Origin of the sequence: Streptomyces sp. NPDC006463 (genome assembly GCF_042870715.1) — a bacterium.
Classification (GTDB): domain Bacteria; phylum Actinomycetota; class Actinomycetes; order Streptomycetales; family Streptomycetaceae; genus Streptomyces.
In genome coordinates, this window is sequence record NZ_JBIAHP010000033.1 from 9,508 (window position 1) to 60,195 (window position 50,688).

The 50,688-nt window shown below is 69.1% G+C and carries 42 protein-coding genes, 1 pseudogene and 2 CRISPR repeat arrays; of the genes and pseudogenes, 30 read left to right on the forward strand and 13 right to left on the reverse strand.

The window, feature by feature from the left end; all coding sequences use genetic code 11:
• Positions 1-1,585 precede the first annotated feature (1,585 nt).
• The gene (locus ACFYOB_RS37165) at positions 1,586-2,188 is read left to right on the forward strand and encodes a hypothetical protein (protein WP_388568284.1); all 603 of its coding nucleotides are present in this window, start codon (positions 1,586-1,588) and stop codon (positions 2,186-2,188) included.
• Between the two features lie 197 nt (positions 2,189-2,385).
• Here ACFYOB_RS37165 and ACFYOB_RS37170 read toward each other — a convergent pair whose 3' ends face one another.
• Positions 2,386-2,835, reverse strand: a complete 450-nt coding sequence (locus tag ACFYOB_RS37170; RefSeq protein ID WP_388568379.1) for a DUF2199 domain-containing protein — start codon at positions 2,833-2,835, stop codon at positions 2,386-2,388.
• A 473-nt stretch (positions 2,836-3,308) separates the two neighbouring features.
• Here ACFYOB_RS37170 and ACFYOB_RS37175 point away from each other — a divergent pair, with 473 nt between their 5' ends.
• Positions 3,309-3,572, forward strand: a complete 264-nt coding sequence (locus tag ACFYOB_RS37175; RefSeq protein ID WP_388568382.1) for a DUF6461 domain-containing protein — start codon at positions 3,309-3,311, stop codon at positions 3,570-3,572.
• Positions 3,573-3,863: 291 nt separating this feature from the next.
• On the opposite strand, the gene ACFYOB_RS37180 is transcribed toward ACFYOB_RS37175, so the two are convergent.
• The 3 genes from ACFYOB_RS37180 to ACFYOB_RS37190 form a co-directional block, all read right to left on the reverse strand.
• Positions 3,864-5,120 carry a ParB/RepB/Spo0J family partition protein gene (locus ACFYOB_RS37180; protein WP_388568287.1) on the reverse strand — a complete coding sequence of 419 codons (1,257 nt, stop codon included), beginning with the start codon at positions 5,118-5,120 and terminating at the stop codon, positions 3,864-3,866.
• Positions 5,117-6,277, reverse strand: coding sequence for a ParA family protein (locus ACFYOB_RS37185; protein WP_388568290.1), 1,161 nt, complete (start codon positions 6,275-6,277; stop codon positions 5,117-5,119). The genes ACFYOB_RS37180 and ACFYOB_RS37185 overlap by 4 nt, the downstream gene beginning before the upstream one ends.
• 713 nt (positions 6,278-6,990) lie before the next feature.
• Positions 6,991-8,094: a penicillin-binding transpeptidase domain-containing protein gene (locus tag ACFYOB_RS37190; RefSeq protein WP_388568293.1), complete on the reverse strand. Its 1,104-nt coding sequence runs from the start codon at positions 8,092-8,094 to the stop codon at positions 6,991-6,993.
• 1,722 nt (positions 8,095-9,816) lie between these two features.
• Here ACFYOB_RS37190 and ACFYOB_RS37195 point away from each other — a divergent pair.
• Positions 9,817-10,521, forward strand: coding sequence for a hypothetical protein (locus ACFYOB_RS37195; protein WP_388568295.1), 705 nt, complete (start codon positions 9,817-9,819; stop codon positions 10,519-10,521).
• A 51-nt stretch (positions 10,522-10,572) separates the two neighbouring features.
• A complete protein-coding gene (locus ACFYOB_RS37200; RefSeq protein WP_388568297.1) occupies positions 10,573-10,989 on the forward strand; it encodes a hypothetical protein in 417 nt (138 codons plus the stop codon).
• 432 nt (positions 10,990-11,421) lie between these two features.
• Here ACFYOB_RS37200 and ACFYOB_RS37205 read toward each other — a convergent pair whose 3' ends face one another.
• A complete protein-coding gene (locus tag ACFYOB_RS37205) occupies positions 11,422-11,637 on the reverse strand; it encodes a DUF397 domain-containing protein (RefSeq protein ID WP_388568300.1) in 216 nt (71 codons plus the stop codon).
• Positions 11,634-12,497: a helix-turn-helix domain-containing protein gene (locus ACFYOB_RS37210; RefSeq protein WP_388568303.1), complete on the reverse strand. Its 864-nt coding sequence runs from the start codon at positions 12,495-12,497 to the stop codon at positions 11,634-11,636. Before ACFYOB_RS37210 ends, ACFYOB_RS37205 begins: the two co-directional genes overlap by 4 nt.
• Before the next feature lie 436 nt (positions 12,498-12,933).
• On the opposite strand from ACFYOB_RS37210, the gene ACFYOB_RS37215 reads away from it, so the two are divergent.
• The 11 genes and pseudogenes from ACFYOB_RS37215 to ACFYOB_RS37265 all read left to right on the forward strand — a co-directional run bounded on the left by ACFYOB_RS37215 (position 12,934) and on the right by ACFYOB_RS37265 (position 25,416).
• On the forward strand, positions 12,934-13,395 hold the full coding sequence (locus ACFYOB_RS37215; protein WP_388568305.1) for a hypothetical protein: 462 nt from the start codon (positions 12,934-12,936) through the stop codon (positions 13,393-13,395).
• Complete coding sequence (locus tag ACFYOB_RS37220) at positions 13,392-13,886, forward strand: hypothetical protein (protein ID WP_388568307.1); 495 nt, start codon at positions 13,392-13,394, stop codon at positions 13,884-13,886. Before ACFYOB_RS37215 ends, ACFYOB_RS37220 begins: the two co-directional genes overlap by 4 nt.
• Before the next feature lie 176 nt (positions 13,887-14,062).
• Positions 14,063-14,911 (forward strand): class I SAM-dependent methyltransferase, encoded by an 849-nt coding sequence (locus tag ACFYOB_RS37225; RefSeq protein ID WP_388568309.1) that lies wholly within the window; start codon positions 14,063-14,065, stop codon positions 14,909-14,911.
• A gap of 63 nt (positions 14,912-14,974) precedes the next feature.
• Positions 14,975-16,318: a UDP-glucose dehydrogenase family protein gene (locus tag ACFYOB_RS37230; RefSeq protein ID WP_388568311.1), complete on the forward strand. Its 1,344-nt coding sequence runs from the start codon at positions 14,975-14,977 to the stop codon at positions 16,316-16,318.
• A 4-nt stretch (positions 16,319-16,322) separates the two neighbouring features.
• Entirely contained in the window at positions 16,323-17,663 is a 1,341-nt protein-coding gene (locus ACFYOB_RS37235; protein WP_388568314.1) for a putative PEP-binding protein, read from the forward strand.
• Positions 17,664-17,745: 82 nt separating this feature from the next.
• The gene (locus ACFYOB_RS37240; RefSeq protein WP_388568317.1) at positions 17,746-19,200 is read left to right on the forward strand and encodes a Gfo/Idh/MocA family oxidoreductase; all 1,455 of its coding nucleotides are present in this window, start codon (positions 17,746-17,748) and stop codon (positions 19,198-19,200) included.
• Positions 19,201-19,229: 29 nt separating this feature from the next.
• A complete protein-coding gene (locus ACFYOB_RS37245; protein WP_388568320.1) occupies positions 19,230-20,789 on the forward strand; it encodes a glycosyltransferase family 4 protein in 1,560 nt (519 codons plus the stop codon).
• A 155-nt stretch (positions 20,790-20,944) separates the two neighbouring features.
• A complete protein-coding gene (locus ACFYOB_RS37250) occupies positions 20,945-22,231 on the forward strand; it encodes a UDP-glucose dehydrogenase family protein (RefSeq protein ID WP_388568323.1) in 1,287 nt (428 codons plus the stop codon).
• Between the two features lie 1,112 nt (positions 22,232-23,343).
• Positions 23,344-23,478, forward strand: a pseudogene (locus tag ACFYOB_RS37255) (excalibur calcium-binding domain-containing protein); the annotation flags it as partial.
• 720 nt (positions 23,479-24,198) lie between these two features.
• Entirely contained in the window at positions 24,199-24,474 is a 276-nt protein-coding gene (locus ACFYOB_RS37260) for a hypothetical protein (protein ID WP_388568325.1), read from the forward strand.
• Between the two features lie 9 nt (positions 24,475-24,483).
• Complete coding sequence (locus ACFYOB_RS37265; protein ID WP_388568328.1) at positions 24,484-25,416, forward strand: helix-turn-helix domain-containing protein; 933 nt, start codon at positions 24,484-24,486, stop codon at positions 25,414-25,416.
• Positions 25,417-25,584: 168 nt separating this feature from the next.
• On the opposite strand, the gene ACFYOB_RS37270 is transcribed toward ACFYOB_RS37265, so the two are convergent.
• Positions 25,585-25,785 carry a hypothetical protein gene (locus ACFYOB_RS37270; RefSeq protein WP_388568331.1) on the reverse strand — a complete coding sequence of 67 codons (201 nt, stop codon included), beginning with the start codon at positions 25,783-25,785 and terminating at the stop codon, positions 25,585-25,587.
• Positions 25,786-25,815: 30 nt separating this feature from the next.
• Positions 25,816-26,010, reverse strand: a complete 195-nt coding sequence (locus ACFYOB_RS37275; RefSeq protein ID WP_388568334.1) for a hypothetical protein — start codon at positions 26,008-26,010, stop codon at positions 25,816-25,818.
• Between the two features lie 145 nt (positions 26,011-26,155).
• Positions 26,156-29,601: direct repeats of the CRISPR family, unit length 29 nt; unit sequence GTCGACCCCGCGCCCGCGGGGATGGTCCG.
• A gap of 137 nt (positions 29,602-29,738) precedes the next feature.
• Here ACFYOB_RS37275 and cas3 point away from each other — a divergent pair.
• From cas3 to cas2e, 8 genes are all read left to right on the forward strand, one after another.
• A complete protein-coding gene (cas3, locus tag ACFYOB_RS37280; protein WP_388568337.1) occupies positions 29,739-32,624 on the forward strand; it encodes a CRISPR-associated helicase Cas3' in 2,886 nt (961 codons plus the stop codon).
• A gap of 274 nt (positions 32,625-32,898) precedes the next feature.
• The gene (casA, locus tag ACFYOB_RS37285; protein WP_388568339.1) at positions 32,899-34,605 is read left to right on the forward strand and encodes a type I-E CRISPR-associated protein Cse1/CasA; all 1,707 of its coding nucleotides are present in this window, start codon (positions 32,899-32,901) and stop codon (positions 34,603-34,605) included.
• Positions 34,606-34,736: 131 nt separating this feature from the next.
• Positions 34,737-35,342 carry a type I-E CRISPR-associated protein Cse2/CasB gene (gene casB / locus ACFYOB_RS37290; protein ID WP_388568342.1) on the forward strand — a complete coding sequence of 202 codons (606 nt, stop codon included), beginning with the start codon at positions 34,737-34,739 and terminating at the stop codon, positions 35,340-35,342.
• Positions 35,343-35,449: 107 nt separating this feature from the next.
• A complete protein-coding gene (cas7e, locus tag ACFYOB_RS37295) occupies positions 35,450-36,607 on the forward strand; it encodes a type I-E CRISPR-associated protein Cas7/Cse4/CasC (RefSeq protein ID WP_388568344.1) in 1,158 nt (385 codons plus the stop codon).
• Positions 36,604-37,407, forward strand: a complete 804-nt coding sequence (gene cas5e, locus ACFYOB_RS37300; protein ID WP_388568347.1) for a type I-E CRISPR-associated protein Cas5/CasD — start codon at positions 36,604-36,606, stop codon at positions 37,405-37,407. The genes cas7e and cas5e overlap by 4 nt, the downstream gene beginning before the upstream one ends.
• 5 nt (positions 37,408-37,412) lie before the next feature.
• Positions 37,413-38,168, forward strand: coding sequence for a type I-E CRISPR-associated protein Cas6/Cse3/CasE (gene cas6e, locus ACFYOB_RS37305; protein ID WP_388568385.1), 756 nt, complete (start codon positions 37,413-37,415; stop codon positions 38,166-38,168).
• A 6-nt stretch (positions 38,169-38,174) separates the two neighbouring features.
• Complete coding sequence (gene cas1e, locus ACFYOB_RS37310) at positions 38,175-39,182, forward strand: type I-E CRISPR-associated endonuclease Cas1e (RefSeq protein ID WP_388568350.1); 1,008 nt, start codon at positions 38,175-38,177, stop codon at positions 39,180-39,182.
• The gene (gene cas2e, locus ACFYOB_RS37315; protein WP_388568352.1) at positions 39,179-39,487 is read left to right on the forward strand and encodes a type I-E CRISPR-associated endoribonuclease Cas2e; all 309 of its coding nucleotides are present in this window, start codon (positions 39,179-39,181) and stop codon (positions 39,485-39,487) included. Before cas1e ends, cas2e begins: the two co-directional genes overlap by 4 nt.
• Positions 39,488-39,505: 18 nt before the next feature.
• Positions 39,506-41,240: direct repeats of the CRISPR family, unit length 28 nt; unit sequence GTTGACCCCGCGCCCGCGGGGATGGTCC.
• 114 nt (positions 41,241-41,354) lie between these two features.
• Here cas2e and ACFYOB_RS37320 read toward each other — a convergent pair.
• Positions 41,355-41,561, reverse strand: a complete 207-nt coding sequence (locus ACFYOB_RS37320; protein ID WP_388568394.1) for a hypothetical protein — start codon at positions 41,559-41,561, stop codon at positions 41,355-41,357.
• A 93-nt stretch (positions 41,562-41,654) separates the two neighbouring features.
• Between ACFYOB_RS37320 and ACFYOB_RS37325 the strand changes: the two genes are divergently transcribed.
• From ACFYOB_RS37325 to ACFYOB_RS37335, 3 genes are all read left to right on the forward strand, one after another.
• Positions 41,655-42,245: a hypothetical protein gene (locus ACFYOB_RS37325; RefSeq protein WP_388568354.1), complete on the forward strand. Its 591-nt coding sequence runs from the start codon at positions 41,655-41,657 to the stop codon at positions 42,243-42,245.
• Positions 42,246-42,496: 251 nt separating this feature from the next.
• Positions 42,497-43,411, forward strand: a complete 915-nt coding sequence (locus tag ACFYOB_RS37330) for a hypothetical protein (RefSeq protein WP_388568356.1) — start codon at positions 42,497-42,499, stop codon at positions 43,409-43,411.
• Between the two features lie 243 nt (positions 43,412-43,654).
• The gene (locus ACFYOB_RS37335) at positions 43,655-44,095 is read left to right on the forward strand and encodes a hypothetical protein (RefSeq protein ID WP_388568358.1); all 441 of its coding nucleotides are present in this window, start codon (positions 43,655-43,657) and stop codon (positions 44,093-44,095) included.
• A 173-nt stretch (positions 44,096-44,268) separates the two neighbouring features.
• Here the strand turns inward: ACFYOB_RS37335 and ACFYOB_RS37340 are convergent, their stop codons facing one another.
• Positions 44,269-44,751: a MerR family transcriptional regulator gene (locus tag ACFYOB_RS37340; protein ID WP_388568360.1), complete on the reverse strand. Its 483-nt coding sequence runs from the start codon at positions 44,749-44,751 to the stop codon at positions 44,269-44,271.
• Positions 44,752-44,849: 98 nt separating this feature from the next.
• On the opposite strand from ACFYOB_RS37340, the gene ACFYOB_RS37345 reads away from it, so the two are divergent.
• Positions 44,850-45,638, forward strand: a complete 789-nt coding sequence (locus ACFYOB_RS37345) for an amidohydrolase family protein (protein WP_388568362.1) — start codon at positions 44,850-44,852, stop codon at positions 45,636-45,638.
• A 347-nt stretch (positions 45,639-45,985) separates the two neighbouring features.
• On the opposite strand, the gene ACFYOB_RS37350 is transcribed toward ACFYOB_RS37345, so the two are convergent.
• Entirely contained in the window at positions 45,986-46,291 is a 306-nt protein-coding gene (locus ACFYOB_RS37350; protein ID WP_388568364.1) for a hypothetical protein, read from the reverse strand.
• A 74-nt stretch (positions 46,292-46,365) separates the two neighbouring features.
• A protein-coding gene (locus ACFYOB_RS37355) for an IS5 family transposase (RefSeq protein ID WP_388568366.1) occupies positions 46,366-47,234 on the reverse strand; the annotation gives its coding sequence in 2 pieces (ribosomal slippage) (positions 46,366-46,598 and positions 46,598-47,234; 870 coding nt in all).
• Between the two features lie 114 nt (positions 47,235-47,348).
• On the opposite strand from ACFYOB_RS37355, the gene ACFYOB_RS37360 reads away from it, so the two are divergent.
• Both ACFYOB_RS37360 and ACFYOB_RS37365 read left to right on the forward strand, forming a co-directional pair.
• A complete protein-coding gene (locus tag ACFYOB_RS37360) occupies positions 47,349-47,864 on the forward strand; it encodes a winged helix-turn-helix domain-containing protein (RefSeq protein ID WP_388568368.1) in 516 nt (171 codons plus the stop codon).
• On the forward strand, positions 47,762-48,451 hold the full coding sequence (locus tag ACFYOB_RS37365) for a transposase (protein ID WP_388568371.1): 690 nt from the start codon (positions 47,762-47,764) through the stop codon (positions 48,449-48,451). Before ACFYOB_RS37360 ends, ACFYOB_RS37365 begins: the two co-directional genes overlap by 103 nt.
• A 99-nt stretch (positions 48,452-48,550) precedes the next feature.
• Here ACFYOB_RS37365 and ACFYOB_RS37370 read toward each other — a convergent pair whose 3' ends face one another.
• Entirely contained in the window at positions 48,551-49,075 is a 525-nt protein-coding gene (locus tag ACFYOB_RS37370; protein ID WP_388568388.1) for a nitrilase-related carbon-nitrogen hydrolase, read from the reverse strand.
• A gap of 108 nt (positions 49,076-49,183) precedes the next feature.
• Here ACFYOB_RS37370 and ACFYOB_RS37375 point away from each other — a divergent pair, with 108 nt between their 5' ends.
• A complete protein-coding gene (locus ACFYOB_RS37375) occupies positions 49,184-50,593 on the forward strand; it encodes an ATP-binding protein (RefSeq protein WP_388568374.1) in 1,410 nt (469 codons plus the stop codon).
• Positions 50,594-50,688 lie beyond the last annotated feature (95 nt).

Consider the following 50,688-nt stretch of genomic DNA (forward strand, 5'->3'; position numbering starts at 1 on the left):
GCCCCCGGGCGCCGGCCTCCCGGGGGGGGGGCGCCCCCCCCGCGGCCGCGTGGCCCCGCGCGCGGGGGGGCCTGCTTTTGCCGCCCCACCAACCCCCCCCCCCCCCCAGCGCGGGCAAAATGCGGTGGGCCCCTCGGGGTCGGTCGGCGGCTGCCGGATCCAGTGTTGTTCTCGATCAGGAGCATCGTCAGTTCCGCGCGCTGCTTGGCTGGCATGTTCAGCCGGATCGCGTCGAACACGGCCTTCGGGTCGTGCCATGGAACTGTGCCGTCATCCACTCCCTGCCTTGAGGCGGGATGACGCTCTCCGGCTCGGGCTGGTGAACCGACACCGCCTCCACCGGCTCCAGCGCGATCGGTGTCGCCGGCAAGGGCGTTGCCGGGCTTACGAGGACTGGTTCGATCGGCCGAGCCGGTGGTTCCGTAGTCACTGTCGGAAGGTTCTCGGAGGTCCGACTTTTGTCCGCGGACAAAAGTCTGCCCTTGTCGTCCGGCGTCGTGGCACCATGTGCCGCATGACGACGACCAGAAGGGTCCATGCCGCGTAGTCGGCCTGGACACCTCCGGGCTGCCTTCCCCCGGCAGCGCCGGACATACGCTGCAAGGCTGTGCATAGACGGTCTCTCCGGACACGCGGTGGCGGAGATCGCCCGCCTCGAATACTCCCGGAACTACCTGGAGCCAGGAGACGTAGTCCTGGCCATGGACCGATGGAAGCAGTACGTTCGCAGCCCCAAGTGCCAGCTGTGGGACGAGTGCGAGTGGGGCAATGTGCACTGGTACTGCTGCGGTAACCCTATGGAAGGCCGTGCTCTCCTGGACCGCGTGCTGACCGCCATGACGCCTCGGAGCGCCCGCGAACTCCGGGCAGTCCTCAGCAAGTACGACTGCCTCTGGAGCATCCCTTATCGCCATCTCGCGGATCGGGGCTGAGAAGCCAGCAGGGATCGAAACCGGTTTATGGCACCAGCGCCATCCAGGGTCCCCGCGGCCCCTACTGGAGGCTCCCGCGGTGCGGGTGTCCGGGTTTCGCGAAGACGTTGAGTTCGCCGCGGTTGCCCACGACGACCCCGATGGGTTCGGCGACCAGACGCGGGGCAGACCCTCTTACCGACGGGTGCCCAGCTCTTGCTGCCCCCGCCGGTCGTCGCCGGTGAGACTCTCGTACGGCTGTCTCGCCCGCGAGGACGCCCAAATCCGGCGTTCCTGGCGGATGTCCTCGATGCGCCGTCCGCGGCCGCGGTCCTGGGCCTTCCCGCAGACCGGCCACGGCTCGTGCGCCTGCCACAGCGTCGGCCCGCTCACCGAGCTCTGCAAATGTCCGGGGCGCCCGGCCTCGGGTGGAGCCGAGTGGTCATGCTGCGGTGCGCGGCCAGTTCCGGGAAGAGCGCCTCGATGTCGAGGCGGCGGTGTCGTCCTCGTCATGCCAGTGACCCTAGACAGCCGACTTCCGAAGCAGCGGGGCACCCCTCCCCCATGCTGTCCAAGGACACAGTGCCGCTCGACCGTTCTGCAGGACATGTCCGTCGAGCTCACCCGCCGTATCCCGGTCGCTGGGGCAGGTCGAGCCTGGCAGGGTATCCGTCATGAGCTACGAACGCGCGCACCCCGACCCGGTCCGCCACCACGACCACGGCACGTGGCTCGTCCAGTTCACCAGCCGGGTGCTCGTGGTCTGCCCGAGGTGCGGTGGCCGCGCAGTTGTCGTACCTCTGCCCGGCTTCCCGACACCGAAGTACTTCAGCGTCCTTCTCTTTCAGCCTCGCCGCCTTGCCTGCACCGGCTGCGGCGCTGTCGCCAACTGGACGGCCGATCAGCGGGGCGCGGGTCTGGTCGGGGCGGTGCCCGGCGGCAGCGAGGACCCCTTCTTCCAGAGGCCGCTCTGGCTTCAGACCCGCTGTGCGGGACGGATTTTGTGGGCCTATGACGAGGAGCACGTCGACGCCCTCGCCGCCTATGTGGGCGCCCGGCTGCGCGAGCGTCACGCCTCCCCGACGATGGCAATGTTCGCCCGGCTGCCGGTCTGGATGAAGTCCGCAGAGCGCCGCGACGAGGTGCTGGCCGGCCTGGCAACCCTGCGGGCCCTCGCCCGGCTCTCCACCCCTACCGACCGCTCCGACGCAGCCCACGAACGTGGCGACCGCCCGCGCCACCACGGTAGCGTGCTCTTCCGCGGCGGCCCGTACTAGAGCCTTCCCTCGGATCATCTTGCTTGCCGGGGCCGCTCAGAACCCCTTGGTGGCACGGCTCCGGGTCGAGGCCCACCTTTTGCACCACAGGTTCGCGGCCGCCTACGGTTACAAGTTCTACGACGTTTTCTTCCCTGAGGAGATCGTCCGACTGCCTCCGCCCCCGCGCGCCCCAGCTAGCCCTGACCTGCAGTGACTCAGGCCGGATGCAGCACAGCCGTGGCGATCTCACGCACGCGGTCCTGCGTGATCCCGGTGCGCTGTTCGACGGCGAGCGGGTGGTCGGTGGGCTCCAGTTCGATGAAGGGCCGCTTGCCGACCGGTCGCGTGTGGGCGTTGGTCTTCAGGTTGGTGGTGCTCTCGGAGTAGAGCGCGAGCTCGGTGCTGAGCCAGCCGAAGTACGGCTTCTCCGCCTCGCGGCCCTCCGTGTTCCACCCCTCAAGGGCGCGAGCGAAGTTGTCCCTGCTCAGAGAGACCCACGCTCCCCAGGAGAAGACGTCCTGGCTGCCGATCACAGGTATCTCGATCAGGCCCCTGATGAAGAAGTGCTGGCCTTTGATCACGCACTGGTCGGACGACAGCATGCTGTCCGGATCGCTCTCGAAGCTGGGACTCCAGACGTCAGGAGCCATGGTCGAGTAGCTCATCGGGAGCTCTGCGTGGTGGTCGCCGCAGCATGAGCACGTGAAACCGAGATTGTTAGACATGGCGGGAGCCTAGCGGCCACCCCCACATGGCCTTTCCCGAGCCACCTAGCAGTCGCTGGCGTGCTGCCGCCATCAGCCAAGCCCAGCTCGTCCGCCCGCTGGTGAAACTTCGATGAGACGAACAGGCCAGTCGTCAATCTTCAGTGAGAACGGTGCATCTTCGCTGAGACAGGTCATTCTCGTAGTGGAGGGGCTTCGGACGGTGACGAAGCTGGCCCGACTTTTGTCCGCGGACAAAAGTCGAGAGCCTTAGAACAGTCGGCCAGAGGGCTACAACGACCGATGAGAGCGTGGTGTCCCAGGTGATCAAGCAGGCCAGGTATCCAGCGCCCGGGCGAGCTGTCTCCCCTGAGGATTGTTCAGAGTGGTGGGGCTGAGCCGGTAGGCACGTGTGAGGGGGGCCCGGCGAACTGATCGAGGAGCACGGAGCATACGACGGCCAGCGCAAGTCCGTCCTCGACGGAGCGGTCACCGTGCGGGTGAGGGAGGGTATTGGACTCTTGCTCTGGATTCGGCGGAGATCTGTCGCGGCCGCGCATCTAAGGGGCCTCTCCTCCGCCGGGGCCCGTTCCTTCTCGTACTTGAGCAACAAAGGCAAGCCCATGGAATTCGTCCACTGGTACGAGAAGGGGGAGTTGCGGTCCGCCTTCGAGTGGCTGGCGCAGGGACCGTCGTAGGCCCGACGTGCTCAACGTCGATGACGAGGTTCCCGATGTCGATCGCAAGGTTCGCGCTAGCCGAGCGGCTCACGGGCGTTTGGGTGACCGAGGTACTGCTGAGGAAGCACTGAGCGACGGGTGCGGTGTGCTGAAAGGGTCCGCCGAGGAGTGGGAGAGCGTCGTCATCGGCATGACAGATCCGCAGGAGGAGCGGGCGTACGTCGAGTTTCGAGGGATCAGCTCTGGCGGGATGCCGAGGGCCCCACCGCGAGCGAACGCGATGGGGCCCTCGGCACGGATCAGTGTTGGCTAACGGTTGTTCTCGATCAGGAGCATCGTGAGTTCAGCCCGGTGCTTGGCGGACATGTTCGACCAGATCGCGTCGTACACGGCCTTCGGGTCCTGCCAGGGAACTGCGGCTGTGTCCGTGCCTCTGCCCTGGGGCGGGATGACACCCTCTGGCTCGCGCTCGTGAGCCGACTCTTCCGCTGAGGGTTCCGGCGCGTTCGGTGCGACCGGCACCGGAGCGGGGCTGATCCGGATTGGCTCGGCGACCGGGCCTGGCGATACAGCAGGGGCCGTCGCCGACTGGGTCTCGGGCTCCAGGCTTTTGTCCGCGGACAAAAGTCGGGCCTCCTCCGGGTCTTGTTCCGAGGCCTCCGGACTTTTGTCCGCGGACAAAAGTCGGGCTGGCTGCGGATCCTGCTCCGAAGCGTCTGGCACTCCCCCGGCCCGCGTCTCCTCGGCTGGCTGTCGTACCGGTACGAACTCCTGCGCGCCGCGCAGGATCTCCCGTTGCACCGCCTTGACCTGGGCCTCTTGCTCCTTGGTCTCCTTCAGGAAACCCAGCAGTTCGGCTGCTCCGGCTCCGGGTCGGTCCTTCGCCGTACGTGCCAGGAGTCGGCCGTCCCGCTCGGGCAGGTCCCCTGAGCTGAGCATGCTCTGGATCTCTTCCGGAAGTTCCAGCAGCACCAGCTGGTTGGTGACCCACGACGGCGAGTGGCCCAGCCGTTCCGCGGCGCGCGACTTGGCACCGTGCTCCCGGCCCTCCTCCGCACAGATTTCGACCAGCTGCTGTACGCCGCGGGCGCGCTCGATCACGTCGAAGTCCTCGCGCTCCAGGTTCTCGGCGAGGAGGTGATCGATGAAGTCCGTACGGGAGGCGGCGAGGTCGTCGCGTACGACGAAGTCCAGCGACTCCAGTCCCACGTGCAGGGCGCTGCGGAAGCGGCGCTCGCCGTTGATGAGGACGTAGGAGGCTTCCCCGATGCGGGAGTCGTGGTCGGGCCACAGGGCGAGGTACGCGCTGCGGCTGACCACGACACAGGCCGAGAGCTGTGCCTGGCGGAGCTCCTCGCCGAAGCGGGTCTTCTCCTCGTCGGTGCCGAAGTTCCGGCGGGGGTTGAGGGGGGTCGGCGAGACCTGGTCGAGGGGGACCCGGATGAGTTCGTACGCTGGCACGTCGCCCTGGGCGATGGCCTTGGCCCGGCCGCGTTCGCTCCGGCCGCCGGTACGGCGGGCGTTGCTGAAGGCGGCGCCGGTGCCGAGGAGGTCGCTCTTGCTCATGCCGTAATCCTCCGGGCGATCTCGCGCATGGCCTCGGACTGCTCGCAGTCCGGTGCGTAGTGCAGCAGCGGCAGTTTGACGCGCACGGCTTCGCGCTGTTCCTTCAGGTCGGCGATGACGGTGATGACGGGCGGGTCGCCGAATTCCTTCCAGCTGTTGAGTGAGGAGGTGACGACGTAGCCCTTGCGGCTGTCGTAGAGGTTGACGACGAAGCCGAGCTGGGCGATCTCGATGTCGAGGTCGTCGATGAGGTCCTCGAGCTGTTCGCTGAGCATGTCGTAGGCGTCGGCGGAGGTGTCTTCGGCCTGGACGGGGACGATGATGCCGGAGGTTTTGGCGGCTTCGCCTTCGCGGGTCCGTGCGTAGTAGAGCGCGGTGTCCATGGTGTAGCCGAGGCTGGGCGGGCAGTCGACGACGATGTAGTCGAACTCCTTCTCCAAGTCCTCCAGGGCCTTCTCCAGGGCGGTTTCCTTCGTCCGGACGTGGCGGGTGGTGGCCAGCCGGGCGTCGAGGAGGAACGCGTCCTTGCAGGACGGCAGAAGGAATAGGCGGCCGGCGAAGACTCCGTGCTCGATGGGTACGAGGAGGTCGCGGATACGGCCTTCGATCTCCCCCAGCATGTGCTTGGCGAGGCTGGGTTCCTTGATGCCGAGCATGTCGGCGCCCAGGTGCCGGGTGAGGTGGCCCTGGGGGTCGAAGTCGATGACGCAGACGCGGGCGCCGGTCTCGGCGAGGGCCTGGGAGAGCCCGTTGCTGATGGCGCTCTTGCCTACGCCGCCCTTCTGGTTGCAGACCACGATCCGGCGGGCACCCTCACTGGCGGGCCGTCGGCGGCCCATGGGGGAGGGGTGGGTGTCAAGCCACAGCCGGATCGACTGCGCGACGCCCTGGTTGTAGGGAACCTCCCGTACCCGGCAGTCCTCCTTGAAGTCCCCGTACAGGCCGGTGGGAAGGTAGGTGGAGAAGGAGGAGGCGCCGGAGGTGTCCACGGGAGTGGACGCGGACGCGTCGGCACGCCAGGCGTGGATGCCCTCGGTGACGGCGTCCTGGATGTCCACGCCCAACTGGGCTGCGCGGACCTTGAGTTCCTGCCGCAGGGACGCGGGCAGCTTGGCGACTACCTTTTCCCTGACTTCCGGATCGTATGGAGCGGTCATGCGGGTACCTTACTAACCTTCAGGCCGGAAGGCGAAGAGGCACACCGAAACATGTTGCACGTGTATGGCAGGCATTGCCCCGAAACACCGCTCGCCAACCGACTGACCCGTCTCCGTGATGGTGAGCCAATCTCAGGTTCTGACCCAACCTGCGTGACAGCTCGATGCTCAGTTCAAAGGAACGCTGAACCATGCGAACTAGCAGGTCTGTGCGTTGGTCCGAGGCGGGCACGAGCGCGCACGACGCACCTCCACCGAAGGTGAGCCAGAACCCAATCCCAGTCGTACTGAGCCATCTGGCCAGCGTCCACACTCAGCCACCCTGAACTCCGGGTAGGAAGCCGGGGGAGCGCCGCTACGGCAGTAAGAGCGAGCGTCGCCATCGCGATGAACCCGGCGGGACCCGGGCCGCGCCTCCTGAGGCTGCGCCGCGCCGCATGTCGTCATGAGGGTCGTTGGGGTGCAGATCTAGCTTGTGTCCGGCGCCCTTTACGGCCAGGCATTCAAGGTCCGGTCGATGACGACTCGTGGCCTCCCATGCCTGCCTCGTACACAACACGACTTCGGGTGTCCGTCGGCCGTCCAGGCTGCTAAGACCCGCTTGCCTTCGCCTGTAAAGCCTCGAAAGGCGGCTTGTTGCCGCTCCGCAAGGACCGAGTATGCAACTTGCACGAGCCTCAGAGCCCGGCAGTTGCCGCGGCCTTGGACGAGGGCTACCGCTTGTCGGCCTCGGCGATCCGTTGTGCGATCGGGCCTGCCGGTGAGGTGGGGGAGGTGAGGCAGACGGCAATGGCCAGGGGACGGCCGGCCGGGCTCCGGGTCAATGACAGGGCCCAGGAGACTGAAGCCGAGGGAACCCATGCGCTGACCGAAGCGCCGAGTGCTGACTGCAGCTGATCCGCCGTGCGCTGGGAGACGGCGCGCTGGGCGGGCACGGACGTCTTCGGGCTGGTGACCATTTGGGGGTGGACCCGATTCCCGCCATTGGCGAGCACGGCCATCACCATGGCCATCTGCACCGGACTGGCTTTGACCTCAAAGAGACCGTTGGCCATGAGGGCGAGCTGAGCGTGGTTCTCGGGCTTGCGCGGCCATGTGCTTTCGAAGGTACGCACCGGCGTATCCATCTTGTCCTGGTTGAATCCGAATGCCAACGCTATTGATGCCAACGCGTCGGCGCCAAGGTCGGACGCGATGCGGGCGAAAACGTTCGCGCACGAGTGCCGTAGGGCCATCCGCAGGCTGGCGTCGGTGCAGTGGGCCGGATCGCCGGAGAACTCAGTCGTGCTGTCCGGGGCGGCGTACACGGCTGGGCTGTGGGTCGGCGTGTCCACGGATGCGAGAAGGCCCTTCTCCAGGGCGGCGGCTGCGACGAGGACATGGATGGCCGCCCCCGGGTTATCGACGTTCCGCAGCGCCCGGTTCCTCAGGGGGCCGTCGAGACCTTGGTCCTTCAGCTGGTTCCATGCTCTTTCGTCAGCCTTCGAGTTCCCGCTGAACGAGCCCGGGTCGAACGACGGGGCACTTACCAGGCCGAGGATGTTGCCGGTCTCCGCGTCGAGGGCGACTGCGGCACCCTGTCGGCCACGCAGTCCATCGAAGGCGGCGCGCTGTATCGCAGGGTCGATGGTCGTCGTCACATCCTTCCCCGCTTCGATGTCTTCCCGCAGGACAGCATCAAGCCCTCCGGCGGCGCCGAATGCCATCGACTTGTAGCCCGTGACAGATGAGTACAGCTCCCCGTCGGTGTAGGTGCGCTTGAACGGGGCCTTGGGGATTCCCGAAGTCTGCGAACCCGTGATGGGACGTCCTGCCACGAGGATGTCTCCGGGACTTCCATCCGGCTTGGGGGCGGGCGGCTTCGTATCCTGCGTTGCCCTGGCGTTCTCTGAGGCGCCCGTCCGCACCTCAGCTGTGTCGCGCGCTTCCGCGGTGCATCCCGATACACAGGCGGCGAAAAGCGAGACGAGCGTGGTGATTACGACGGCCGGGCGACGAAGAGGCTGGGGCATTTGATCATCTTAAGCTCGCCGTTACCCTCGTTGCGGAGTCGGCTGTGTGGGTGTTCTGGCTGCCCCACATCTCCTCGATCAGCCTGCCGCCGACCGCGAGCCAGTACGAGACGCACAGGTATCAGATTGGCTGCGACGTGGAGCCGACCCCCTTTCTTGGCCAGAGTGACCAGTTGGTCATGGCCTTGATGCGCCACCACCTGCAGTGAGACAGGACACCGGCACTCGAGGAGGGCTGCTCGGGCGACGGTCGCTGCTGCAGCCGTGGCTCTTGGCTCCTCTCGTCGTTTACTGCGGCTGCCTCCCGGAAGGAGACGGTCGACTCGCATCGGATCTGGTGACCGCACGCGCCTCTGCGCCCATGTCCCCGGATTGAGGCCTTGAGGTGGTCCTCCAGAACCTTGGAGCCGGTCGGCAGCGACTTGAAAGCGCTGTGTGTCTTGCTGACGGCCTTGTGTGTGAGGGAAGGTCACATCACACCAGGAGGGTTGAGATCGGTCCTCTGGAGGGCCATTCTGTAGGTCGCTTTTCGGCTGTTGTGTCAGAAAATTCCGGATCACATCACTGAGACAGCCAGCCTGCTCCTGTACCGCTGGCAGGAGGGCCCGGCCACCAGGGGGACAGGGGAGACTCGTTCAGGGTTCTTGTCCACGTTCGACTGCGAGCCATAAATCCCAGGGGCCAGCCCCTGGACCCCGCCAGCGCCTAGGCCGCGCTGGACCGGCCTTGGCATGGGGGGCTACTCGCCCCCCAGACCCCCTCGCCAGGCGCTCGGGCGCCCTGGACCCGCTCCCCCTCACGCCCTGCCCCACCTCCCTGACGGTCGGCGGTGCACCCCTCGGGCGCTGGGCGCCCTCACTGGGCATGAGGGCCAAGCGCAATCGTGGCTGAGCACTTCAGGTGCTGAGGAGGGGAGGGCTGAGTGTGTCGTTTGGCGAACACTTGTGGGGTCCCAGGCTCCGTTGGCTGATGTGGGTGAGGGGGGTATGTGAGTGATAGTCAGGGTGATGGAGGGTCATGTGCCGGTGTGTGGGGCACAGCTCACAGAGGATCACTGGTTTGCTGAGGCCCGCGGCAGAGTTGCTCTTGTAATAAGAGAGCGCCGCGTTTTTAGGCCTCTGACCTGCTGGTTTGTCGCAGAGCATGTGTCCCCCAGGACACATTTCAAGTCCCCAAATGTGTACCCAGCGAGCACATTTCGCGAAAAACTCAAGCACCAGTTGATTTTTCGCAGAGGTCGAACGGCTTCGGAACGTCGCAGGTCAGCGGGTCGACTGCATCGGTGCACAGCCCTTCGCGCACTCCATGCCATCTACACCGATGTGCCCTCATCGTGACACGCTAAATCAAGGAGCCGTGTACTTTCGGCGCTTGAGGGCCAAATAACTTCACGCCTCGTGTACTTTTGGAGCTGCAGGCGAGCGGCTCCCCGCTCGGCGATGTCTTGCGGCGCGCCGCTGCGCCAAAAGACAAGCACACGTTGATTTTTTGGATAGTCTCGGACCGCCTGAGTAACAAGGAGGTCCTGTGACATCTGATCCGCCCGCCCGTCGTCGACAGCGCGGGCCCCGGCCTGTACCCATCCCTGCCGCCGCAGGCAACGAGGCCGAGTACGGGGACATCCTGGCTGTCCTCGGCCAGCAGCTCGGGGAGAAGGTGGCGCACGCCGCCGACCCCAGCGGCCGTCGCCGGCTCAAGGGAGTCCACTTCGAGTACGCGGCTGACCCGAAGGCCGTGCACGACATGGCTGGGGGAGCCGGCTACAGCCTGGCCAGCAACTGGTTCACGCAGCTGCTGGCCCAGTTGGCCGTCGCGAACAGCATCACCAAGTCCCAGCTCTGCGTCTTTCTCTTCGTGGCAGGGGGACAGGTGCCGGGCACCGGCATCACCCAGTACACGCAGCAGGAGATCACGGACGGGCTGAACAAGATTGCCGCGCAGAAGGGCGGCAAGATGATCACGCGTTCCACGGTAAACCGTGCCGTGCAGGCGCTCTGCGGCTACAACTGGGTGGAGAAGGCCGGCAACGGCCGGATCCAGATCAACGTGCGCCTGTGGTTCCAGGGCAACAGCACAGCCCAGCACGACGTCCTCGCCGAGATCGCCGAAAGGCACGAGTACGACCCTGCGGCGTTCCCGTACGCGGTGGGACCGGAGGGGGCCCATCAGGAGGAGCTGGACCTCGACTTTGGGATCGAGGAAGCCCCGCAGAGAAGGAAGCGAACAGGGTGATAGTGCTGCCAGGCCCGAGCACGGGCGCTCGCTCACGAGGAAGGTTGTCCCATGGCTAACGTCATGTCTCCGATCGTCGCGGAGCGCATCTGGGCCCTGCCGCTGTCGGGGTCCGCCGTCAAGTTCCTCCAGTACCTGGTCTCCCGCAGCGACTTCGGGGGGACGCTGCCAGTCCGGCAGAAGGACATGGCCGCCGAGTACGGGGTCACGCCCCAGGCCGTCAGCGGGCTCATGGCGCCGCTGTGCGACCTGAACATCGTCCTGCGGCCGCGCAGCGAGGAGCGCACCGGAAATTCGTACCGTCTTCACCCGCTCGCGGCGAAGTACGAGACGCCGGAGTCCATGGAGGCGGCGTTCCGCGCCGCCCTTGCCCGCATCCAGTCGGGGGACCTGCCGAACCTGAAGCTCCCGACCTACCACCAGGCCCCGCCGACCCCGACGGGCCGGCCGAAGCTCCAGGTCGCCTGACCTGGGCCGGAGACCGGACAAAGACAGAAGGCCCCCACCGAGGTGGGGGCCTTCTGCGCCTGAGTAACAGTTGGTGCCCCGAGTATATCTGCCGAGCCCTGGCTCGGGGCGGCTGGATTGCGCCGAGGGTGGGGTCCGTGTCCTGCTCGAACCGTGCAGGGTCAGTGTTGGCGGCGCCTTCCGATCCCCGCGCATGCGGGGATGAACCCGGCTACTACGTCGCACGCATCGACCCGGACACCCGCTCCCGCGGAAATGACCCTGGGGCCAACCGCTTCTGTGCCGCACTCGCCTGATGCTTCCTGCACCAGCAGGAATGATGTCCACGGACACGGCCGCGTCCTTCTGGGTGGACATCTGATGTCCCAGTGCGGAGCGGTGATGGCTCCGCACTGGACCCCTTTGTAGTGGACCTGGGTACTTCCCCGCTGGTCAGGGGGTGTTCGAAAGCGCCCCGGTCTTCGCGGCCTCGACGAAGGCCGCGAACACCGAGACAGGAACGGTGAGGCCGCGGCGGGCGGTGTCCTTGGAGTCGCGCACCGCCACCCAGTCATCGGCGTGCGCGACTTCTACGCAGGCGCCCTGGTCGCTGCTGGCTGAGGCCTTGCGCCAGGTGAGCCGGGCGGGGTCGAGGACGGGGCGGTTCATGTGTTCTCCTCTGCGGCGGGTAGCAGCCCGTCCAAGAGCGCCGCTGTCTCTTCGGGGTCGAGCGCGCCCGCCCGCAGGCGGTCCATCGTGTAGACGAGCGAGCGGATTTGCCGGTCCTTCTCCAGGAAGGTGTTTCCGGAGGGGCTGTCGACATAGCCGATCCGGGGGTCTGAGGGGCCGAACTCCAGCAGGCTGAAGGCGCCGCGGAGGCCGGGGTGCACGTCCTTGCGCGCGGGATACACCTGCAGGGTGATGTTGGGCTGACGGGCGGCTGCGGCGAGCGCGCGGATCTGGTCGCGCATGACCTCGGGGCCGCCGACCTGGCGGCTGAGCACGGATTCGTCGATGACGGCCCACAGTTCCAGCGGGTTGGGGCCGGTGAGCCGGCGCTGCCGCTGCATGCGTACGTCCACGAGCCGGTCCACGCTCTCGGGCGGCAAGGCAGCGTGCACGGCTCGCGCGTACGCGCGGGTCTGCAGGAGTCCGGGGATGTAGCCGAGCTCCCACACCTGCAGGGCCCGGGCGTCGTATTCGAGTCCCACGTACACGCCGTGGCCGGAGGCGAGGACCTCCTCGTACTCGGCCTGCTCCCACCAGCCCTTCTCGCTGGCGGACCGGCGGATGTCCATGATCTTGGCGCGCTCTGCCTCGTCGGCGACGCCGTAGAGGTCGAGCAGGCGCGTGACTTCCAGCGCCTTGGGTGCGATGCCCTGCCCGGTCTCCATGCGGCTGATCTTCGAGGTCGAGCACTCCAGGTGGGCGGCGGCCGCGGCCTGGTCGAGCTTGGCGCGTTCCCGGAGTCGGCGCAGCTCGCCGCCCAGCCGACGCTTTCGTACTGTCGGGCCGCCGGGCTCGCTCATCCGCTGTCCTCCCCGCCTACGACGTCGTGGGTTTGCTGGCTGCAAGTTTGCCCTATCGCCGACACCGGTTGTAGCCATGCCCCTTCGCCCCTTCCGTAGCCCCTCAGTACGGGTGAAATTCCGTGAGGGGCTTGCTCCATGGGATTGCATGGAGGATTCTAAGCGGGATTGCACTACGGGATGTAATGGCCCGGTGGCACACCGTTGATCACCTGGCTCCGAATTCGCGGAGGCGCCGCATGCAGCCCCATATCCAGGCCGACATCCGCGCGGCTGTTCTGGACCCGCTGTTGATATCGCCTGATCAGACGGCCCGCTTGCGCGGGCAGCGGTGCGCCCGGTGCGGGGCGGCGGGGAACCTGCGCCCCGGCGGCTACGCCTACACCGCATCCGAAGGCCGGGGCCGTCTCGGCTGGGCCGTGAAGGTGTGCCGCACGTGCCCGAACTGGGGTGCGCGATGAGGGAGATCGAACCGGCGAATGCCGGGGCCCACTGGATCGCCCAGGCCCACGAGCAGCCTGCCCAGGTGTGGGAGGAGTGGGCCAGCAACCTGGCCGTCGCCCTGCTGCCCGCCGGCCGCACGTGGGACGCGGTGGCCATGTCCTCCAGCCGGATGCAGGCCGTCGCAGAAGTCCTCGGCCAAGGCATGGCCAGGGTCCCCCTCTTGACCGACCTCACCGTCGACCGCACCTACGTCCTCGTCCCGGCAGGCACGGCCGAGACCTGGACTGAGCCCGACACGACCCCCATCGGCGCGGGCTTCTGGCTGGTCGCCTCCAAGCCGGGCGGGCGCCAGGTCCCCGCCGGTACCTGGGTGCAGGAACCCGGCCTGATGACGCAACTCGCCGACCCGGACGCCCTGCGGGCGGCCCTGAACCGGACGACGGAGAACTCATGAGGCACCACACCACCGCCCCCACCGCGCTGCTGGGCGGCCACCGGCTCTTCTACGTCCCCCCGCAGGGCCTCTCCCTGGCCGACCGGGCCGCTGCCCGCCGCCAGGACTCCGGGCAGCGCGCCTCGTGGCCCTTCCCCGCTTACGACGACAAGACCCCCGAGCGGGCCAGGTTCAACGCCGGGATCGCCTACGGACTGTGGGGCGTCGAGCCGCCGTACGCCCAGGCCCTCGCCACCCTGACCGGGCACCTGACCAGCCACGCCATGAACGTCCTGGTCACGCACCGGTACATCGTGACCGCCGTGCTTCGCCGCGGGTTAGCCACCGTCAGCGTGCTGGCCCTCCAGGGCCATCCGCGCACGATCACCGATCCGGGCGCGCATCCCGACGTCCGGCGCATCGCGGATGCCTGGGGGTGTATCTCCCTCGCCGCCGGCCCCTGCCTCTACGCCGCCGGCCAGATCCCTGAGGACGCGCCGGAGCACCGCTGACGAGCCCGTGCTCTGCGGGTGGGAGGCCGGTCCGACCGGCGGCCCGCCCGGGGCGCACGGCCCCGCGCGACACCGCAGGATCCGACCGGCATGGATCGATACCCAGAGCAGCGAGGGCGGCCATCCGGCAACGGCCTCGACCAGCCCGCGACACACCGCCACCTCCGGAGGTCGTTGTGACCCAAGACGCCCAAAGCACCAGTCCCCGCTACACGAACGCTGGCGGCATCTTCGCTTCGTGCGGCGCGCCGTACGTGGCCTACCGCCGCCCGCACCCCCCGGCCGTCATCGACTACCTCGCGAACCAGTGGGGATGGGCGACAATCCGGCCGCGCATCCTCGACCTCGGATGCGGGCCGGGCACCCTGGCCCTCGACCTGGCCGAGCGAGGAGCCTCGGTCACCGCGGTCGACGCGTCCGAGGAGATGCTCGCGGCCGGCCGCGACTGGGCCCAGGCACGCGGCATCAGGACGGTCACCTGGAAGCACACCGACGCCACCGAGGCGGCGGCCCTGGCGAAGCACACAGGGCTGTTCCACGGGGCGGTGATTGCCGACGCGTTCCACTGGATGGACCGGCCCCAGGTCCTGGCCGCCCTCGATGAGGCCGTCCGGCCGAGCGGGTTCGTTGCCATCGTCGGCTACCGGGCACCGGGCACCCAGCGCGAATGGTGGCACCCGCTGCTTGAGCAGCTGCGCCTGCGCTGGTTGGGCTCGGCCAACCTCGCGGGCCCGGCCACGGCGTACGTCGAGCCCGCCGGCGACCACGAAGAGGTCCTGCGCCGGTCCGCGTTCAGCCAGGTGTCCGTCCTGCGTACGGACTACCGGCGGACCTACACCCTCGATGAGCTGGTCGGCCTCCAGCGCACCTACGCCTACTCCTCGGCGGCGACGCTCGGAGACCGGCAGACCGCCTTCGAAGAGGACCTGCGCCACACCCTGACAGCCGCCCGGCCGGACGGCCGCTTCGAGGCCACTCTCCAGGCCGCGGTGATCGTCGGCCGCCGCCCGGGCGACACCACCTGAGAACGCACCCCTACGACCAACCCCCGCCGGTTCGCCTGCCGCAACCACAACTGGGAGAAGAGAATGAAGGTCACCGTCATCGGTATGGGCCGCCTGGGCGTGCCCTACCTGACCGCCCTGGCCGAGCTGGGGCACGACGTGCTCGGCGTCGACATCAACCCCGAGACGCTGGACGCGCTGAAGGCCGGCCGCTGCCCCTTCGACGAGCCCGGCATCACGGACTACATCGCCAAGCACACCGCTGCGGGCCGGATGCGGTTCACCGACTCCTACGACGAAGCCGCCGCCCACGGCGACGTGTTCTTCCTCGCTGTGCCGACCCCGCAGCGCGAGGGGGCCATGACGATGGACCTGAGCGCGGTCGAGGAGTCCATCACCGCCCTCGCCCGCCGGCTGACGCGCGCCGCGGTGCTGATCGGCAAGTCGAGCCTCCCGGTGGGGGAGAGCGGACGGTTGGCGGCCCTGGCGGCCGCCGAAGCCCCGGACGGCGTGCGGCTGCGGGTGGGCTGGAGCCCGGACTTCCTGCGCGAGGCGCTGTCCATGGAGACGACCCTGCGCCCCGCACGGCTGGTCCTGGGATCGTCGGACGCCGACCGGACCGTGGTTGAGAGCATCGCCCGGCGGGTCTGGGCCGGCTGGCTGGAGGCCGGGGTGGTGATGCTGTCCACCGACCTCGTGACCGCCGACCTGACCAAGGCGGCCGCCAACGCCTTCCTCTCCACGAAGCTTTCGTTCGCCAACCTCGTCGACGACGTCTGCCAGGCAGCAGGCGCCGACTCCCGGACGGTCGCCACCGCCATCGGACTGGACCCGCGCATCGGCCCGTTCGGCCTGACAGCCGGCCTCGGCTGGGGCGGCTCCTGCCTGAGCAAAGACATCCGTGCCCTCGCCGATCGCGCCCAGGCCCTGGGCCAGAGCGCCGCCGCCGACTTCCTGTCTGCCGTGGACCAGACCAACACCGCACGCCGCGAGCTTGCCGTCGCGCACGCCGCCGCAGTCCTGCCCGGCGGCCTGAACGGGGCCGTGGTGGCCCTGTGGGGGGCCTCCTACAAGCCGTCCGTCGGCGACATCAGCGACTCACCCGCCCTGGACGTCGCCATGCGGATGCACCGCGCGGGCGCGGAGGTCCGCGTCCACGACCCCAGCGTCAACGACCTCGTGCGACGCCACCACCCCGAGCTCACGGTGGTCGACGCCCCCGCCGAAGCCCTCGTCGGCGCCGGGGTGCTGATCGTGGCCACCGACTGGCCGCGCTACACCGCCCTGGACCCCGCCTCCCTCGCCGACTCCACCACCCGGACCGTCATCGACGCCCGCCGCTGCCTGAACCCCATCCGCTGGCGGGCCGCCGGCTGGGAGCACCAGCAGCTCGGGGCATTCCGCCACCACACCGCCCAGGAGGCCTGAGGAGATGGAGCTGTTCGAGAACGCCGCGGTACACCGCGGCGTATCCGGAACCCGTGGCTGGGTTGTCGCCCCCGTACGGGGGCTGAACGACCCGTCCCCGCAGGGCCGGTACATCCTGGTGGCCGAGGACCTCACCCCGGCCGACACTGCCGCCCTCGACCTCTCCCTGGTCGCCGGGTTCTGCACCGCGAGCGGCGGCCCCACCTCCCACACGGTGCAGGTGGCCCACGGCCTGGGCATCCCCGCCGTCGTCGCGGCCGGCGCCGGGATCCTGGCCCTGCCGTCGGGCACCGTGTGCGCGCTCGACGGCGACGGCGGTCTCCTGCACACCGGTCTGGCCGGCCCGGATCTTCAGGCCGCGATCGGACGCGAAGACGAGCAGGCCGAGCGAAACCGGCTCCGGCACCAAGCGGCGCTGGCCGGCGGCCCGGCGCCGGGCGGGGTCACCCTGTCCACCACGTTCGTGAAGCCCGCCCAGGCCGCCGAGCTCGCGGGCAGCGCCGCCAGCGGGATCGGCCTGCTGGCCACCGAACTCCTCTTCCTGGGCCGCGAGCACGAGATCACCGACGAGGACGCCCACTACCAGGCCTACCGCAGCCTGGCCGACGCAGCAGGGGACGCGGAGATCACCGTACGGACCCTCGACATCGGCGGCGACAAACCCGTCCCCGCCCTCAACCTGCCCCAGGAGGACAACTCCTTCCTCGGCGTCCGGGGTCTGCGCCTGGCCCTGCGCCGCCCGGACGACCTCCTGATCCCCCAGCTGCGGGCCCTCTACCGCACGGCCGCAGACGGGGCGCGGCTGCGCATCATGTTCCCGATGGTCACCACCGTCGAGGAGTTCACCCGGGCCGCAGCCCTCGCCAAGGGCATTCGGCGAGAACTGAGGGCGCCGCGGGTGCCGCTGGGCGTGATGGTGGAGGTGCCGGCCTGCGCCCTGGCCGTCGACCAGTTCATCGGGTCCGTCGACTTTCTCAGCATCGGGACCAACGACCTGACCCAGTACCTCCTGGCAGTCTCGCGCACCAACCCGGCCCTCGCCCGCGACATCGACCCCCTGCACGTCGCGGTGAACCGCACCGTCGCCCACGTCGCCGACACCGCCGGCCCGGCCGGCGTACCGGTATCCGCCTGCGGCGGCCTGGCGGCCAGCCCCGTCGGCGCCGCCGTCCTGGCCTCGCTCGGCATCAGCGGCCTGACCGTCACGCTCCCCGCGATCCCCGCCGTACACGAGGCCCTCACCCGCCTCGGCGACGACGCCCGCCTGTCGATCCGGCACGAAGCCCTCACCACCGGCGGCACCGGCCACCTCACGCAGCACGTCGCCACGCTCCTCGGCCTCTGAGCCGACAGGCCCAGCGGTCCCGGGGCAGAACGCGTGCCCCGGGACCGCCCACTCCCTCTGGACCGGAAGGGTCGACTTCGTCATGCCCGCGACCACGCCCCGCCCGATCAACGTCCTGCTGATCGGCGGCTGCGGCCACTGGGCCGCCATCGAGAACCACGTCCCGGCCATCCTCACCCTGCAGCGCCGTGGCTTCCCGGTCAGGGTCAGCGCCATCTGTGACCTGCGAGACCCCTACGACGAGAACCTCCTTCGCCACATGCCGGACCTGCTGGACCTCCTGCGCTACGACCGGCCCCAGTGGATTCAGCCGGGGCCGGGGGAGAAGGCCGAGGACCTGGAGCGCCGCTTGGACGCCGCCCACGCCTGCCAGCCGTTCGACGTGGCGATCGTTGCCTGCGACCCCGTCGCCCACTACCCCTACCTGCACTGGGCGACCCGGCGCGGCATCCACGTCCTGTGCGACAAGCCGATCGTCGCCGTCGCGGACGCCGCCTGGGACGTGCACGCCGCAGCCACCATCGACACCCACTTCGACAACCTGCTCAAAGCCCACCTCGACCGGCCCGGCCACCTCTTCGCCATGCCCATGCGCCGCCGGGCCAACGACGCCTTCGTGGACTCCTCCCGCCTGATCACCGAGGTCTACGAGAAGCACGGCCAGCCCCTGACCATGGCCAACTTCACCGTGACCGGCGGCCACTTCCGCCTGCCCGAGGAGTACGGCCTCGGCAACGCCCACGGCTACACCCACGGCGTCGGCGCGCTCGCTTTCTCCAGCTACCACTACATCGACCTCATGGCCTGGTACCTGGGCCTGGCCCAGGGCCCCCTCACCGTGCTGCGGATCACCAATCACTACGTGCGGCGCGTGGGCGACTACCTCGATACCGGCCAGAACCGCGCCCTCGAAGCCCTCCTGCGGCCCCTGTCACCGGAGCCGGCCGCGATGGCCGGCCTGGATCGGCGGACCGCTCTGGCGGAGATGGACTTCGCCTTCACCCTCGAACTCCTCGACGACGACGCCCGGGTCCACGGCTACCTCACGTACGCCTTCACCTCCAACAGCTACTCCCACCGCCAGGTCGGCCTCCAAGAAGCCGACCGCGCCGGACACCTGCCCTTCCGGGAGAAGGGCCGCATGTCCCAGTTCGTCATCGACCTCCACCAGGGCCCCCTCCAGCACGTACGCGTCAGCAAGAACGACGTCGTCGGCGACCGCTACCGCATCCGCCTCGAACACCGCCGCAACCCCCTCATCGACGCCTCGGGCGGACGCTACGCGGACACGGTGTACGAGAACGCGCACAGCGCCAGCACCGTCACCCCCCAGACCATGACCGCCGAGTTCCTGCGCGCCGCCGCCGGATGCCCCCCGAACGAACTGGTCTCCCGGCGCATGACACACCTCGCGGACCAGACCCTCACCCAGCGCATCTACGCGGCCATGTACCGGCTGATCGCCGCCCGCCACGAAGCCGACGCCGAACGCCGCACCGTACTCACGCCGTCGCTCCTCATCGACATCCCCCGCTGAGCCCGCACGCCCACTCGAAGGACACCGACATGAACGACCTCCCGGCCGTGGACCACGGCATCCTCTTCTTCCCCCGCGGCGGATCCTCCCTCGTCGTCAAGAACCTCACCGAGCAGACCCTCGCCGCCGGCCGACCGGCCCGCATCTTCGCCGGCTCCCTCGGACAGCCCGGCGCCTACTCCCACGCCCCCACGTTCTACACCGGCCTGCCCCTGACGGTCACCGACTACAACCCGGCTGCCACCGCCCACACCCACGGCGCGGACGCCCTCGCCCAGCCGGTGCCCATGCACCCCAGCTACGAGGACCGCACCGGCGCCCCCGACCGCGTCTTCGCCGCCGTCGCCCCGCACACAGCCGACGCCATCGAGACCTACTGGCGCCGCCACCTCACCACCCACCACGCAGGACTGGCCGGCCTGCTTCATCTGCACCACCTGACCCCCCTGCATGGCGTCGCCCAGGGCGGCCACCGCCCGGTGGTGACCACCCTGCACGGCACCGAGCTGAAGTTCCTCGCCCACGCTCTGCGCCGACTGCGCCTCGCCGACGCCGTGGGCCTGTCCGTCGCCGACCTCGGCGAGCAGTACCGCACCGAACCCCGGGCAACCGTGCGGCGCATCGCCCAGACCGCGGGTGCTCCCGACCTCAACGAGGCCGAGTCACTGCTCACCGATCGCTGGCACATGTGGACCCACGCCCGGCACTGGGTGGACCGGCTGCGCGCCTACGCCCGAACCTGCGACCGGGTCGTGGTCATCTCCGAACAAGACCGCGCCCTCGCCCAATCCCTGGCCCACATCCCCGACAGCCGGATCGACCTCGTGCCCAACGGCGTCGACACCGACCGATTCACCCCGCCCGGGTCCTTCGACGACGCCGACCGCTCCAAGATCCTCCACCGGTGGCTCGTCGACGACCCCCAAGGCTGGCTCCCCGGCCGTGAACCCGGCACCATCCGCTACACCACCGGTGACGTGCGCCGCCTGCTCCACGACGACCAGGGCCGCCGCCGGCCGCTCCTGCTGTGGATGGGCCGCTTCCTCGCCTTCAAGCACCTCAACCTCCTCCTGGAGGCGGTCGCCGTCCTGCGCCAGCGCACTCCCCTCCGCCCCGCGCTGCTGGTCCTGGGAGGCAACCCCGGCGAATGGGAAGGCGAGCACCCTCACACCCTCGCCTCCCGCCTCGGCATCACCGACGACATCTTCTTCGCGGGCTGGCGCCCCCACAGCGACCTCATCGACGGCCTGCACTGCGCCGACCTCCTCACCGCCCCCTCCGTGGACGAGCCCTTCGGCCTGATCTACCTCGAAGCGATGGCCTCCGGCACCCCCGTGATCGCCTCCGCCAGCGGCGGCCCCCTCGGCTACGTCACCACCACCGGCCCCCACGCCACCGGCTGGCTCCCGGCCCCCGGCGACCTCGACGACCTCGCCGCCACCATCGAGCACGCCCTCGACGACACGGCCGAGCTGACTCGCCGAGGCCATGCCGCCGGCCAGTTCGCCCGCGACCGCTACTCCTGGCGCAGCCTCACCCCTCGCTACTTCGACATCTACGACCGCGTCCTCACCGACCGGACCTCCTGAACCGCGCACCGGCGGACCGCCACGGCCGACCGCCCCAGAAGCAGCACGATTCCGGCAGCGGAAGCCCTGCCGAGTAGGGTGGCGCCCGAGATCCGGGCGTCATCCGGCATATCCGAACAACGCCCCTGAACCGGCACGAGAAGGATGGACAGAACATGGCAGAGCGACGCATCGCGGTGTTCGGCGCCGGATACATCGGACTGGTGACCGGAGCATGCCTCGCCGAGCTGGGCCACCAGGTGGCCGTCCGGGACATCAACCCCGAACGCGTCCGCATCCTCAACGCCGGTGACGTCCCCATCCACGAACCCGGCCTTGGCGACATGATCGCCCGCAACAAGGAACGCCTGACCTTCACCGAGGATCTCACCGAGGCCGTCACCGGCGCCGAGATCGCCTATGTCTGCGTGGACACCCCGCCCTCCGCCTCCGGCGACGCAGACCTCTCCCGCGTATGGGCCGTCGTCCGCTCCCTCACCGACGCCGACGACCTGAAGGCCGTCGTCATGAAGTCCACCGTCCCCGTCGGCACCGGCGCCCGCGCCCGCGCCCTCCTCGACGAGATCGGCCTGGCCCACGTCGGCTACGTCTCCAACCCCGAGTTCACCGCCGAAGGCCGCGCCATCCAAGACTTCATGGCCCCCGACCGCATCGTCATCGGCCAGGACAACGACACCGCCGGCGCCCTCGTCGCCGCCCTGCACACCGGCATCAACGCACCCATCGCCACCATGGACGTCAAGTCCGCCGAGATGGTCAAACTCGCCGCCAACGCACTCCTCGCCACGAAGATCAGCTTCGCCAACGAGATCGCCACCCTCTGCGAGAACACCGGCGCCGACGTCACCGAAGTCCTCGGAGCCGTCGGCATGGACCACCGCCTCGGCGCCCACTTCCTGCGCCCCGGCATCGGCTGGGGCGGCTCCTGCTTCCCCAAGGACAGCGAAGCCCTGCGCCAGATGGCCTCCAACACCGGCTTCCACCCCCAGCTCCTCACCGCCGTCATCAACGTCAACAACATCCAAAAGCGCCGCGCCATCCAGCACCTCAAGGACGAACTCGGCGACCTCGCCGGCAAGCGCATCGCCCTCCTCGGCATGGCCTTCAAGCCCGGCACCGACGACATGCGCGAAGCACCCTCCACCGTGCTCGCCAGCCGCCTCCTCGCCGAAGGCGCACACGTACGCTCCTGGGACCCCCTCGCCCGCCCGGCCGCCGGAGAACCCTGGGACTCCACCACCCGCTACCCGACCCCCCAGCAGGCCCTGGCCAACGCGGACGCGGCAGTGATCGTGACCGAATGGCCCGAACTCGCCGAAGTCGACTGGACCGAAGCGCACAGCGCCATGCGCACACCAGTCCTGTTCGACGGACGCAACCTCCTCGACCCAGCGCGCCTGCGCGAGATCGGATTCCGGTACACCTCCGTCGGCCGCCCCTGACTGCTCGTCCACCAGCAGGCTGTCGCCTCCACCGTCGGCCGGGCCCTACCACCTGACCAGACCACCCGGGCGCCTCCCACACAGGGATAGGAGTCCCGGACGCCGGGCTGCTTGCCGAGCCGGTGACGCTCCAGCCGCAACGCGCCGAGGTGGCGCACCTCGTACACGTGCCGCCGCCACGCGGCGGCCTCGGTCTCCTCCGGCCGCGGGTAGGTGTCGAAGAAGGCCCGGCGCTCGTTTCTGTTTGGCGCGGGCCATCCGCATCGTCCAGTCCGCCTCCGGGTCGCCCCACCAGGGGCGGTCCATGTCCAGGACGCCGCAGATCGCCGGGACCAGCACGGACGCACTGACCTTGGCGATCTCCAGAGTGGGACCCCATCTCCCGCCCGAACCGGTCCAGTACCACCAGTACCCCCACTCCTGGGCCCAGGCTTGCGTGTTGCGCAGGGCAGCGAGCAGTCGCTCGCCGGGCTCGCACCCAATGAGCTGCAAGGGGATGTCTGGGCGGACCTTGCGCGGGGCGACGAGACCGTCGATGCTGCGGCATTCGCCGACAGGCCCCGCCCCTGTAGTCCTCTTCTGCTACTGCGAAGCGCGGAACGGCAGGCATCGTGCCAGGGCCGGCGCCGGGCCAGACCTCGCTGTGTTCGATCACGCCAGTGCCGACGACGACGTCGACGAGTCCCGGATCGGTCGCGTTGGGCGAGGACGAGATGACGACCGTGTCCACCAGGGTCCACGCGAACTGGGGGCCCTTCTCATCTGAGATGTCAACATCCAGATTGCCCAAAGACCGCGTGGCCTCGTCGGGAAAGGCACATCGTGCCATGGCCCTGCGGGCGTGCACCCGCGCAGAGTCAGGAGTTCACGTGACGGCGGCACCGGGTCGGCGAACAGTCCCTCGACATCGGCGCACCGCCCCCAGAAGTCGCTCTCAAGGCCGGCATCCTGGCGGGTCAGAAGATATCTGACCGGAAAGATGTGATCCCACATGCCATGGTCCCCGACCCGCAGGAAGCCTCCGAACACTTGAACCGACTTGGCGGGTCAACGATACGGAGCAACGTTCCCCGGCCCGACGGAAGGGGCAGTCAGCTCTTGCCTTGCCGAGCGGCTCCGGTGGCGGTGGTGTTTCGTACCGGAACTGTACCGCTGTCACAGAGGCCGGGGCCGCGCCGATCCGGAGGGGTGACCCTGGCTTCGGATCGCATCTCGACCGTGACGGTGACGGCGTCGCCTGCGAGTGACACCTCGCGGGCCGCTCCGTCGGACGAGGTTGCCGGCAGTGGTAGGCGGTCCGCCCGGTCGACGTGCGAAGGGCTCCCGGGCGGACTCCGCCTTCCACGCTGCCCCGTCGCAGGCGGGTCGGCCGTGAACGCGGCCGCGTACTGATCCGAACGGGCAGCGGACTGACTCCGCGTTCCTCGGCGGAGGACCGGGCGGAGGTAGGCCGTTGGGCGGATATGCCAAGAGCCGGCCCCGTTTTCGGGTGCCGGCTCTGTCGGCCTTCTCACGCGCCATACGTGATCACGCGGGTCCGCTTGCAACTGGTTGGAGCCAGGGCGTTCGCGGGATTTCGCCGAGGAACTCGACGCGCTGTCGATACTGACACCGGCTGTCCCGCCCTGCAAATGATCATGGGACGAATCTGAGCGAACCCGCTCACCGCCCGCGCCTGCCGCGTAGCCCGGCGAAAGCATTCGGGCATTCGCCCAGTTGAGGGATGAGCCCACTAATCGGACCGTAGTGCGATCCACCAATTTCTGCCTGGGACAGCACGGTAGCCAACTCGCTCCGGCGTGCACCGGGGCGCGTCCAGGGTGGCACGATTCTCTCGATCGCGGGTGGCGCCATCCACCCGTGACCGTTTCACCGTGTGTTGGAGCCAGCGGGATTTCCCCGTGTCGCAGCGGTGTCCGGTTCCCAGAGGGGACCGGACACTCCAAGATCCAAAGGAACGAACAGTGGTGACCCCCACCCCTTTACGGACCGACGCCCGTCCCAGCCAGCAGGCCGCTGACTCCACCCCCAGCAGTGGCCGCAGCGACGCCGGGATCGTCATCGCCTTCATCATCTCCGCCGCCGCTCTCGCGGCCAAAGGCATGCCCGTGACCGACGTCCTGGGCCTCCTCGCCGGCGCGGGCGTCACCGCCGTGACCACGGTGCGCCTGAAGTCCGGCAGAGTCCTCGGCCGCAGGGGACAGGCCATCCGCGCCGCGCTGACCACCGCTCCGCAGGAGTAGCAGCCGCCGATGGGCCGCCCCGAAAACAAAATCCCCCACCCCGACATGGCGGTGGGACGCCTCGCCCAGAGCCTGCGCACCGCCCGCGCCAACGCAGCCCTCACCTATGACCAGCTCGCCCGCCGCGCCGGATACAGCCGCGCCACCCTCCAGCGCGCCGCCTCCGGCGAACGCGTCCCGCCCCCGGAGGTGGTACGCGCCTACGCGATCGGCTGCAACGTCAACCCAGGACTGGTCATGGGCCTGTGGCACCAGGCCCAGAAGGAGAAGGTGCGCCGCACCAGCGGTGCGCACTCCTCCGACGCTCCGCGTCTGAACATGGCCCGGGACGAGGCCGACCTCGGTGCGGTCCTCGCCGGCCTCCACGAACGAGCCGGCGCCCCCTCGCTCCGAGTGATGCAGCGCCGTACGGAGCTGGCCCCGGGCATACAGCGCCTCTCACGCTCCACACTGCACCGGATCATCCGCCGCAGGCTCATTCCCCAGACCCGGGAGCGGATGGAGGCCTACCTCGTCGCCTGTGACCTCGCCCCGCACAAACGCCCGGCATGGATGGAGGCATGGAAGCGGGTGCGCGCCACCGCGGAGAACGAACGGGACCGGCGCAGGCGTTATGAGCAGGCACGCGCACGGGAGGTCGACGCCTTGCTGGCTGGTCCCCACAGCGACGAGGCGGCACGGCGCCTGATCAGGAAGGCCGGATTCGCGCCGACCGAGAAGTTTCCCGGCCCCCGTCAGCCATGGGGTGCTCGCTGCGTGACCTGCGGGAAGTGGGGCCGGTTCCGGCTGGCACAGATCATCCTCGGCGAAGCCGGGTGCGTGGTCTGCCGAGCGGCCCACCTAGGCAGTCCCGAGCCGCCCGCGGCCGCGCAGCACCTGCCGGTCCTGGTGAGGGGAGCGACCTCGGCATTCGACTGCCTGCCGAGGGCTGGATCGCCCTGACGTCGGTGGCTTCGCAAGGCGGCTCGGGCACGGCGGGGCCGGCCGACTCGGACGGGCTGGTTGGAGACCAAGCTCCGCTGGGGCCTGGCGGCGGACGACCACTAGCGCGAGGCGCTGCTTGGGCTGCGGAGGACTGCCCCGGCTCGACCGTCTCCTACGAGACCGCGCCTAGGACTCCTGGGGCGCGGCCAGGCGGGAGCCGAGCCTGAACCGCAGCTCGCCCGCGGCCCTTGTGATCCTCTCGGGCTGGGTGTCGTCGTCGAGCACCGCGAGCAGGACCATCAAAGCCCTGGCCTCGTCCTCGCTGATCAGCTTCAGCCGGGTCTCGTTCGCACCGTCGAGCAGTACGTCCAGCATGTCGTCGTCCATGCCGACAACAACGCCTGACCGCCGCCGCCGTCACAGGCGCATCGGGCTGAGGTCCGCTTCGTTGTGTCCAATGCCGCAGTTGTTGCGGAGGGCGGCGACCGCCTCGACGGCCGCTCCAGCAGCCTTGTTGGTCTTGATTTTCGCCGCACTGGGCTCCCGGGCCCACAGCGGCGATACCGTGGTGACACCACGCCAGATGACAGTCCAGGAGTCCCGGATGAGCAAGCAGCCAGCCACCGCGCCCGTGCCCGCTGGGCCGTCCGCAGTGCAGGGCGCGACCGCTGGCAGCCCGTCGACTCGACGGCTGATCCCCCCCAAGCAACTAAATGAAAACAGCCATCTGAGCCGATAAAGCCCCAGATCAGAAAGAGTCGACCCCGCGCCCGCGGGGATGGTCCGGCTCCTCGCCTCTCCTTTGTTGCCGAAAGGAGGTCGACCCCGCGCCCGCGGGGATGGTCCGCGATGAGCGAAGGCGAGGGGTACGCGGGCATCGTCGACCCCGCGCCCGCGGGGATGGTCCGCTGCCCTCGCTCCGGGAGGTCTGCGACGCGCAGTCGACCCCGCGCCCGCGGGGATGGTCCGCGCGGCTGCCTGGTCCCGAGCGATCTCGGCGGGTCGACCCCGCGCCCGCGGGGATGGTCCTGTCAGGGGGATGGCTACGGCTTCGGGCTCTCTGTCGACCCCGCGCCCGCGGGGATGGTCCCTTGGTTGCGACGTCCCAGGCCTTGCTCGGGCTGTCGACCCCGCGCCCGCGGGGATGGTCCGATCGTTTCGAGAATTCTCTGAGGAGTTGTTCTGTCGACCCCGCGCCCGCGGGGATGGTCCGGCGACCTCGTCGCCCTGCTCCTCATGGCCGCCGTCGACCCCGCGCCCGCGGGGATGGTCCGCGGTACGGCAGCGGGCGTGGCAAGGTCCGCTAGTCGACCCCGCGCCCGCGGGGATGGTCCGTCCACCCTCGCCGCCGCCCTGCCGGTGGACGTGTCGACCCCGCGCCCGCGGGGATGGTCCGGGCGAGGTGGCTGTTCCTGGCCGCAGTGTCCTGTCGACCCCGCGCCCGCGGGGATGGTCCGAAACTCCCGTACAGCCACATCTTCGTGGACACGTCGACCCCGCGCCCGCGGGGATGGTCCGCCCCGCGGGATGGCCTACCAGGTAGTCATCAAGTCGACCCCGCGCCCGCGGGGATGGTCCGCCGCCAGGTCTCTCGACCGGCGCGGCGATACCGTCGACCCCGCGCCCGCGGGGATGGTCCGTCGGTCAGGACGACCGCGGCAACCCGCAGTTCGTCGACCCCGCGCCCGCGGGGATGGTCCGCCGTGATCCTGCCCAGCGACGTCGTCCAGCTCGTCGACCCCGCGCCCGCGGGGATGGTCCGCCTTGCCGATCGGTCCTAGCGCCCAGCAGGTCGTCGACCCCGCGCCCGCGGGGATGGTCCGCCGGCACTCACCCCCGAGATGACGTCGTCCGAGGTCGACCCCGCGCCCGCGGGGATGGTCCTTCGGTACTACCGGAGTTACAGAGTTCGGAAGTGTCGACCCCGCGCCCGCGGGGATGGTCCCGTGATGCGCTGGCCGAGTCGGGCCCGGCCCGAGTCGACCCCGCGCCCGCGGGGATGGTCCGCGCGGGATGCCGACGGCGCCGCCCGTCGCGAAGTCGACCCCGCGCCCGCGGGGATGGTCCTAGGCCCACGTGGGAATGAACGCGGGACGCTGCGTCGACCCCGCGCCCGCGGGGATGGTCCGACCCGCCGCACCAACGGGGCGACGGGCCGGTAGTCGACCCCGCGCCCGCGGGGATGGTCCGAGAAAACGGTCAGACAGCACGCGGGCCAGAGGGTCGACCCCGCGCCCGCAGGGATGGTCCGTTCGGCGCCTCCGACCTGGCCCCGGCCGTTGTGTCGACCCCGCGCCCGCGGGGATGGTCCGAGGGCTCGTGTCGCCAAGGCGCTTTCCTCGGCGTCGACCCCGCGCCCGCGGGGATGGTCCGAATCAGGTGGCGGTGAACAGCGGTGGACTGGGGTCGACCCCGCGCCCGCGGGGATGGTCCGATGAACGTCGCCATCATCGAGGTCGAGTACACGTCGACCCCGCGCCCGCGGGGATGGTCCGGGCATGGTCGGCGCTCAGCCCCTGGGCCTTATGTCGACCCCGCGCCCGCGGGGATGGTCCGGCCGGAGAGGCCGACCGACCCGAACACGGGCCGTCGACCCCGCGCCCGCGGGGATGGTCCCCCCACCAGACCGGTCTCCTACCCACCGAAGGGGTCGACCCCGCGCCCGCGGGGATGGTCCGACCGGGCAGCTTCCGTCGCAGTGGTGGGCGCAGTCGACCCCGCGCCCGCGGGGATGGTCCGGCACGCACGGCGGTCTTCATGCTGACGCTGTGGTCGACCCCGCGCCCGCGGGGATGGTCCGGTGGTTTTCCTCAGAAACTGCGAGTCAAGTCCGTCGACCCCGCGCCCGCGGGGATGGTCTGGGCTGCGGGTGGTCGAGCAGGTAGCCGTAGCGGTCGACCCCGCGCCCGCGGGGATGGTCCTTTTTTGACGCTGACGACCAACGGCCTGCCGGTGTCGACCCCGCGCCCGCGGGGATGGTCCCCTTACGAGGCTGGCCTCAGCAACCGTCGAGCCGTCGACCCCGCGCCCGCGGGGATGGTCCGGGCGAGGCCCTGCGGACGAAGGCCGTCGGCAAGTCGACCCCGCGCCCGCGGGGATGGTCCGGCGGCCAAGGCCGAGGCCGAGCGGCACACCACGTCGACCCCGCGCCCGCGGGGATGGTCCTTTGGGCTCACCCGATCGAGGCTCCCGACGGCCGTCGACCCCGCGCCCGCGGGGATGGTCCGAGCGCGCTATCGGCACTCTGGCGCGAGTGATAGTCGACCCCGCGCCCGCGGGGATGGTCCGCTGATCGGCCGCTGGATATAGCCCGGCTGGCCGTCGACCCCGCGCCCGCGGGGATGGTCCTACTGCATCGCCAACCACGAAGACGGTTCCGAGGTCGACCCCGCGCCCGCGGGGATGGTCCGAGACCGCCGTCCCGCGCCCGGTGGGGGGCGGGGTCGACCCCGCGCCCGCGGGGATGGTCCGTGCCCGGCCTGTTCGGGAAGGTCCCGCATGACGTCGACCCCGCGCCCGCGGGGATGGTCCCGGGCAGTGGGAGGAACCGCCCCGCTTCCGGCAGTCGACCCCGCGCCCGCGGGGATGGTCCGGTGCTGCACTGCCCGCGCGGCAGGGTCGGCTTGTCGACCCCGCGCCCGCGGGGATGGTCCGGGCCGCTCCCTCCACGGGAGGACCGGCTCCGGGTCGACCCCGCGCCCGCGGGGATGGTCCCAGCTGGTGACCGGCGAGCGCCTGCTCGGCAGCGTCGACCCCGCGCCCGCGGGGATGGTCCGGACACCTGATGTACGCGCTCGACATCGAGACCGTCGACCCCGCGCCCGCGGGGATGGTCCGCTCCGGTTGGGCGGGGCGGTGCTCCGGCTCCGGTCGACCCCGCGCCCGCGGGGATGGTCCGTGGGGCAAGGGTCCACTGACGTGCGCGATGCTGTCGACCCCGTGCCCGCGGGGATGGTCCGGCCACGTACACCCGGACGCTCGGCTACCACGCGTCGACCCCGTGCCCGCGGGGATGGTCCGGCGCACTGCGTGCTGTCCGGGATCGAGATGCAGTCGACCCCCCGCCCGCGGGGATGGTCCGCCTACGTGGCCCGTGATCACCATCTACGGACCGTTGGCCCCGCGCCCGCGGGGATGGTCCGGCCCCCGCGAACGGCGAGGGCCAGGCGGTGGAGTCGACCCCGCACCTGCGGGGATGGTCCTAGTCTCCTGTATGCCCGTGGGGCCTCCTGAGGGTTGAGGGTCTCGGGGGATGGGGTTCGGTTTTCGCAGGTCAAGGCGTGTTGTCAGTGGTGGTCCTTACTCTCTGGTGTTCTTCGGACGAGTTCGTGGAGGGTCTGGTGGACTTACAGCAGCTGCGTGAGCGGTTTGAGCCCTCTGTCGCGGCGGCCCTGGAGACGTTGTGGGGCAAGTCGCGTGAGCGGGCCGGGGGTACCACGAACCTTCTGATGGCGCATCTCCTGGACACTGCTGCGGTAGCGGAGTTGCTTTGGGACGGCTTCCTTGCTCCTTCGACAAGGTCGGCCCTGGATGCGGTCGCCGGTGGGCCGGGGCGCGGGCGAGGGCTGTTCGCCTGGCTGTGCGGGATCCACGATTGCGGCAAGGCGACGCCGGTGCATCAGCGTCTGTGGTCCGAGGGTGCGGAGGCGGTGCGGGGGTCGGGGCTGACCTGGTTCGAGCCGGCTGCTGTGGCGGGGGCGAAAAGCCAGAGGCGCTGGCGTCACGACTGGGCCGGTGGGCTGATGGCGCGTGAGCTGTTGGCCTCGGCCGGCTGGGGCCCGGAGCAGGTGGACTGGGTGTGGCCTCTGGTGGCGGGGCATCATGGCGCGTTTCCGTCGCTGCGGGACGTTCAGGAGCCCAGGACGGCCAAGGGGCAGTTGAGGGGGAGGGGGCTCTGGCGCCAGGTTCAGCATGCGGTGCTGGATGTTTTCACCCAAGAGCTGGGGTTCGGGGGCCTCGGCGAGCTGCAGCCTGTGGCGGTCCCGTCGCGGGCGCTGCAGTTGCAGCTCAGTGGTCTGGTGGTCATGGCGGACTGGATCGCGAGTGACGAACGCTTCTTCCACGGCATGGATGACCTGCGGCAGGTGAGTCTGGACGCTTCCCGCCAGCGGGCGGCTGCGGCCTGGACGGCACTGGGACTCCAGCGGGGCTGGGGGGCCCTGACCGCTCCGGTGCCCGAAGCATTTCGGGACCGGTTCGGATACGCGCCGCGGCCGTCGCAGGCCATGGTCGTCGATGCTGCGCGCAGCATGGGCGGTCCGGGGCTGATGGTGATCGAGGCCCCCATGGGGGAGGGCAAGACGGAGGCCGCTCAGGCGGCGGCGGAAGTCCTGGCCGCCAGGTTCGGTGCGGACGGTGTCTTTGTCGGGATGCCGACCCAGGCGACCAGCGATCCCATGTTCACCCGCACCCGGCGGTGGCTGGAGGCCATCGACGCCGACCTTGCGTCCCGGGTGGTACTGCTGCACGGCAAGAGGCCCTTCAACCAGGAGTGGAAAGCACTACTGGAAAACGCGGGAGCCTCCGCGGATAAGGCGTTCGAGGGAGTCGACGAGTTCGGGATGGACGACGACCCCTACGGTGTCCAGCACGAAGAGTGCGGCGAGGAGGAGCGGAAGGCCCCCGCGGAGTGGTTCCTCGGGCCCAAGCGCGGGCTTCTGGCCCCGTTCGTCGTGGGCACCGTCGATCAGCTCTTGTACGCGGCCACCCGCACACGGCATGTCATGCTGCGGATGGCCGGACTTGCGGGCAAGGTCGTGGTGCTGGACGAAGTCCACGCGTGTGACGTCTACATGAGCCAGTTCCTGGCGGAAGCACTGCGCTGGCTGGGCCAGGCGGGCGTGCCCGTGATCGTTCTCTCCGCGACGCTTGCCCCCGCTCAGCGGCAGGCGCTGTTCGAGGCCTACCTTGCCGGTGCGGCCTCGCAGGAGGAGTTCCCGGCGCACGTTCCGGCTCCGCAGGGCTATCCGAGTGTCACGGCCGCCTGGCTGGCCGCCTCCGGGGAGGCGCAGTTCCACGCAGACGCGACGGAGAGCTGGCGCGCAGACCTCCCCGTCGCCGTGCGCGTGATGCCGGAGACGATGCCGGGTGCACGATCCACGCGTGAAGAACGAGAGCGTCTGCAGAGCGATGCGGATACCGCAGTAGGTGATCTGCTGGCGGACGAACTCGCCGACGGAGGGACCGCGCTTGTCATCCGCAACTCCGTCGCGCGGGCGCAGAGCGTCTACGAGGAACTGCGCGGCCGATTCGATTACGCCGAAGTGCGACTCCTGCACGCCCGCTTCACCGTTGCCCGACGCGCCGACCTGACGGAGGAGAGCCTGCGCCTGCTGGGGCCGCGGACGCCCCGCCGCCCGGGCGGACGGCTCATCCTGGTGGCGACACAGCTTGCCGAGCAGTCCTTCGATGTCGACGCAGACCTGCTCGTCACGGATCTTGCCCCCGTCGACCTCCTGCTGCAGCGCATCGGACGGCTGCACCGGCATGAAGGCACGTGGCGCCCGGGCCGACTGCGCACGCCCAAGGCGTTCGTCACCGGATTCCAGCCATGCGACGGCCGCGAGCCGGCCTTCGTGCACGCCAGCGAGATGATCTACGGGCGTCATCTGCTGCTGCGGACCGCTTCCGTACTGCCCGATGCGGGCAAGGGGTGGTCGGTTCCGGGAGACGTACCCGGGCTGGTGGAGAGCGTGTACGGGACGGATACGTCACTGCTGCCCGAAGCGTGGCAGGAGGCCTGTGAGGCTGCCGCCAGGGAGCAGAACGACCGGGACCGTACCCGCGCGGAAGCGGCGCGCGAGTTCCTTTTGACCCCGCACGGTGAGCACGAGCGCCGGACACTGGCGGGTCTGCACTACGGCGGATCCACCGCGGGCGGCGATGAGGATTCGCTGCGGGCAGCGGTGCGTGACGGTGACGAGTCCGTCGAGGTCGTTCTCGTGGTCCGGGGCGAGGGCGAAGCCGTCTTCCGGACATTGGCCGGGCGGGCCTTGAGCGTCAACGGAGACGTGGCACCGGACGTGCTGGAGGAGGTACTGGGCTCGACGGTGAGGCTGCCCTCCAAGCTCACACACCCGGCGCTTGAACTGCGTCCTTTGCCCGGCTGGCACGGGCATCCGTGGTTGCGGCGGAGCCGTGCTCTGGTGCTGGACGCATCACGCAGAGCCCGCGTGGGTGACTTCACCGTGTCCTACGACGAAGAGTTCGGGCTCCGGCAGATGTAGAGGAGCCCGCGGCCGGCCGCACCGGCAGCCGCCCCATGGGCCCGGTGAGCCGCCGGGCCGGAGCCCGGCGGCTCGATGCCCCGCCTGACGCGGGGACGAAGCGAACCCCGGTCTGTGAGGCAAACAGAAGAGGGGACCATCCCCGCAGCGCAGACCTGGAGGTCCGCAGGCGAGGCCAACTACCGGATTGTCGCAGCCGTTTGCGGAGAACGCACCCGAGCCCCCAGACGCCACTGCTAGCGTCAAACATAAGAGATTCCATCAAGGGGTACCGATGACTCATGGCTTTTCCCTGACGGACGATCCCTGGCTGCTCTTACCGTCAACCGCGGGAGAACCGGCACAGGAACGCCCCTTGCTCACAGCGCTGCTGGAGGCGCACGAGTTCGGCGAACCGGTGGTGGAGATACCCACACAGAAGCCGGCTGTGTTCCGGCAGGTCCTGCTCCCCGTGATCGTCGCCGCTCTGGGCCGCCCGGCTGATGAGCGCGAGTGGATGAACTGGTACTCGCAAGGGCAGTGGTCGCCCGAGCAGCGTCTCAGGCTCCAGGAATATCTGGACGCGCACCGAGGACTGTTTGACCTCTTCGATCCGGTGCAGCCCTTCGGCCAGGTTGCCGGGCTGTCTACCGCGAAGGGCGAGACGAAGAACGCAGGGCTGATCGTCGCGACCGCAGCCACCGGCAACAACGTACCCCTGTTCGCTTCGCGTACGGAGGGCGACGCCTTCTCGCTGACTCCGGCGCAGGCAGCACACTGGCTGCTGCACACGCAGTGCTGGGACACCGCAGCGATCAAGACGGGCGCTGTGGGCGACCCGCAGGCGAAGGCAGGGAAGACCACCGGAAACCCGACCGGGCCCCTCGGGCAGATGGGCGTCACCCTGCTGGCCGGCAGAACACTCTTCGAGACACTGCTGCTGAACATCCCGGTCGGTGCACCACCGACGTCGAGCGACCTCCCGCAGTGGGATAGACGAGACCCCGCCGGTCCGCGGCCGGTCGGCACCCCCCAGTGGCAGACGCGAGCCCCCCAGGGGCTCCTGGACCTGTGGACCTGGCAGTCCCGCCGGATCCGGCTCTTTCCGGAAGCGACCGATGAAGGCCTGCGGGTGACCCAGGTCCTGGTCGCCGCAGGGGACCGCATGCCGCACACGCCCGAGACCGAACCGCACACCATGTGGCGCGTGGAGGCGACCGGCGGCCGGAGCTCGGCAAAAGACAAACGCGGCACCACCCCGCCCCGCCGCCCGTTGCGGCTCCAGCCGGGCAAGGCCGCCTGGCGTGGGCTCGACGCACTCCTGGCACCCGAGCGGCAGTCCCGGGACGCCGGAGAGAAGACGAGCGGTTTCGCCACGAGCAAGCTCCTGGACCAGGCCGGCGCCCTCATGCCCGAGCTGGGCGAGGCCTATCCACTGCGTGTGGAACTCTCCGGCATCGCGTACGGCAACCAGTCGGCCGTCATCGACGACGTGATGTTCGACGCCCTGCCCCTGCCGCTGGCCGCCCTCGACACCGACAGCGATGTCCGCTCAGCCCTCCTCGAAGTCGCCGAACAGGCAGAACAGCTGGCCACAGCAGTCAACCATCTCTCGGCAGATCTGCGGCGTGCGCTCGGCACCGAACCGATCCCCTGGGACAAGGGACAGCGCCCCGGAGAACTCGTCCTGCACGCCCTGGACCCGCTGGTGCGACGCATGCTCACGGGAATGAGGGGGCTGGAAGACCTCGAGCGCATCGAAGCCGGCCAGCTCGCATGGGAACAACTTGCCTGGCGCCGGAGCTGGGAGATCGCCGACCGCCTCCTGCAGGCAGTGCCTATCGGGGCCTACACGGGGAGAAGCACCTCCCAGGGAGAGGGGAAGCCCGAGCGTACGCACCGCGTCCCGCTGGCCGAGGCCTCCTTCCTCAGACGGCGAGCGGAAATCCTCCACCGAGCCGACGCCCTTCGCCGCAACAGCACACGTTCCGACAGCCAGTAGACGACACACAACAGCCCTGTCGACGCGCTGTAAGCCAGCCACGCCCCGGCCGGAGCGACCCGACCACGCCCCCAGGGCCTCCCCGCATGCCCTCCTGTGACACAGAACCCTCATCACGTCTGGACACGGTCATGACCGAAGAAGACCACACACAGCAGAGAATCTGGCACCGCTACATCGCCGCGGACGGCACCTGGCGCCGCAAGACCGGCACAGCGGCCGAGAAACGCCCGCCCGGGGAAGACCTCGCGGTGCTGCGCAGGGGGCTCGGCAGCCCCGCCGGAACCGTGCTGGAGATGTTCCCGTTCTACACCTGCCCGGTCGACGACTTCGCCGCACGCCGCGGAGAGGTCTCGGCCGCACAGGAGGCCGAGCACGTGGCACTCGCCCTCTACGGACTGCACCAGCAGAGCCAGGACCGGCCGATGCACCGTGAGGCAGTCGGCCTCGGCCGGGCCGTGCTCGAGCTCCGGCGCCACGACCGCACGAGCGAGGCGGCAGTCGACACCCGTTTCCAGCAGACGTTCTCCGCGACATCGGTACCGGCCCTCCAGCACCGGCTGCGCGGCCTGGTCACCCAGCTCAGAGACATCAAGCAGCCCCTCGACTACAACCAGCTGGCCTGCGACATCCTCCACTGGAACCGGCCCGAGTCACGCACCCGCGTACGCCGCCGCTGGGGCCTGGACTACTACGCCTGGACCCAGAAGACAGCATCTCCGCAACCCGGCCGCTGACCGACAGCAAGCCCAGCCCCCGCCCGGCGCCGACGCCCTCCTTTCCCGTCGTGCGCGGGCCGCGGGCCCGGCGCGCACTGCCCACACCTACAACCTGGAGCCCTCCCATGAACCAGCGCCTCTACATCGATGTGCACATCGTCCAGACCGTCCCGCCCGCCAACCTCAACCGGGACGACCAGGGAAACCCCAAGGAAGCCGTCTACGGCGGAGTCCGCCGTTCCCGCGTCTCCTCCCAGGCCTGGAAGCGTGCATCCCGCCGACACTTCGACGCCGAGATCCCTGAGCCCGAGCGCGCCACGCGGACCAAGCGCATCACCAACGAACTCGCCACCCGGATCACGGGCAACACAACCGACCTGGATCACGACGGCGCCCGACGGATCGCCGCCGCCCTGCTCGCCCAGCTCGGCCTGAGCCAGGGCAAGAAAGCCGGGGACACCGCATACCTCCTCTTCTACGGCAACGCCCAGCTCGACGAGGTCGCCGCTCTGGTGAACGACCGCGCCGCAGACCTGGCAGCCCTGGACGAAAAGGCCCTGGCCGAGGCGGTCAAGGAACTACCTGTCGCAGAGACCTTCATGACCGGGCACCCCGTGGGCGTCGCCCTGTTCGGCCGGATGGTCGCCGACATCCCCAAACTCAACGTCGATGCCGCCGTACAGGTCGCCCACGCGCTCTCCACCCACGAGACGCAACTCGAATTCGACTACTTCACCGCCGTCGACGACCAGAACGAGAAGGACGAGACCGGTGCCGGGATGATCGGCACCATCGGCTTCAACTCCGCCACCCTCTACCGCTACGCCACCGTCGGGTTCGCCCAGCTGACCGACAACCTCGGCGGTGACACCGAAGCCGCCCTCAACGCGCTCGACCACTTCGTCGACAGCTTCGCCCTCTCCGCGCCCACCGGCTACCAAAACTCCTTCGCTCACCGGACCCGGCCCAGCCTCGTGGCCATCGTCGTACGCACCGACCAGCCGGTCAACCTGGTCTCCGCCTTCGAGGAGCCCGTGGCGGTGGAAGCCGGCATCCAGGCGACTTCCGCCCGCCGACTCGCCGAGGAACACATCACCGCCACACAAGTATGGGGAGACACCCCGCTCTACAACGCAGCCAGTCATACCTTCACCACCCGCGAGCCCCGCACCAAGGACACCGCCGAAACTCTCGCCCAAGCCTTCGGCGACCCCGTCACCTTCGCCGACCTGCGCACCACCCTGCGCACCCGCATCACCACCGCCCTGGGAGCCCAGGCGTGACCTCCCCGGACCGAAGCTCCGTCCTCCTTCTCCGACTTGCCGGCCCACTTCAGTCATGGGGGGACCGCAGCACCTTCAACCGGCGCGAAACGCGGCCCGAGCCCACAAAATCCGGCATAGTCGGCCTCCTCGCCGCAGCCGCCGGCCGCTCGCGCCACGCGGCCCTGGACGACCTCGCCGGGCTAACCCTGGGCATCCGCATCGACCAGCCCGGCAGCCTCCTGCGCGACTACCACACCGTGAGCGACTACCGCGGCCAGCCGCTCCTCTCCGCCGCCGTGACCGCCAAAGGCCAGCAGAAGCCCACCTCACCCGCCAAGCACACCCACATCACCCAGCGGTTCTACCTCCAGGACGCCGTCTTCCTAGCGGCAGTGGAAGGTCCCGAAGGCCTCATCGCCACCCTTGAACACGCTGTACGCCACCCCGCCTTCCCCCTCGCCCTGGGCCGCCGCTCCTGTGTACCCGCACAACCACTGTCCCTCGGGCAGCGCACCGGATCACTTGAAGACGCGCTGCGCGCAGAGCCCTGGCAGGCCGCCCCAGCCGTACGCAAGCGGTGGGGTCGCCAGAACGGCGACGCGGCCCACATCGACCTGCCTGTCACCCTCGACGACCCGGCAGGAGACGAAGTCCGTGACGACGTCCCCCTGTCCTTCGCCCCCACGGGCCGGGGCCGGTCCTTCACCACCCGCCGCATTCGGCACACCTACCTCCAAGCACCCACCGGCCTCACACCCGACCCCGCACGCCCCCGGAACACCGGCGGCCACGACCCCTTCGCCCTCCTGGGCTGGTGACCGACATGCCATACCTCTCCCGCATTCGCATCAATCCCCTGCGCGCCGAAAGCCGCATAATCCTCGCCAGCCCGCGCGCCATGCATGCCGCCGTCCAAGGCGGCCTCCCCGGCCTGCCCGAACAGGCACGCACCCTGTGGCGGCTCGACCCGGACAACCCCCACCGCCCCCACCTGTTCGTCCTCACCACCGACAAACCGGACTGGACCCACCTCGTCGAACAGGCAGGATGGCCCGGCGCCGAAGGCGAGCACTACGCCGTCCGCGACTACGCCCCGCTCCTGCAGCAGCTGGCACCCGGCCGTACCTTCGCCTTCCGCCTCACCGCCAACCCCGTCCAGAACACCACCCGCCCCGACAAACCCACCACCCGTCAACAGACACGCCTCGACGCCGGCGGCCGACGGCGCGGCTTCCGCCTGGGCCACCGCACCGCCGCCGCCCAGCTCGACTGGTTCCTCACCCGCACAGCACGGTGGGGCTTCGACGTCCCCACAGCCCCCCACCTGGACGAAATCAGCAACGCCGACGACGAGCCCCCACGCGACATCCGCATCACCACCCGCCAACGCCGCTCCTTCGGTAAAGGACCGAACACCACGAAGGAAGCCCAGGTCGTCATGAACTCCGTGACCTTCGAAGGCCGCCTGCGCATCACCGACCCCGCCCTGCTCACCGAACACCTCCTGACCGGCATCGGCCCCTCCAAGGCCTACGGATGCGGACTGCTCACCCTCGCCCCGCTCCCCGAAAGGGAATGACCACCCGTGCCCGACATCTGGTGGAAGGCCGACCCCCAGGACCTCCACCGCCTCGTCGACCGCGTCTCCAGCGTCTACGTGGAGCGAAGCCACCTGGACCGCGACGAGAACGCCATCGTCATCATCAACAAACGGCAAACGGTCCGCGTCCCCGCAGCCATGGTGGCTGTCATGCTCCTCGGCCCCGGCACACGCGTCACCCACGGAGCCATCCGCCTGCTCGCCGACTCCGGCACCACCGTGTGCTGGGTCGGCGAGCAAGGCGTCCGCATGTACGCCGCGGGCCTCGGCCCCAGCCGGGGCGTCGGCCTCCTCCACCGCCAGGCCTGGCTCGTCACCCGCCCCAAGGAGCGCCTCGCCGTCGCCCGCACCATGTACGGCATGCGCTTCCCTGGCGAGGACGTATCCGCCCTCACCATGCAGCAACTCCGCGGCCGCGAAGGCACCCGCATCCGAAAGTACTACCGCGCCCAGGCCGCCCGGACCGGCATCACCTGGAATGGCCGCGTTTACAAGGCAGGCGATGCTTTCGCGGCAGGCGACGACCTCAACCGCCTTCTATCGGCCGCCAACGCTGCCCTCTACGGCATCTGCCACGCTGTCATCATCGGACTCGGCGCCAGCCCGGGGCTCGGCTTCGTCCACACCGGCAAAGCCACGTCCTTCGTGCTGGACATCGCGGACCTCTACAAGGCCGAATACACCATCCCGCTCGCCTTCGACCTTGCCGCGCAAGGCCTCACAGAAGAGCGCGACGCTCGACTCGGTCTCCGCGACCTCATCGCCCGCGACAAACTCCTCGGCCGCATCGTCACCGACGTCAAAGACCTCCTCACTCCCGAAGGAACAGACTTCGAGGGCCCCGAAGCGAACCTCCTGTGGGACGAATACCTCGGAGCCGTCCCGGGCGGCACCAACTACGCCAGCTACGCGGACCTTTCAGCACACGGAATGACCGACAACCACATCGCGGTCATCGGACCCGAAATCAACAAGGCCGAGCCCACATCATGACCGTCGTCATCCTCATCGCAGCCCCGGACGGCCTCCGCGGACACCTCACGCGCTGGATGGTCGAGGCCAGCGCCGGCGTATTCGTCGGCAACCCCAGCCGCCGCATCCGCGACCGTCTCTGGGAACTCCTAGCCACCAGAATCGGCGATGGCCAGGCCGTCCTCATCGAACCCGCCGTCAACGAACAGGGATGGGCCGTCCGCACCGCAGGCCGCGACCGCTGGCAGCCCGTCGACTTCGACGGACTGATCCTCTCCGCCCGCCCCCAAAAGCAACCAAACGAAAACAGCCACCTGGGCCGATAAGACCCCAGCTCAGAAAGTGTTGACCCCGCGCCCGCGGGGATGGTCCGGGAGACGTCCGAATGACGGTTGTCGTCAGGGGGTTGACCCCGCGCCCGCGGGGATGGTCCGAGCGGGCCAAGGCTGACACACAGGCCGCGGAGGTTGACCCCGCGCCCGCGGGGATGGTCCGAGGAACGGCTTGCCGGTCTTGGCTTCCGCTATGTTGACCCCGCGCCCGCGGGGATGGTCCGATCAATGCCGGGGTCGGGGGCGCTGTCCTGGCGTTGACCCCGCGCCCGCGGGGATGGTCCTTGGATGACGCGTAGCTCTCACCTCGCCGACGAGTTGACCCCGCGCCCGCGGGGATGGTCCGCAACGACGCCCACGGGTAGCGGTTGGGTGTCCGTTGACCCCGCGCCCGCGGGGATGGTCCGAACGGGCGGCTGGTCACCCCGCTGGTGGCCACGTTGACCCCGCGCCCGCGGGGATGGTCCGCGCCGGCCCGCCGTACGCGCCGAGATCACCCGGTTGACCCCGCGCCCGCGGGGATGGTCCGTCTGCTCCGAAATTCAAGCCTGTCATCTTCATGTTGACCCCGCGCCCGCGGGGATGGTCCGACGTCCCCGCTGATCCACGTCGGCTACGTGAAGTTGACCCCGCGCCTGCGGGGATGGTCCGTAGCCGCCGCCATGACCGCCGACGCCGACCGTGTTGACCCCGCGCCTGCGGGGATGGTCCTGTTCGACCAGGTGATGGCCTCGCGGAGGATCAGTTGACCCCGCGCCCGCGGGGATGGTCCGGCTCCCCAGGGCTTCCTGACCCCCGAGCAGGTGTTGACCCCGCGCCCGCGGGGATGGTCCCCTCGGGCTTGGGGCGCTTGATCTGGTCTTTCAGTTGACCCCGAGCCCGCGGGGATGGTCCCTGGCCGGCGAGGTTGGTGGCGTGGTGGTTGACGTTGACCCCGCGCCCGCGGGGATGGTCCGGCCCCTGACACCGGGCAGGTACTGAAAGGCTCGTTGACCCCGCGCCCGCGGGGATGGTCCGGCCCCTGACACCGGGCAGGTACTGAAAGGCTCGTTGACCCCGCGCCCGCGGGGATGGTCCGCTCCTCGGGGCGATCTTCGGCTGGCTGTGGGAGTTGACCCCGCGCCCGCGGGGATGGTCCGCCACGGCCCGTACACGATCCCCGAGTCGTGGAGTTGACCCCGCGCCCGCGGGGATGGTCCGCTCATCGTCCCGGCGTTCCTCGGGATCGGCGCGTTGACCCCGCGCCCGCGGGGATGGTCCCACGGCGATGGCACCGGGCAGGCCGCCGACCTCGTTGACCCCGCGCCCGCGGGGATGGTCCTGCTTTACCGCATGGCAAACGACGTGACCCCGGGTTGACCCCGCGCCCGCGGGGATGGTCCCTCCTTCTCTAGGTCGGGCCAGTGCTCGACGAGGTTGACCCCGCGCCCGCGGGGATGGTCCACGGAGCAGGGCTACCAGGCCCGCTGCCGCGGCGTTGACCCCGCGCCCGCGGGGATGGTCCGTGATGGCGCGGCACACGGCGCCGGTCTGCCACGTTGACCCCGCGCCCGCGGGGATGGTCCGGACATCACGACGGGCAAGACGAAGGCACTGGTGTTGACCCCGCGCCGGCGGGGATGGTCCGTCGCTGGAATCCGGAATCTCGTCGGTGCTCATGTTGACCCCGCGCCGCGGGGATGGTCCAGCTTCATGGGCCGCGTCGGCGGCCTCCTGGGGGTTGACCCCGCGCTGATGGGAACCTGTGAAATCGGCCAGTGTCGCTCTTCGTTCCCCATCTGCTCACGGTTTCGAGACGTGGCGTCGAAGGCCGCTCGGCTTGGCAGCCTGAACGGAGGGATCCCACCCTGGTTGCTTGTACTCAAGGGGAGGCGAGGCTCGCGCGTGCTGCGGTCATGAAGGCGGTCTTGTGTTCCTCAAGGTACTCGTTGACCTCGACGCCGCCGATCTCGCGCCACACAGCCTGGTTGAGTGCTCGACCGTATGTGTGCACAGGGGCGTGCAGGTCTTCGTCGCTGAGCAGCACGAGGTGCTGTGACTGAGCGCGGTAGGTGGCCTGGATGGACAACTCCGACGCTCAAACGGGGCACTCGCGCCGTAGTGTTCCCAGGACGCGGGGCCGGGCTCAGGCCCGCTGTGACGGCTGGCTACGCTCTGCGGCGTGACGGGATCAACAACGGCCATTGCCCAGTGCAGGGCCTCGCTCGGGGAGGCGCCACGCCGCTTCTCCTGGTTCGACAAGTTCAGATACCTGCGCATACCCAGGTCCGACTGGGTGGAGCGCGAGGACCCGCTGGCCGAGATCTTGAAGGCCCAGGACGTGCTGCTGAGCGAGGGGCGTCTGGTCTGGGGCGCCATCGTGCAGGCGAACAATGATCTGTTCGCGCGCGGCTGGCACGACCTCCCGGCTGCCGTGATCTATAGCCCTGACACTGCGGTGTTCGACGGCAGCCCTGACCTGCTCCTCGACATTGCGCGGAAGCTGTATCGGTTGAAGGGGACCCACCAGCACGATCCGGAACTCGCCGCGTTCTCGCGCATGCTCGCCAGCGAGATGGACCGGGAGATGCGGCTTGAGGTTCCCCGTCGGCTCACAGGCAGTGTCACCGTCTACTGCACCGACATCATCGTCGCCCGCAGGCATCTCCCAGGCCGGGTGCTGAACGAGCCGATCTTCCCTCTGCTCATCGCCCCGGAGCACACTGCGATGACGATGATGCTGCCAAGCCGCTTCTGGCCAGTGCCGGTCTGACGGCGCAGGACCCGGGCGTGGCCGCTTCTGTGCATCGAAGTTGTCCGTCCGGGCCACCTACCGTGCTCAGTCACACCGCTTGAGGCTTAGCGCTCTAGTTGGCCCCTTAGCGTTGTAGTTGGCCTCGATGCGCGTTCTAGTTGGCGCGCAGGGTGACAACACCCGCCTCTACCTGCGATGACTCGGGACCGAGCCCGCAGCGATCGTGTGATCATGTAGGCGTTGCGTTCCTTCGCCCGCGAGGTGATCTTTTGACGAAGGTGGCACTGCGTCCCTACGCACTGTTGCCTCGGCAGTACGACGAACGGAAGGTGCTGGCCTCCACGATCGATCCGTGGGGCCGGGCTCTCTGGCTCATCTGCCCCGATGCCCGTTTCCCCTCCAGATGGGGCGGCCGGGACGTCCCAGCGCCCGCGAACCTGCCCTTCGATGCCCTGGTCGTCATCAGCGACCGGGGCCAGGTCCGGGAACGGACCCTGCGCGGAGTGGCCGTGGACCCGAAAGCCTTCGACGCCCTCCCGGGCGGCGGGTTCGTCCTCTCCGGCAACGGAGCACCGAACGCCCCGTCCGGCCAGCTCTTCGGCCCTGACGGCCGCTCACGACGCCGGCTTCCCCTGGGAACCCACCTCACGCACCTTGTCGCAGACGGCAGGGCCGGCTTCTGGACCGGGTACGCCGACGAAGGGATATACAGCGGTGACCGCGTCAGCGCGGGCGGACTGGTCCACTGGGACAACCGGGGTAACCACGCAGGCTCCTTGCACCCACCAGAGCCTTACCAGCATGTCGCGGGCATCAACACGATCAACGTCTCCGACTCCACCGTCCGCGCCACCTATTGGCCCGGCGCACCGCTCGTCGAAACGGGACCCAGCGGGAAGCTCCGCATCCGCACCCTGCCGATCTCGGATCCCTTCGGCCTCGCGACTCGCGGTGACCGACTGCTCCTGCTGGGAGGAAACGAGCGGGGCATCGAGACCCGGGTGAACATCGTCCACCACATCCAGCTGACGGGGGACAGAGCTGCAGTCGCCAGCCGTGACGATCTTGCCTTCCCGAACGGCGACCCCGTCAGGCGCTACGCCCGCCCCGTCTGCCGGGGTCCGCGCATCTTCCTGCGTACTCTCCGCACGTTGCGGCAGTGGTGGGTGCTGACCGTGCCATAGCCCTTGCTAAGGGGCGGCGCCCGGGACCCCGACGGCAGTGCCGAAGGAGTACGAAAGCTTGAGCGCTCTAGTTGGCCGGACGGGCCAACTACAGCGCTCAGTCACAGCTGTGACTGAGCACGATAGGTGGCCCCTGAGCACGCTGGTTGGCCCGCAGTGCCGTGTCAGGAGCCCGCGGGACGATCAGGGCTCTGGCCGGGGGTTCCGTGGTGGGTCCCCGCTCCTGCGTGGTCTACTCGCGGCATGGCCACCTCGAACTTGGACTACTGCGGCTCTGGATTTTGGGTCCGCGACGAGCAAGCTGAAGTGTGGCTGTACCTGCTGGCGCAGGAGGCGAAGGCGGTCGCTGAGGCTCCGGAGTGGTTGGCCGGTGCCTGCGACGACTGGGAGATGCAGGCCACGACCGGCTTCGTCGGGTTCGTCTCGTCCTGTCTGGACGAGCACCTCGGGACGGAACCCGCTCGGGTCGCGCTCGCGCTGCACCTCTCGGAGTGCGTCCTGCAGCGACTGCTCGCATGGACCCCCGCCATCCCGAAGGATCTCGTCAACTCCTACGGCACAGGCGGCCATGACGAAGGCTTCGACGCGGACCTGCCCGTCGAACCCATGCTGGCGTGCGGTCGCGCGTTCGCAAGCCTTCTGCGCGGACAGCTCCCGCCAGGACACGACAGCTGGGCCTGCTGACCTTGGCCGTAGGGCCGTCTCCAAGCGGTGGCCCTGCTGGCGCCGAGCCCAGCACCGAGGTTGTCCATCAGGGCCAGGTATCCCGCTCGGTCACATCAGGGATAGCTGGCCATTCTCAGTGTTAGTTGGCCAGCCCGCCCGTGAGGCACGATGGGGTCGTGTGACTGAGCGCTTCACTTGGCGGATGAGCGCCCGACTTGGCGGCCCTGAGCGCTTCGGTTGGCGGACGAGAGGGTGACTACGGTTCTCACCTGCGACAACTCAACGATGCGCGGGACTTGGGCGCCCGCCGTCCGGTCCTCGCCTGCTGAGTTCTCCGTGGCGGCGATCGTCTGGCGCAGAAGGCTACGCGCGGTCTCCAGGTCGGCGGCTCGCTGGTCGAGGACGTTCAGCTGGTCGCGAAGGCTGGTGAGAAGGCCGGGACAGGGGCGCAGCGTTGCCTCGTCGAAGGTGCAGGGCAGGACCTGACGGATTATGCGGGTAGGCAGGCCCGCGGCCAGCAAGGCGCGGATGCGCCGCACCGTCTCCACCGTCTGGTCGTCGTACTCGCGATAGCCGTTGGTGCGGCGCTCTGAGTGGATCAGCTCCATCCGCTCGTAGTAGCGCAGCAGGCGCTCGCTGACTCCGACACGACGCGACAGCTCACCGATCAGCATCGCCCAGCTCTTCCCACTTGACCTTCCCACCGTGTCAGGGAGCAACAGTGGACTGGTCGGCCGCATTCCGGGCCGATCGTCAAGGAGGGAGTGAATCATTGATCATCGATGCACACAGTCACGTCCACGACCCCGTCGAGGCACATGTGGGGCTACTGGACGAGGCCGGGGTGGACCGTGCCGTGCTATTCGCCACCCGTCCACACCCGGAGCGGGCCGCTGACCTTACCTCGCTGCGTCGGGAGATGGCGATCCTGCACGAGGCCATCGGGGGTCGGGCCGGCACGGCCGAGGGGTATCGCTGCGCGTGGGGGGAGTTGGATGCCGCACTCGCCGCACGGCCGGAGCGGTTCATTGGCTTCCTTTCCGTACCGCTGGACCTGGAGCCGGAACAAATCGCCGCGACCGTGGAACGCGAGGTCATCGGGCGTGGGCTGCACGGGATTGGCGAGCTGACGCCGCCGCCCGGACGGGCAGGGATGATTGAACCGGTGCTCCAGGCGGCGGTCGATCACGGTCGGCTGCCCGTCGTCGTGCACGGATCCGCCCCGACCACGGCGGACGATCTGAGAACGCTGTCAGCGCTCGCCGGCCGGTATCCGACGGTTCCGCTGGTGGTCAGCCAGCTCGGAGGGCTGAACTGGATGGAGACTGTCGAGCTGGTCCGGGACACCCCGAACATGTACCTGGAGCTGTCCACTGCCAACATCGTCTTCTCGGTCCGGCTGGCCATCAAGGAAATCCCGGACCGGACCTTGTTCGGCTCGGACGCCCCGTACGGAGACCCAGTCCTCGCCCGAGCGATGGTGGAGCGGGTCACCAGCCCGGGCGAGGGACGCGACCGGGTGCTCGGCGGGACGATCGCCGAATTGGTCGGGCTCGGCTGAGGCAGGCCCGGCGTCCCCAGGTGCCACTCCGACAGGCTGAGCACTTCAGATGGCGAACCCCGACAACTGAAGCGCTCAGTCACAGGTCGACCGCGTACCGATCGAAAGAAGCATCGTGGTTGACCCCGTGCTCAAGCACGCCCTGCGCCATCTCCGCTCTGTGAAGTTGCAGCAACCGTCCGATGCGGACTCCGTCGAGTTCACTGACTGGCGGGAGAGGATCGCTGAGGCATTGGACGCGTTGGCCTGTGTGCTGGTCTTCGAGAAGGACCGGGTCAGTGCCAGAGCGGAGGCAACAGCGGCGCGGGAGCAGGCTGCAGAGGTTCGACACCGGGGCGAGATCGGGGCTAGCGAGACCTGATACTGCGGGCGGCCATCCAGATGGTGAGGTCGCGGGCGATGCCGTTGATGCTGGTCGAGGTGGTGACCTCGTGCTCGTTTCGGGTGGTGTCGCAGCGGACGACCTCGTAGCCGTCTCCGTCCAGCACGGCCACGGAGGCGAACCAGACCGGGTCGTCCTCGTCGGGCTGGACGACCACGAAGGTGTTGTCGGAGGCATTGAGGTCGCTGATCATCATGAACAGCGCATCCTCGGACAGGTCGTCGATGCGGTCGCCGTTCTCGCTGTCGGCGCCGTAGTACCGAGCCACCATCTGCGATGTCTCCCCTCGCCCCGCTCAACCTGGTCGCGGTCAGCATGGCATGCGGAAACGACAGCTCTGCCGGTTCACAGCCATTCACCGATCGCGGCGATCAGGACGGTGGCCTCGAAGCGGACCGCGAGTTTGTCGAACCGTGTGGCCACCGCCCGGTTGCGCTTGAGCCGGTTGATCCCGCACTCGACGGCGTGCCGGGCCTTGTAGTCCTCGCGGTCGAAGGCGGGAGGCCGCCCGCCGGCCTGCCCGCGTCGCCTGCGGTTCCTGGCCTGGTCGGCCGGCTCGGGGATCGTGCAGCGGATCCCCGCCTGCGCAGGTAGGACCGGTTGGCGCGGGATGAATAGGCCTTGTCGCCCCGCACTCGCAGTGGACGGACACGGGGACGGCCCGGCCCGATGCGAGGGACCCGGATGCCTTCAAGAACGGCTGTGAACTGGGGGCTGTCGCCGCGCTGTCCGGCGGTGACCAGCAGGCACAGCGGCCGCTGGCCTTGTTCGCAGGCCAGATGGATCTTGGTGGTGAAGCCTCCCCGGGACCGGCCCAGTCCGTGGTCGCCGGGCTCGGCCTGGATACCGCCCGGCGGCTCCTTCTGGCCCCGTCCGTCGCGGCGGGCGCCTGCAGCGTGCTGATGGGCCCAGCAGATCGTGGAGTCGACGTTGACTTCCCACGTGATCAGCCCCGCCGCGTCCGCCCGGGCCTGCAGCTTGATCAGCAGCACGGGCCAGGTGCCGTCGCGCTGCCAGCGGCGAAAGAGTCCGTAAACCGTCTGCCACGGCCCGTACTCCCGCGGCAGATCACGCCACGGAGCACCGGTCCGCACCCGCCAGCGGATCCCGTCTATCAACTTCCGTCGGCCCACCGACGGCCGGCCCAACACCGCAACCGGCAACAACGGCTCCAGCACCGACCACTGCTCGTCAGAAAGATCCCCTCGCCCCACACCTAGATCATCACGATGCGGGACGAGGCATGGAGCCCACTTTCAAAACACGGCCTACTGATCTTTTCGTAAGTTCAGTGGGTGTGATGGCCGTGTAAGTGGGAGGCTTTCGGGGTGGCTTTTCAACCTTCGTTTTCGGCTGCCGGCTCGTCCCTTCCTCCCTTGTCGCGGCCTCAGTTGGCGGAGGCGCGTCGTGTTCGTGCGGTGGAGTTGTTCGAGGAGGGTGTCTCGAATGCGGAGATCGCGCGGGCGGTGGGTGTGTGTGCGGAGAGTGTGCGGCGGTGGCGGCGGGTGTGGGAGGAAGGGGGTGCTTCGGCCCTGCGGCGGCGTGCGGCCACCGGCCGTCCACCCAAGCTGGACGATGCGCAGGTCGAGACGATCCGGGCCGCGTTGCTGCGAGGAGCCCAAGCTCATGGGTTCGAGGCTGACCTGTGGACCCTGGAGCGAGTCGGCACGGTCGTCACCCGGGTCACGGGGGTGGTGCTGTCGAGGGCGTCGGTGTGGCGGCTGCTGACCAGCCGGCTCGGATGGAGCCTGCAACGGCCCGAGCGGCGGGCGGTCGAGCGGGACGAGTCGGAGATCGCCCGTTGGATCGCGCACGAGTGGCCGCGCATCAAAAAGGGGCGGTGAACACACGTGCCTGGATCGTGTTCCTCGACGAATCAGGCGTCTCGTTGCTTCCTCAGGTTCGTCGCACCTACTCTCCGCGTGGCCGCACGCCTCTCCTGCGGCACCGGTTGAACTGGAAGCGTGCCTCGATGGCCGGGGCCTTGGGCTACCACTCCACCGACCCCGATCGAGGGGCCCGCTTGTGCTTCCACCTCAAGCCCGGGAGCTACGACACCGTCGGGCTCATCGAGGTCCTGGAGCAGATGAAGGTGTTCTACCGCGGCGAGCGAGTGGTCCTCGTGTGGGACGGCCTGTCTGCCCACTGGAGCCGGGCGATGCGTGCCTGGGTCGCCGAACAGGACTGGCTCACCCTGGAGCGATTACCCGCCTACGCACCCGAGCTCAACCCGGTGGAACTGCTGTGGTCCTCGCTCAAAACGCGTGAACTCGCCAACCTCGCCGGCGACCACCTCGCCGATGTCGCCGACGCCACCGAAAAGGGCATCCACCGCATCAACGACAACCCCCAACTGCCATGGTCCTTCCTCGCCCACACCGGCCTGACCATCCAGCCATCACACCCACTGAACTTACGAAAAGATCAGTAAGTGGTCGGCTCCGGAAGTCCTTCGGGGGTTGACCCCGGGCCAGCGGGTGCGTCTGCGGGTTGGGTGTCGAAGACGGTGAGGTGGAGCTCGACTCACTCGTCAGCAGAGCCGAGCCGTCGTCATCTCGTCCGCGTTGCGACTGGCCTGGGCGACCAGTTCTCCGCTCCGCCCCCAAATGCCCGAGCCGCCGGAGGTCTCTGCGAAGGACCCGCTGGGTCCGGCCGCAGTGGCAAGGATGACCCAGCTGCCATGGGCAGCGGCGCGCTCGCGCATGTGAGCATCGCGACGGGCCTCGACGCCGGGACCAGAGCCGTAGAGGGTGCTGGCCACGTAGGCGTCGATGCCGAGTGCTGCCGTGTCGGCGGCGTGCTGGGGCACGGCAGCCTCGTAGCAGATGGCCAAACCGAGTCTCCATCCGTCGACGGTGACCACCAGGCCCCGTGCAGCCACATCTTCCGGTAGAGGAGGAGGCCGGTGGAACGGTTGCTGAGCTTGTTCGCCGCGGCGGTGTCCCACACGATCCCGAGCTCCTCCAGCTCGGCTGCCCCCGGTCCGCGATGGCGGTCTGGTAGCCGGCGCAGCATCGGTCATACTCAGCCGCTTCTCATCTTCGTGACGCACCATGACGTTCCAGCGGTGCGTCAACCGGGCGACCGCATGCAGACCTGACGTAACAATCGACCAACCGGGATTCACGCTGGAGCGAGCACTTTGAGCCGATACTTCACGCACATGTCGCTGCGATCTAGGCTGGCCCTGCTCGCCACGGTCGCCGTGGCCATCGCGGTGACGGGTGCGGCCATCGCCAGCTGGGCTGTCACACGGCGGCAACTCACGGATCAGCTAGACAACAGTTTGACTAACGTCCAGGCCTCACCCGGATACGTGCAGGCGCTATTGCGTACCTGTGGCACCCAACAAGCGGGGGCAGGCACAAGCGACAGCAGCCCGACCCCTTACACGATTCAGGTCGTAACCGCGGACGGCACGGTCTGCACGGCTCCCGGTAAGTCGCCGATCAAGGTTCATGCCGACGACGTTGCCGTGGCTCGCGGGGTGGTGAGCGCAGCCCTGCACGACTCTGAGGCTGAGGATGGTGTGGTCATGCGTGTGGTCACCTCGAAGCAGACCTCTACACCAGGTTGGGCCGGTAGGCCCATCGCCATCTCGATCGCGCAGCCACTGACGGTCGTCGACGAACCGCTTGAGACTCTCGCTTTCCTCCTCCTCGGCGTCGCCGGGTTCGGCGTGGTCGGGGCGGCCACGGCAGGGCTCGCCATTGCTCGCGCCGGCCTTCGCCCCATCGAACGGCTCACGCAGACCGTCGAGCACATCGCGGATACGGACGACCTGTCCACTCGGATCCCTGTTACCGGGGAAGACGAGATCAACCGTCTGGCGCGCTCGTTCAACTCGATGACCGCAGCGCTGGCCGAATCCCGTGACCGGCAGCAGCAACTGATCGCGGACGCCGGACACGAGCTGCGCACCCCGCTCACATCGCTCCGTACGAACATCGAGCTGTTGATCCGCAGCGAAAAGTCGGGGCGAGACCTGCCGCCAGCGATGCGCAACGAACTCCTGGACTCCATCACGGAACAGATCACGGAGCTGTCCTCGCTCATCACCGACCTGCAGGAACTTTCGCGCCACGAAGGGCGGAACGTACACCGCACCCTCCGGATCGAGCCCCTGCATGACATCGCCGCGAGTGCTCTGAGGAGGTCACGCCTCAGAGGCCCCAACCTGAGTTTTGCGGACGACCTGCAGCCCTGGTATGTACGCGCCGAACGACATGCCCTGGAACGCGCGATTGTGAACCTCCTAGACAATGCCGTGAAGTTCTCTCCTCCTGAGGGAGAGGTGGCGATCAGCCTTCGGGGCGGCACGCTACAGGTACGCGACCATGGTCCGGGCATTCCGGAGCAGGACCTACCCCATGTATTCGAGCGGTTCTGGCGATCGCCGTCGGCACGCAGCCTCCCTGGCAGTGGACTCGGTCTGTCGATCGTCTCCCACGTGGTGGCGCAGGCAGGGGGAAACGTAGATCTTCAGAACGCCCAGGGAGGTGGCACCTTGGCCACGGTACGTATCCCAGGAGCACCCACTCCGCCGCCCGGCATCGAGTTTTCGGAATCCTGATGTGAACGTTCGCGTTATTCCCCAGGGGTAAGTTCACGTAATTCCCCACCTGGTCGGCTGGCGTGGGGCCTGGGCATGAGGGGGTCGTCGGGTGG

Coding starts and splice junctions, on each gene's coding strand:
- ACFYOB_RS37165 (WP_388568284.1), top strand. CDS start 1,586: ATGAGCTACGAACGCGCGCACCCCGACCCGGTCCGCCACCACGACCAC.
- ACFYOB_RS37170 (WP_388568379.1), bottom strand. CDS start 2,835: ATGAGCTACTCGACCATGGCTCCTGACGTCTGGAGTCCCAGCTTCGAG.
- ACFYOB_RS37180 (WP_388568287.1), bottom strand. CDS start 5,120: ATGAGCAAGAGCGACCTCCTCGGCACCGGCGCCGCCTTCAGCAACGCC.
- ACFYOB_RS37185 (WP_388568290.1), bottom strand. CDS start 6,277: ATGACCGCTCCATACGATCCGGAAGTCAGGGAAAAGGTAGTCGCCAAG.
- ACFYOB_RS37200 (WP_388568297.1), top strand. CDS start 10,573: ATGGCTAACGTCATGTCTCCGATCGTCGCGGAGCGCATCTGGGCCCTG.
- ACFYOB_RS37205 (WP_388568300.1), bottom strand. CDS start 11,637: ATGAACCGCCCCGTCCTCGACCCCGCCCGGCTCACCTGGCGCAAGGCC.
- ACFYOB_RS37210 (WP_388568303.1), bottom strand. CDS start 12,497: ATGAGCGAGCCCGGCGGCCCGACAGTACGAAAGCGTCGGCTGGGCGGC.
- ACFYOB_RS37220 (WP_388568307.1), top strand. CDS start 13,392: ATGAGGCACCACACCACCGCCCCCACCGCGCTGCTGGGCGGCCACCGG.
- ACFYOB_RS37230 (WP_388568311.1), top strand. CDS start 14,975: ATGAAGGTCACCGTCATCGGTATGGGCCGCCTGGGCGTGCCCTACCTG.
- ACFYOB_RS37235 (WP_388568314.1), top strand. CDS start 16,323: ATGGAGCTGTTCGAGAACGCCGCGGTACACCGCGGCGTATCCGGAACC.
- ACFYOB_RS37240 (WP_388568317.1), top strand. CDS start 17,746: ATGCCCGCGACCACGCCCCGCCCGATCAACGTCCTGCTGATCGGCGGC.
- ACFYOB_RS37245 (WP_388568320.1), top strand. CDS start 19,230: ATGAACGACCTCCCGGCCGTGGACCACGGCATCCTCTTCTTCCCCCGC.
- ACFYOB_RS37250 (WP_388568323.1), top strand. CDS start 20,945: ATGGCAGAGCGACGCATCGCGGTGTTCGGCGCCGGATACATCGGACTG.
- ACFYOB_RS37265 (WP_388568328.1), top strand. CDS start 24,484: ATGGGCCGCCCCGAAAACAAAATCCCCCACCCCGACATGGCGGTGGGA.
- ACFYOB_RS37270 (WP_388568331.1), bottom strand. CDS start 25,785: ATGGACGACGACATGCTGGACGTACTGCTCGACGGTGCGAACGAGACC.
- casA (WP_388568339.1), top strand. CDS start 32,899: ATGACTCATGGCTTTTCCCTGACGGACGATCCCTGGCTGCTCTTACCG.
- casB (WP_388568342.1), top strand. CDS start 34,737: ATGACCGAAGAAGACCACACACAGCAGAGAATCTGGCACCGCTACATC.
- cas7e (WP_388568344.1), top strand. CDS start 35,450: ATGAACCAGCGCCTCTACATCGATGTGCACATCGTCCAGACCGTCCCG.
- cas6e (WP_388568385.1), top strand. CDS start 37,413: ATGCCATACCTCTCCCGCATTCGCATCAATCCCCTGCGCGCCGAAAGC.
- cas2e (WP_388568352.1), top strand. CDS start 39,179: ATGACCGTCGTCATCCTCATCGCAGCCCCGGACGGCCTCCGCGGACAC.
- ACFYOB_RS37335 (WP_388568358.1), top strand. CDS start 43,655: ATGGCCACCTCGAACTTGGACTACTGCGGCTCTGGATTTTGGGTCCGC.
- ACFYOB_RS37340 (WP_388568360.1), bottom strand. CDS start 44,751: ATGCTGATCGGTGAGCTGTCGCGTCGTGTCGGAGTCAGCGAGCGCCTG.
- ACFYOB_RS37350 (WP_388568364.1), bottom strand. CDS start 46,291: ATGGTGGCTCGGTACTACGGCGCCGACAGCGAGAACGGCGACCGCATC.
- ACFYOB_RS37365 (WP_388568371.1), top strand. CDS start 47,762: ATGGAGCCTGCAACGGCCCGAGCGGCGGGCGGTCGAGCGGGACGAGTC.
- ACFYOB_RS37370 (WP_388568388.1), bottom strand. CDS start 49,075: ATGGTGCGTCACGAAGATGAGAAGCGGCTGAGTATGACCGATGCTGCG.
- ACFYOB_RS37375 (WP_388568374.1), top strand. CDS start 49,184: ATGTCGCTGCGATCTAGGCTGGCCCTGCTCGCCACGGTCGCCGTGGCC.